Source organism: Rhizobium sp. NPDC090275, assembly GCF_044772225.1.
Lineage (GTDB): Bacteria > Pseudomonadota > Alphaproteobacteria > Rhizobiales > Rhizobiaceae > Rhizobium.
In genome coordinates, this window is record NZ_JBIVYL010000005.1 from 386,937 (window position 1) to 442,795 (window position 55,859).

The 55,859-nt window shown below is 62.4% G+C and carries 57 protein-coding genes, 1 tRNA gene and 1 other RNA gene (2 of these 59 cut by a window edge); 30 read left to right on the forward strand and 29 right to left on the reverse strand.

The window, feature by feature from the left end; all coding sequences use genetic code 11:
- The 4 genes from ACIQUB_RS15770 to ACIQUB_RS15785 all read right to left on the reverse strand — a co-directional run.
- Positions 1-184: the beginning of a Gfo/Idh/MocA family protein gene (locus ACIQUB_RS15770; protein WP_113237451.1), read on the reverse strand. It extends 1,091 nt beyond the left edge of the window; the window shows 184 of its 1,275 coding nt (coding positions 1-184); its start codon is at positions 182-184; its stop codon lies off the left edge, out of view.
- Positions 185-245: 61 nt separating this feature from the next.
- A complete protein-coding gene (locus ACIQUB_RS15775) occupies positions 246-1,073 on the reverse strand; it encodes a sugar phosphate isomerase/epimerase family protein (RefSeq protein WP_047506610.1) in 828 nt (275 codons plus the stop codon).
- Positions 1,074-1,150: 77 nt separating this feature from the next.
- Entirely contained in the window at positions 1,151-2,299 is a 1,149-nt protein-coding gene (locus ACIQUB_RS15780) for a Gfo/Idh/MocA family protein (RefSeq protein ID WP_113237450.1), read from the reverse strand.
- A 135-nt stretch (positions 2,300-2,434) separates the two neighbouring features.
- Complete coding sequence (locus ACIQUB_RS15785) at positions 2,435-3,103, reverse strand: TetR family transcriptional regulator (protein ID WP_047506604.1); 669 nt, start codon at positions 3,101-3,103, stop codon at positions 2,435-2,437.
- 201 nt (positions 3,104-3,304) lie between these two features.
- Between ACIQUB_RS15785 and ACIQUB_RS15790 the strand changes: the two genes are divergently transcribed.
- From ACIQUB_RS15790 to ACIQUB_RS15825, 8 genes are all read left to right on the forward strand, one after another.
- Positions 3,305-4,591, forward strand: a complete 1,287-nt coding sequence (locus ACIQUB_RS15790; RefSeq protein ID WP_113237449.1) for an ABC transporter substrate-binding protein — start codon at positions 3,305-3,307, stop codon at positions 4,589-4,591.
- 5 nt (positions 4,592-4,596) lie between these two features.
- A complete protein-coding gene (locus ACIQUB_RS15795; protein ID WP_026283119.1) occupies positions 4,597-5,559 on the forward strand; it encodes a carbohydrate ABC transporter permease in 963 nt (320 codons plus the stop codon).
- Positions 5,552-6,436: a carbohydrate ABC transporter permease gene (locus ACIQUB_RS15800; protein WP_111563069.1), complete on the forward strand. Its 885-nt coding sequence runs from the start codon at positions 5,552-5,554 to the stop codon at positions 6,434-6,436. Before ACIQUB_RS15795 ends, ACIQUB_RS15800 begins: the two co-directional genes overlap by 8 nt.
- A 37-nt stretch (positions 6,437-6,473) precedes the next feature.
- A complete protein-coding gene (locus ACIQUB_RS15805) occupies positions 6,474-7,547 on the forward strand; it encodes a Gfo/Idh/MocA family protein (protein ID WP_113237448.1) in 1,074 nt (357 codons plus the stop codon).
- A 35-nt stretch (positions 7,548-7,582) separates the two neighbouring features.
- Positions 7,583-8,662: a sn-glycerol-3-phosphate ABC transporter ATP-binding protein UgpC gene (locus ACIQUB_RS15810; protein ID WP_113237447.1), complete on the forward strand. Its 1,080-nt coding sequence runs from the start codon at positions 7,583-7,585 to the stop codon at positions 8,660-8,662.
- Between the two features lie 176 nt (positions 8,663-8,838).
- Positions 8,839-9,240, forward strand: coding sequence for a hypothetical protein (locus tag ACIQUB_RS15815; protein ID WP_162737470.1), 402 nt, complete (start codon positions 8,839-8,841; stop codon positions 9,238-9,240).
- A gap of 22 nt (positions 9,241-9,262) precedes the next feature.
- Positions 9,263-10,132, forward strand: a complete 870-nt coding sequence (locus ACIQUB_RS15820; protein WP_113237446.1) for a choline kinase family protein — start codon at positions 9,263-9,265, stop codon at positions 10,130-10,132.
- A 1-nt stretch (position 10,133) separates the two neighbouring features.
- Positions 10,134-12,584 carry an FAD-dependent oxidoreductase gene (locus ACIQUB_RS15825; protein ID WP_113237445.1) on the forward strand — a complete coding sequence of 817 codons (2,451 nt, stop codon included), beginning with the start codon at positions 10,134-10,136 and terminating at the stop codon, positions 12,582-12,584.
- 17 nt (positions 12,585-12,601) lie between these two features.
- Here the strand turns inward: ACIQUB_RS15825 and ACIQUB_RS15830 are convergent, their stop codons facing one another.
- Positions 12,602-14,056, reverse strand: a complete 1,455-nt coding sequence (locus tag ACIQUB_RS15830; protein WP_113237444.1) for a mannitol dehydrogenase family protein — start codon at positions 14,054-14,056, stop codon at positions 12,602-12,604.
- Positions 14,053-15,468: a glucuronate isomerase gene (gene uxaC, locus ACIQUB_RS15835; RefSeq protein ID WP_113237443.1), complete on the reverse strand. Its 1,416-nt coding sequence runs from the start codon at positions 15,466-15,468 to the stop codon at positions 14,053-14,055. The genes ACIQUB_RS15830 and uxaC overlap by 4 nt, the downstream gene beginning before the upstream one ends.
- A gap of 193 nt (positions 15,469-15,661) precedes the next feature.
- Between uxaC and ACIQUB_RS15840 the strand changes: the two genes are divergently transcribed.
- The 4 genes from ACIQUB_RS15840 (at position 15,662) to ACIQUB_RS15855 (ending at position 19,007) form a co-directional block, all read left to right on the forward strand.
- Positions 15,662-15,871 (forward strand): SlyX family protein, encoded by a 210-nt coding sequence (locus ACIQUB_RS15840; RefSeq protein ID WP_113237442.1) that lies wholly within the window; start codon positions 15,662-15,664, stop codon positions 15,869-15,871.
- Between the two features lie 128 nt (positions 15,872-15,999).
- Entirely contained in the window at positions 16,000-16,446 is a 447-nt protein-coding gene (locus ACIQUB_RS15845) for a PACE efflux transporter (RefSeq protein WP_113237441.1), read from the forward strand.
- An 84-nt stretch (positions 16,447-16,530) separates the two neighbouring features.
- Positions 16,531-17,157, forward strand: coding sequence for a ribonuclease D (locus ACIQUB_RS15850; RefSeq protein WP_111563060.1), 627 nt, complete (start codon positions 16,531-16,533; stop codon positions 17,155-17,157).
- Between the two features lie 230 nt (positions 17,158-17,387).
- The gene (locus ACIQUB_RS15855) at positions 17,388-19,007 is read left to right on the forward strand and encodes a hypothetical protein (protein WP_113237440.1); all 1,620 of its coding nucleotides are present in this window, start codon (positions 17,388-17,390) and stop codon (positions 19,005-19,007) included.
- Positions 19,008-19,112: 105 nt separating this feature from the next.
- Here ACIQUB_RS15855 and rpsA read toward each other — a convergent pair whose 3' ends face one another.
- The 3 genes from rpsA to ACIQUB_RS15870 all read right to left on the reverse strand — a co-directional run bounded on the left by rpsA (position 19,113) and on the right by ACIQUB_RS15870 (position 22,368).
- The gene (gene rpsA / locus ACIQUB_RS15860) at positions 19,113-20,813 is read right to left on the reverse strand and encodes a 30S ribosomal protein S1 (RefSeq protein WP_018899132.1); all 1,701 of its coding nucleotides are present in this window, start codon (positions 20,811-20,813) and stop codon (positions 19,113-19,115) included.
- Between the two features lie 169 nt (positions 20,814-20,982).
- Positions 20,983-21,633, reverse strand: a complete 651-nt coding sequence (gene cmk / locus ACIQUB_RS15865) for a (d)CMP kinase (RefSeq protein ID WP_113237439.1) — start codon at positions 21,631-21,633, stop codon at positions 20,983-20,985.
- 69 nt (positions 21,634-21,702) lie between these two features.
- On the reverse strand, positions 21,703-22,368 hold the full coding sequence (locus tag ACIQUB_RS15870) for an FMN-binding negative transcriptional regulator (RefSeq protein ID WP_113237470.1): 666 nt from the start codon (positions 22,366-22,368) through the stop codon (positions 21,703-21,705).
- Between the two features lie 258 nt (positions 22,369-22,626).
- Between ACIQUB_RS15870 and ACIQUB_RS15875 the strand changes: the two genes are divergently transcribed.
- Positions 22,627-23,019 (forward strand): TIGR02300 family protein, encoded by a 393-nt coding sequence (locus ACIQUB_RS15875; RefSeq protein WP_018899129.1) that lies wholly within the window; start codon positions 22,627-22,629, stop codon positions 23,017-23,019.
- Between the two features lie 153 nt (positions 23,020-23,172).
- Positions 23,173-23,248 (forward strand) — tRNA-Ala (locus ACIQUB_RS15880).
- Positions 23,249-23,513: 265 nt separating this feature from the next.
- Here the strand turns inward: ACIQUB_RS15880 and ACIQUB_RS15885 are convergent.
- Positions 23,514-24,290 carry a DUF3800 domain-containing protein gene (locus tag ACIQUB_RS15885; protein WP_113237438.1) on the reverse strand — a complete coding sequence of 259 codons (777 nt, stop codon included), beginning with the start codon at positions 24,288-24,290 and terminating at the stop codon, positions 23,514-23,516.
- A gap of 192 nt (positions 24,291-24,482) precedes the next feature.
- Here ACIQUB_RS15885 and ACIQUB_RS15890 point away from each other — a divergent pair, with 192 nt between their 5' ends.
- Both ACIQUB_RS15890 and ACIQUB_RS15895 read left to right on the forward strand, forming a co-directional pair.
- The gene (locus tag ACIQUB_RS15890) at positions 24,483-25,202 is read left to right on the forward strand and encodes a YoaK family protein (protein WP_113237437.1); all 720 of its coding nucleotides are present in this window, start codon (positions 24,483-24,485) and stop codon (positions 25,200-25,202) included.
- Between the two features lie 70 nt (positions 25,203-25,272).
- Complete coding sequence (locus ACIQUB_RS15895) at positions 25,273-26,058, forward strand: YdcF family protein (protein ID WP_113237436.1); 786 nt, start codon at positions 25,273-25,275, stop codon at positions 26,056-26,058.
- A gap of 16 nt (positions 26,059-26,074) precedes the next feature.
- On the opposite strand, the gene ACIQUB_RS15900 is transcribed toward ACIQUB_RS15895, so the two are convergent.
- Complete coding sequence (locus tag ACIQUB_RS15900; RefSeq protein ID WP_113237435.1) at positions 26,075-26,557, reverse strand: hypothetical protein; 483 nt, start codon at positions 26,555-26,557, stop codon at positions 26,075-26,077.
- 114 nt (positions 26,558-26,671) lie between these two features.
- Here ACIQUB_RS15900 and ACIQUB_RS15905 point away from each other — a divergent pair, with 114 nt between their 5' ends.
- Entirely contained in the window at positions 26,672-27,307 is a 636-nt protein-coding gene (locus ACIQUB_RS15905; RefSeq protein ID WP_113237434.1) for a trimeric intracellular cation channel family protein, read from the forward strand.
- 13 nt (positions 27,308-27,320) lie between these two features.
- Here ACIQUB_RS15905 and irrA read toward each other — a convergent pair whose 3' ends face one another.
- The gene (gene irrA, locus ACIQUB_RS15910) at positions 27,321-27,740 is read right to left on the reverse strand and encodes an iron response transcriptional regulator IrrA (protein ID WP_026283115.1); all 420 of its coding nucleotides are present in this window, start codon (positions 27,738-27,740) and stop codon (positions 27,321-27,323) included.
- A 301-nt stretch (positions 27,741-28,041) separates the two neighbouring features.
- Between irrA and fabA the strand changes: the two genes are divergently transcribed.
- The 3 genes from fabA to fabI are packed head-to-tail and all read left to right on the forward strand — an operon-like array spanning position 28,042 to position 30,651.
- Positions 28,042-28,557 carry a 3-hydroxyacyl-[acyl-carrier-protein] dehydratase FabA gene (fabA, locus tag ACIQUB_RS15915; protein ID WP_018899123.1) on the forward strand — a complete coding sequence of 172 codons (516 nt, stop codon included), beginning with the start codon at positions 28,042-28,044 and terminating at the stop codon, positions 28,555-28,557.
- Between the two features lie 59 nt (positions 28,558-28,616).
- Entirely contained in the window at positions 28,617-29,840 is a 1,224-nt protein-coding gene (gene fabB, locus ACIQUB_RS15920) for a beta-ketoacyl-ACP synthase I (RefSeq protein WP_113237433.1), read from the forward strand.
- A gap of 4 nt (positions 29,841-29,844) precedes the next feature.
- Positions 29,845-30,651: an enoyl-ACP reductase FabI gene (gene fabI / locus ACIQUB_RS15925; protein ID WP_113237432.1), complete on the forward strand. Its 807-nt coding sequence runs from the start codon at positions 29,845-29,847 to the stop codon at positions 30,649-30,651.
- Between the two features lie 48 nt (positions 30,652-30,699).
- Here fabI and ACIQUB_RS15930 read toward each other — a convergent pair whose 3' ends face one another.
- From ACIQUB_RS15930 to rpsO, 3 genes are all read right to left on the reverse strand, one after another.
- On the reverse strand, positions 30,700-31,716 hold the full coding sequence (locus ACIQUB_RS15930; RefSeq protein ID WP_113237431.1) for a class I SAM-dependent methyltransferase: 1,017 nt from the start codon (positions 31,714-31,716) through the stop codon (positions 30,700-30,702).
- Positions 31,717-31,791: 75 nt separating this feature from the next.
- Complete coding sequence (pnp, locus tag ACIQUB_RS15935; protein ID WP_018899117.1) at positions 31,792-33,930, reverse strand: polyribonucleotide nucleotidyltransferase; 2,139 nt, start codon at positions 33,928-33,930, stop codon at positions 31,792-31,794.
- Between the two features lie 180 nt (positions 33,931-34,110).
- Entirely contained in the window at positions 34,111-34,380 is a 270-nt protein-coding gene (gene rpsO, locus ACIQUB_RS15940) for a 30S ribosomal protein S15 (protein ID WP_026283114.1), read from the reverse strand.
- Positions 34,381-34,646: 266 nt separating this feature from the next.
- Here rpsO and gstA point away from each other — a divergent pair, with 266 nt between their 5' ends.
- Entirely contained in the window at positions 34,647-35,255 is a 609-nt protein-coding gene (gstA, locus tag ACIQUB_RS15945; protein WP_113237430.1) for a glutathione transferase GstA, read from the forward strand.
- 145 nt (positions 35,256-35,400) lie between these two features.
- Here gstA and truB read toward each other — a convergent pair whose 3' ends face one another.
- The 6 genes from truB to rimP all read right to left on the reverse strand — a co-directional run bounded on the left by truB (position 35,401) and on the right by rimP (position 42,656).
- On the reverse strand, positions 35,401-36,333 hold the full coding sequence (gene truB, locus ACIQUB_RS15950) for a tRNA pseudouridine(55) synthase TruB (protein WP_113237429.1): 933 nt from the start codon (positions 36,331-36,333) through the stop codon (positions 35,401-35,403).
- Between the two features lie 12 nt (positions 36,334-36,345).
- Positions 36,346-36,753, reverse strand: a complete 408-nt coding sequence (rbfA, locus tag ACIQUB_RS15955) for a 30S ribosome-binding factor RbfA (RefSeq protein ID WP_018899114.1) — start codon at positions 36,751-36,753, stop codon at positions 36,346-36,348.
- 75 nt (positions 36,754-36,828) lie between these two features.
- Positions 36,829-39,597: a translation initiation factor IF-2 gene (gene infB, locus ACIQUB_RS15960; protein WP_113237428.1), complete on the reverse strand. Its 2,769-nt coding sequence runs from the start codon at positions 39,595-39,597 to the stop codon at positions 36,829-36,831.
- A 99-nt stretch (positions 39,598-39,696) separates the two neighbouring features.
- Positions 39,697-40,386 (reverse strand): RNA-binding protein, encoded by a 690-nt coding sequence (locus tag ACIQUB_RS15965; RefSeq protein ID WP_047506545.1) that lies wholly within the window; start codon positions 40,384-40,386, stop codon positions 39,697-39,699.
- Positions 40,386-41,990, reverse strand: a complete 1,605-nt coding sequence (gene nusA, locus ACIQUB_RS15970) for a transcription termination factor NusA (protein WP_018899111.1) — start codon at positions 41,988-41,990, stop codon at positions 40,386-40,388. The genes ACIQUB_RS15965 and nusA overlap by 1 nt, the downstream gene beginning before the upstream one ends.
- Before the next feature lie 60 nt (positions 41,991-42,050).
- A complete protein-coding gene (rimP, locus tag ACIQUB_RS15975) occupies positions 42,051-42,656 on the reverse strand; it encodes a ribosome maturation factor RimP (protein WP_113237427.1) in 606 nt (201 codons plus the stop codon).
- Positions 42,657-42,888: 232 nt separating this feature from the next.
- Between rimP and ACIQUB_RS15980 the strand changes: the two genes are divergently transcribed.
- On the forward strand, positions 42,889-44,520 hold the full coding sequence (locus ACIQUB_RS15980; RefSeq protein ID WP_113237426.1) for an MFS transporter: 1,632 nt from the start codon (positions 42,889-42,891) through the stop codon (positions 44,518-44,520).
- Positions 44,521-44,523: 3 nt separating this feature from the next.
- On the opposite strand, the gene ACIQUB_RS15985 is transcribed toward ACIQUB_RS15980, so the two are convergent.
- Together ACIQUB_RS15985 and recR are read right to left on the reverse strand one after the other, a co-directional pair.
- A complete protein-coding gene (locus ACIQUB_RS15985) occupies positions 44,524-45,789 on the reverse strand; it encodes a lytic murein transglycosylase (protein ID WP_113237469.1) in 1,266 nt (421 codons plus the stop codon).
- A gap of 158 nt (positions 45,790-45,947) precedes the next feature.
- Positions 45,948-46,553 carry a recombination mediator RecR gene (gene recR / locus ACIQUB_RS15990; RefSeq protein ID WP_047506538.1) on the reverse strand — a complete coding sequence of 202 codons (606 nt, stop codon included), beginning with the start codon at positions 46,551-46,553 and terminating at the stop codon, positions 45,948-45,950.
- A 56-nt stretch (positions 46,554-46,609) separates the two neighbouring features.
- Between recR and ACIQUB_RS15995 the strand changes: the two genes are divergently transcribed.
- Together ACIQUB_RS15995 and ACIQUB_RS16000 are read left to right on the forward strand one after the other, a co-directional pair.
- The gene (locus tag ACIQUB_RS15995; RefSeq protein WP_113239708.1) at positions 46,610-47,227 is read left to right on the forward strand and encodes an MOSC domain-containing protein; all 618 of its coding nucleotides are present in this window, start codon (positions 46,610-46,612) and stop codon (positions 47,225-47,227) included.
- A 105-nt stretch (positions 47,228-47,332) separates the two neighbouring features.
- The gene (locus ACIQUB_RS16000; RefSeq protein WP_113239707.1) at positions 47,333-47,863 is read left to right on the forward strand and encodes a DUF992 domain-containing protein; all 531 of its coding nucleotides are present in this window, start codon (positions 47,333-47,335) and stop codon (positions 47,861-47,863) included.
- A gap of 71 nt (positions 47,864-47,934) precedes the next feature.
- Here ACIQUB_RS16000 and ACIQUB_RS16005 read toward each other — a convergent pair whose 3' ends face one another.
- From ACIQUB_RS16005 to ffs, 3 genes are all read right to left on the reverse strand, one after another.
- Positions 47,935-48,258, reverse strand: coding sequence for a YbaB/EbfC family nucleoid-associated protein (locus tag ACIQUB_RS16005; RefSeq protein ID WP_113239706.1), 324 nt, complete (start codon positions 48,256-48,258; stop codon positions 47,935-47,937).
- 22 nt (positions 48,259-48,280) lie between these two features.
- A complete protein-coding gene (locus tag ACIQUB_RS16010; RefSeq protein ID WP_113239705.1) occupies positions 48,281-50,161 on the reverse strand; it encodes a DNA polymerase III subunit gamma/tau in 1,881 nt (626 codons plus the stop codon).
- Positions 50,162-50,208: 47 nt separating this feature from the next.
- An RNA gene (gene ffs, locus ACIQUB_RS16015) (signal recognition particle sRNA small type) lies at positions 50,209-50,305 on the reverse strand.
- Between the two features lie 89 nt (positions 50,306-50,394).
- Between ffs and ACIQUB_RS16020 the strand changes: the two genes are divergently transcribed.
- From ACIQUB_RS16020 to ACIQUB_RS16040, 5 genes are all read left to right on the forward strand, one after another.
- Positions 50,395-50,805 carry an HIT family protein gene (locus ACIQUB_RS16020; protein WP_111563253.1) on the forward strand — a complete coding sequence of 137 codons (411 nt, stop codon included), beginning with the start codon at positions 50,395-50,397 and terminating at the stop codon, positions 50,803-50,805.
- Positions 50,802-51,764 carry an NAD(+) diphosphatase gene (nudC, locus tag ACIQUB_RS16025; RefSeq protein WP_113239704.1) on the forward strand — a complete coding sequence of 321 codons (963 nt, stop codon included), beginning with the start codon at positions 50,802-50,804 and terminating at the stop codon, positions 51,762-51,764. Before ACIQUB_RS16020 ends, nudC begins: the two co-directional genes overlap by 4 nt.
- Positions 51,765-51,773: 9 nt before the next feature.
- A complete protein-coding gene (locus tag ACIQUB_RS16030; RefSeq protein WP_113239703.1) occupies positions 51,774-52,478 on the forward strand; it encodes a YafY family protein in 705 nt (234 codons plus the stop codon).
- A 52-nt stretch (positions 52,479-52,530) separates the two neighbouring features.
- Positions 52,531-52,791: a hypothetical protein gene (locus ACIQUB_RS16035; RefSeq protein WP_402930552.1), complete on the forward strand. Its 261-nt coding sequence runs from the start codon at positions 52,531-52,533 to the stop codon at positions 52,789-52,791.
- A 96-nt stretch (positions 52,792-52,887) separates the two neighbouring features.
- On the forward strand, positions 52,888-53,256 hold the full coding sequence (locus tag ACIQUB_RS16040) for a VOC family protein (protein WP_047506521.1): 369 nt from the start codon (positions 52,888-52,890) through the stop codon (positions 53,254-53,256).
- 46 nt (positions 53,257-53,302) lie between these two features.
- On the opposite strand, the gene ACIQUB_RS16045 is transcribed toward ACIQUB_RS16040, so the two are convergent.
- On the reverse strand, positions 53,303-54,163 hold the full coding sequence (locus ACIQUB_RS16045; RefSeq protein WP_047506519.1) for a prephenate dehydratase: 861 nt from the start codon (positions 54,161-54,163) through the stop codon (positions 53,303-53,305).
- 16 nt (positions 54,164-54,179) lie between these two features.
- Complete coding sequence (locus ACIQUB_RS16050) at positions 54,180-54,929, reverse strand: 3-deoxy-manno-octulosonate cytidylyltransferase (protein ID WP_113239702.1); 750 nt, start codon at positions 54,927-54,929, stop codon at positions 54,180-54,182.
- A 158-nt stretch (positions 54,930-55,087) separates the two neighbouring features.
- On the opposite strand from ACIQUB_RS16050, the gene ACIQUB_RS16055 reads away from it, so the two are divergent.
- Positions 55,088-55,663: a cytochrome c family protein gene (locus ACIQUB_RS16055; protein ID WP_111563037.1), complete on the forward strand. Its 576-nt coding sequence runs from the start codon at positions 55,088-55,090 to the stop codon at positions 55,661-55,663.
- Positions 55,664-55,731: 68 nt separating this feature from the next.
- Here ACIQUB_RS16055 and ACIQUB_RS16060 read toward each other — a convergent pair whose 3' ends face one another.
- Positions 55,732-55,859: the final stretch of an AEC family transporter gene (locus ACIQUB_RS16060; RefSeq protein WP_113239701.1), read on the reverse strand. The gene runs 817 nt beyond the window's last position; 128 of the gene's 945 nt are visible here — the last part of the coding sequence; its start codon lies beyond the right edge, outside the window; the stop codon is at positions 55,732-55,734.

Genomic DNA, 55,859 nt, shown 5'->3' on the forward strand with positions numbered 1-55,859 from the left:
CGATATTCTCATAGATCGGGGCGTTGCTGCCGATCATGGTGCGGGCGCGTTCGGCGCGCAGCGAATTGGTATCGACGATCGCCACCAGATCCACATGCTCGCGCCAGCCGGCCAGCAATTCCTTGCCCCACATCGTCGTTCCGCGATTTCCGGTGCCTATCAGTGCGAAGCGGCGTTTCTCCATCAAATGATCCTCCTCATGCGTGCGGAAACGAAAGTATTGTTTTGCCCTAGTCCTTGTTAGGTCAAATCCGGCAGCAGTCGTGAAAACGCTCGACGCAGGTGCGGATCACCTCGTCGGCCGGGCGTTTCCACCAGTTCTCCGCCGAGAATATCTCGACCTCCTGCGCGCCATGAAAACCTGCGCCCTCCACCATCCGTCTTATGCCCTTCAGGTCGATGACGCCATCGCCCATCATGCCACGGTCGGTCAGCATGTCCCGCGTCGGCACCAGCCAATCGCAGATGTGATGCGCGAGAATGCGCTTCAGCTGACCGGCGCGGGCGATCTGGCGTGCGAGATCGGGGTCCCACCAGACATGGTAGACGTCGATCGCAACGCCCACCCCCTCGCCCAGCGCCTCGCACATGTCGAGCGCCTGGCCGAGCGTGTTCACGCAGGAGCGGTCGGCGGCATACATGGGATGCAGCGGCTCGATCGCCAGCGGCACGCCGCTCGCGCGGGCATGCGGCAGCGTGGCGGCGATGCCGTCCGCCACCATGTTGCGGGCTTCATCGATGTTCTTCGAGCCGCCTGCGAGCCCACCGACCACAAGCACGAGGCAATCGGCGCCCAGAGCGGCGGCCTCATCGACAGCGCGCTTGTTGTCGTCGATCGCCGATTGGCGATCCGCCGCCGTGGCTGCTGGAAAGAAGCCGCCGCGGCAAAGGCCGGTGAGCTTGATGCCGTTTTGGCGGACGATGCGCACCGCCTCGTCGAGCCCCACCTTGGCGACCTGATCGCGCCAGGGCGCGATCGAGGTGATGCCGTGTTTCAGGCAGAGATCGACCGCTTCGGCGAAGCCACATTGCTCGCGTATGGTCGCGAGGTTGATCGATAGATCGTCTACCATGTTTGCCGTGCCCCACTTTCATGCGGGGCAACAGGCGCAATCACCATGGGTACATAGCGCGCTATATCAGGCATGACTCAGAACTCCAGCGCCGGCACATCGAGCCAGCGGCGCTCGGCCCAGGATTTCAGCCCGAGTTCGGCGAGCTGCACTCCCTTGGCGCCGGCCTCCAGACCGTAAGGCCAGGGTGCATCCTCGGCGACATGGCGCAGGAACATCTCCCACTGCACCTTGAAGCCATTGTCGAAGGCCTGCGTGTCCGGCACCTCGTCCCAGGTCTTGTAGAAATCGATGGTCTGCGGCTGGTCGGGGTTCCAGACGGGCTTAGGCGTGTTGACGCGGTGCTGGGTCCAGCATTTCGTCAACCCTGCGACGGCCGAACCGTGGGTTCCGTCGACCTGGAAAGTGACGAGATCGTCGCGGCGCACGCGCACCGCCCAGGACGAATTGATATGGGCGATCGCCCCGCCTTCGAGCTCGAAAGTGGCATAGGCGGCGTCATCGGTGTCGCAATGATAGGGCTTGCCCTGTTCGTCGACACGGGTGCCGATATGGGTGGCGCCGAGGCAGGAGACCGATTTGACCTCGCCGAAGAGATTGTCGAGCACATAGCGCCAGTGGCAGAGCATGTCGAGAATGATGCCGCCGCCATCGGCCTTGCGGTAATTCCAGGAGGGGCGCTGCGCCGGCACGCCCCAATCACCCTCGAAGACCCAGTAGCCGAACTCGCCGCGCACGGAGAGGATCTTGCCGAAGAAGCCACTGTCGCGCAGCAGCGCCAGCTTGCGCAGGCCGGGCAGGAAGAGCTTGTCCTGCACGACGCCATGCTTGAGCCCCGAGCCGCGCGCCTTGCGGGCGAGCGCGATGGCGACTTCGAGATCGTCCGAGATCGGCTTTTCGCAATAGACGTGCTTGCCGGCGTCAAGTGCACGCGACAAAAGCTCGGCGCGCATCAGCGTGGTGCCGGCATCGAAGAAGATCTGGTCGTCTGGATTTTTGAGAGCCGCGTCGAGATCGGTCGACCAGCGCTTGATGCCGTGGCGCTTCGCCAGCTCCTCCATCTTGGCGGCGTTGCGGCCGACGATGATGGGGTCGATCTCGAGCTTCTCGCCTGATTTCAGCGTCAGGCCACCCTGATCGCGGATCGCCAATATCGAGCGGACGAGGTGCTGATTGTAGCCCATGCGGCCCGTTACGCCGTGCAGAATTATTCCTAGACGTGCCATGTCTGCCTCCCTGCAAAACTGCGTTGCAATGCCGGACGCGCGATGCCGCGCGGCTCCTCCCGGTCAGTAACCAAACAGTTACTTGATGGCAGAGGAGAAGCGGCGCTGTCAATAGCCGGGGCTAAATTTCAGCGATCAGGCTTTGATCGAGGCAAGCGTGACGTGAACGATATGACGCTCCCAGGCGTCGAGATTCCCGGGATCGGCAAGGTCGCGGCCGAAGATGGTCGAGAGCGTGTACTGGTTGGAAATGTAGAAATAGCCGAGCGAGGCGATGGTCAGATAGACGTTCAGCGGATCGGCGGCATCGATGAAGACGCCCGTCTTCTTGCCGCGGTCGAGCACCTCGGTCAGCTCGACGATCAGATGCGAATGCAGCTCCTTCAGTCGCACCGACTGGCGCAACCAGCGGGCGCGGTGCAGGTTCTCGGTGCCGAGCAGGCTCAGGAATTCGGGATGCCTGAGGAAATAACGCCAGGTGAAGAGCGCGAGCTCTGCGATCCCCTCCTCCGGACTGCGGTCGCCGATATGCAGCTCGCGCTCGGCGGTGCGGATGCCGACATAGGCTTCCTCCAGCACATGCAGATAGAGCTGCTCCTTGTCGCCGAAGTAGTGATAGAGCATGCGCTTGTTGGTGCCGGCACGCTCGGCGATGGCATCGACACGGGCGCCACCCATGCCGTTTTCGGCGAACTCCCTGGTCGCGGCTTCGAGAATGGCGGCGCGCGTTCGCTCGGGATCGCGCTGCAGGACGCGCTCTTGCGAACGCCGCTTGGCCGGTTTCTTCTCTCCGCTGCCATCCATCCCTACTACCCTTTCCTTTAAACCTCGCGCTCATAGTTGTTTATGAACAGATTGTAAAAAGCCAAGCCTGACGATCCCGCCGCCACATGTCGCTTGACAGTCCCGGTGCTTCTTCATAGCTTGTAACCAAATAGTTATTTGTTGCAAGAGAAACCAGCCGGGAGCGTGTGGAGGCGCTCCCCAAGGGAGGAGGAAAAACAGATGACGTTTCGTGTGAGCAGGCGCAATTTCGTTGCGGGAGGGGCCACGCTTCTTTCGCTGTCCGCACTGGGGCCAGGGGCTTTTGCCGCCGATGCCCGGCTGCGGCTCTTGTGGTGGGGCTCGCAACCGCGCGCCGACCGCACCAACAAGGTTTCGGATCTCTACAAGGCCAAGAATTCAGGCACGTCGATAACAGGCGAGTTCCTGGGTTGGAGCGATTACTGGCCGCGCCTGGCGACCCAGGTCGCCGGCCGCAATGCGCCCGACGTGATCCAGATGGATTACCGCTATATCGTCGAATATGCGCGGCGCGGCGCGCTTGCCCCGCTTGAATCCTACATGCCGTCGAAGCTCAATCTCGACGATTTCGATCCGGCGCAGATCGAGGGTGGCAAGGTCGACGGCCATCTCTATGGCGTCAGCCTCGGCGCCAATTCGGCGGCAACCGTCGTCAACACGATGGCGCTGCAGGAGGCCGGCGTCGAGATGCCGACCAACAAGACGACCTGGGAAGAACTCGGCAGGATGGGCGCCGAGATCACCAAGGCCGGCAAGCGCAAGGGCTTCTTCGGCTTTGCCGACGGCAGCGGCGCGGAGCCGCTGTTCGAAAACTACGTGCGCCAGCGCGGCAAGGCGCTCTACACGGCGGATTCGAAGATCGCCTTCGGCGCCGACGATGCATCCGAATGGTTTGACATGTGGGCCAAGTTCCGCGAGGCGCAAGCCTGCGTGCCGCCCGATGTGCAGGCGCTCTACAAGGACACGATCGACACCGCGCCGCTGACGCTCGGCAAGGCCGCGATCGACTATGCGCACAGCAACCAGTTCGTCGGCTTCCAGGCCGTGGTCAAGGACAAGCTGACGCTCAACAACTACCCGCTGATCAAGGCGGACTCGAAGGGCGGCCATTACCGCAAGCCGTCGATGTTCTTCTCGGTCTCGGCGCAGTCCAAGGCGCTCGAACAGGCGGTCGACTACGTCAACTTCTTCGTCAAGGATCCTGAAGCCGCCAAGGTGCTCGATGTCGAGCGCGGCATCCCGGAATCCAAGGCGATGCGTGATGTCGTGGCCGGCATGCTCGACGATGTCGGCAAGATCCCGCTGAACTATGTGGCCAATCTCGGCGATCTCGCCGGGCCGTTGCCGCCACCGCCTCCTTCAGGCGCCGGCGAAGGCCAGACCGTTCTGCGCCAGCTTGCCGAGCAGGTCGCCTTCGGCCAGGTCACGCCAGCCGATGCCGGCAAACAGCTTGTCGACGAGATCACGCGCCTTCTCGCGCGGGGTTGACCGACATGAGCAATGCGATGCGCGCGACGGCTGACCGGGCCGCGACGGCGGAGCAGTATCAGGGAGTGGTCGCCGACAGCCGTTGGCGACGCCTCCTTGCCGCCAACGGACCTGGATATCTCTTTCTTCTTCCATGGCTGCTCGGCTTCCTGGGACTGACGCTCGGGCCGGCGCTGGTGTCGCTCTACCTGTCGTTCACGGATTTCGACATGATCCGCTCGCCCGAATGGGTGGGGGCCGCGAACTATGTGCGCATCACTACCGCGGACCCGAAGTTCGCGGCGGCGATGAAGGTGACGCTGACCTATGTGGTGCTGTCGGTGCCGTTCAAGCTGATCTTCGCGCTTCTGGTGGCGATGGCGCTCAACAAGGGGGTGCGGGGGCTGACTTTCTACCGCGCCGTCTTCTATCTCCCATCGCTGCTTGGCGGCAGCGTGGCGATCGCCGTGCTCTGGCGGCAGCTCTTTGCCGGTGACGGCCTGGTCAACGCCGCGCTATCGCATATCGGCATCCAGGGCCCGAGCTGGATTTCGCATCCGAGCTACTCGATCTATACGCTTGTGGCGCTCAGCGTCTGGCAGTTCGGCTCGCCGATGATCATCTTCCTCGCCGGTCTCCGCCAGATTCCGACCGACATGTACGAGGCGGCGAGCCTCGACGGGGCCTCGAAGTTCCGGCAGTTCTACAAGATCACCCTGCCGCTGCTGACACCCGTCATCTTCTTCAATGCCGTGGTGCAGACGATCGACGCCTTCAAGGCGTTCACGCCTGCCTTCATCATCTCCGGCGGGTCGGGCGGGCCGATCAATTCGACGCTGTTCTACACGCTCTATCTCTATCAGGAGGCGTTCGGGAACTTCCGCATGGGCTACGCTTCGGCTCTTGCATGGATCCTGGTGCTGATCATCGCCGTGTTCACCGCCTTCTCGTTCCTGTCCTCACGCTACTGGGTGCATTACGATGACTAACGGGATCACATCCGCGGTCGCCGCGCCGCCATCCGACATCACCAAGCGCAGCCTGCCGGCCTCGATCGTCGTTCACACGCTGCTGATCTTAGCCTCGCTGCTGATGCTCTATCCGCTCTTGTGGATGGTGTCGGCCTCGGTGCGGCCGGAGAACGAGATCTTCTCGTCGACCTCGCTCATCCCGTCGTCGATCGACTTCACATCCTATGTGCGCGGCTGGAGCGGGCTCGACATCACCTTCGGGCGCTTCTTCTGGAATTCGCTGGTGATTTCGCTTCTGACGGTGACCGGCAATGTGGTCGCCTGTTCGCTGGCGGCCTATGCCTTCGCGCGGCTGCGCTTTGCCGGGCGAAATTTCTGGTTCGCGATCATGCTCGGCACGCTGATGATCCCCTATCACGTGACGCTGATCCCGCAATATGTGCTGTTTCTCAACCTCGGCTGGGTCAACACCATCCTGCCGCTGGTCGTGCCGAAGTTTCTCGCCAGCGATGCCTTCTTCATCTTCCTGATGGTGCAGTTCTTCCGCGGCATCCCGCGCGAGCTCGATGAGGCGGCGATGATGGACGGCTGCAGCGCCTGGCGGATCTACTGGAAGATCATGCTGCCGCTCTCGCTGCCGGTGCTGGCGACGGCGGCGATCTTCTCCTTCATCTGGACCTGGGACGATTTCTTCGGGCCGCTGATCTACCTCAACGACATGGACACCTACACGATCCAGCTCGGCCTGCGCACCTTCGTCGATTCGAGCAGTACATCGGACTGGGGCGGGCTGTTCGCCATGTCGACGCTGACGCTGGTGCCTGTGTTCTTCTTCTTCCTGTTTTTCCAGCGGCTGTTGATCGACGGCATCGCCACGACGGGCATGAAGCGTTGAGACCGGCCGCGATGTACATGCCAAAGAGACCTACCCCATGAGCATAAAGAGAGTTGCGATCATCGGCTGCGGCATCGGCCGCTCGCATATCGTCGAAGGCTACCTGCCGCATCCCGACAAGTTCGAGGTGGCCATTCTCTGCGACCTCAACGAAGCACGCCTTGCCGAAGTGGCCGACGAATTCGGCATTGCCGGACGCACCACCTCGTTTGCCGAGGTTCTGGCCGACGAGAGCATCGACATCGTCGACATCTGCACGCCGCCCAGCATCCATCTCGAGCAGGTGGTGGCAGCCCTTCAGGCGGGCAAGCATGTTATCTGCGAGAAGCCGCTCACCGGATCGCTATCCGGCGTCGACGAGATCATGCGCGTCGAGAAGACCGCCAAGGGCGTGTTGATGCCGATCTTCCAGTATCGCTACGGCGACGGCGTGGAGAAGGCGAAGCGGATCATCGAGGCGGGGATCGCGGGCAAGCCCTATATGGGTTCGGTCGAGACCTTCTGGCTGCGCACGCCTGCCTATTACGCCATTCCGTGGCGCGGCAAATGGGCAACCGAGCTCGGCGGCGTGCTGGTGACGCATGCGCTGCACCTGCACGACATGCTGCTGCACCTGATGGGGCCGGCTAAGCGCGTGTTCGGCCGCGTCGCGACCCGCGTCAACGACATCGAGGTCGAGGATTGCGCCTCGGCGAGCCTGCAAATGGAAAACGGCGCCTTCGTCTCGCTGTCCTGCACGCTCGGCTCGCAGCAGGAGATCAGCCGGCTGAGGCTGCATTTCGAGAACGTCACCTTCGAGAGCAACCACGAGGCCTATTCGCCGGGCAAGGACCCATGGACGATCCTTGCCGCCAATGACGAGGTGCAGCGCCGGATCGACGCCGTGATCGGCGACTGGCAGCCGGTGGCGCCGCGCTTCACCACGCAGATGGCGCATTTCCACGCCCATCTCGAAGGCAACGGCCCGCTGCCCGTCAGCACCCAAGATGCGCGGCGGGCGCTGGAACTGGTGACCGCCATCTATCAATCGTCGGACAGCGGCCAGGACATCGCCCTGCCCGTTGGACCCGACAGCCCGAAATACGCCGACTGGCGCGCAAGAACCCGGTAACGGACAGACAAGAACGAGATAAGGAAAACCAAGAGATGGCAACAAGCGTCGTTCTTCAGAAGGTCGAGAAACGCTATGGCGCGCTTGACGTCATCCACGGCATCGATCTCGCGATCGATCCAGGCGAATTCGTCGTCTTCGTCGGCCCGTCCGGCTGCGGCAAGTCCACGCTGCTCAGGATGATCGCCGGGCTGGAGGAAATCTCCGGCGGCGCCCTGATGCTCGACAACGAGCGGATGAACGAGGTGGCGCCGGCCAAGCGTGGGATTGCCATGGTGTTCCAGTCCTACGCGCTTTATCCGCATATGTCCGTCTACAAGAACCTCGCCTTCGGGCTGGAGACAGCCGGCTACAAGAAGGCCGACATCGAGCCGAAGGTGCAGCGCGCCGCTCAAATCCTGCAGATCGAGAAGCTGTTGCAGCGCAAGCCGAAGGCCCTTTCGGGCGGACAGCGGCAGCGCGTCGCGATCGGTCGCGCCATCGTGCGCGAGCCGCGCATCTTCCTGTTCGACGAGCCGCTCTCCAACCTCGACGCCGAACTGCGCGTCCAGATGCGCGTCGAGATTTCGCGGCTGCACCGCAGCCTGGGGAATACGATGATCTACGTCACCCACGACCAGGTGGAAGCCATGACCATGGCCGACAAGATCGTGGTGCTGAACTCCGGCCGCATCGAGCAGGTGGGCGCGCCGCTCGACCTCTACAACAACCCCGCCAACCGCTTCGTGGCCGGCTTCATCGGCAGCCCGAAGATGAACTTCCTGCAGGGCAAGATCGAAAGCGTCGGCGGCAACGAGACGACAATCAACGTCTGCGGAAACAGCGTGCGGCTGCCGCGCCCCGTCTCGGCGCAGGCAGGAGAAAGCGTGACCTTCGGCATCCGTCCGGAGCATCTGTCACTGATCGACAAGGGCGGCATCGCACTCTCGTCCGTCAACATCGACCTTCTGGAAAACCTCGGCGGCGCGACGATGCTCTACACGACGACGCCCGACAAGCAGCAGCTGACGATCGCGCTCGACGGGCAACAGAAGGTGGAACGCGGCGCCAACGTCACCGCCTATTTCGACCCGGCGCGCTGTCATGTCTTCGACGGCGCGGGCTCGACGATCTAGCCCGGCCATTTACCCCGCTTGACAGCACGGCCCGCTCTGGCTGCCATCACCACTGGACACAAGTTCACTTCCTGGGCCATTGACTTCATCTGGACAAAGCGTGCCAAGATGGACAATGACATGCCAGCTGGCATCTCATATGGTCGCGAGAGAAAGGTACTGGAAGAAGACAATCCATGAGGAATGCAGATCAAATCGCCGAAATTGTTCGGAACGTGTTTGGCCTATCGGCCTACACTCTTTTCAGCGCGATTAGTCCTCACGGTCCTTCGCTTTCGCTACAGGAGAAACAGCGGGCTTTCTTTGACGTGATACGACAATTGCTAAGCACCGGAGAGATCAAGTTTATTGCTCCGGAAGCTGATTGTTATGTATCGCCAGCAAACCCGCATCCGAAATTGACAATACAAGACAACGAAGCGCATTGGCACGCAAGCCCAGAGGAGATTGTAGCCTCGCTTTCCGCTCAGTGGCCTGTCCATGTGCATGATGAAAATGACCCTGATTTAACAGTCTATTTTTACAGTATCCCTGCTATCATCTGGGTAGGTGATGACGGGTCGCTAGTCTCGTCATAGGATAGGCCGCGAGGGGGACAGCGTGACGCCTGAAGACCGTATACATGCGCTTGGCATATGGAATGGTCCGATCGATATCTCGGCGATCACGGGAGGCATCACCAACCGCAACTATCTGGTCCGCGACGGCGCGCTGAAGCGGGTCGTACGGCTGGGCGACAATATCCCCGTTCATCACATCAGCCGATCGAACGAACTGGCGGCGAGCAAGGCGGCGCATGCGGCAGGGCTCTCGCCTGCTGTGATCCACCACGCGCCGGGCGTGCTGGTGCTCGACTATATCGAGTCAAAAGCGCTGACGCCCGAGGATCTGCGCGACGCCGGGACGCTGGAGCGCGTGATCCCGCTGGTGCGCGCCTGCCACCACGATATCGCACGCGAATTTCGCGGCACCGCCACGATCTTCTGGGTGTTTCACGTGGTGCGCGACTATATCGCAACGCTCGATGCAGCCGGCAGCACTTATAGCCCGCTATTTTCCGATCTTCTAGTCAAGGCGGAGCGGCTGGAGCAGGCAGCTGGGCCTTTCGAGATCGCCTTCGGCCATAACGACATGCTGGCCGCCAATTTTCTCGACGACGGCAAACGGCTCTGGCTGATCGACTGGGATTATGCCGGCTTCAATACGCCGCTCTTCGATCTCGGCGGGCTCGCCTCCAACAACGAGTTTTCCGAGAATGCGGAGCGGACAATGCTGGAGGCCTATTACCAGGCGCCGCTGACGCCGGATCTCTGGCGACGCTACCAGGCGATGAAATGCGCCTCTCTCTTGCGCGAGATGCTGTGGAGCATGGTGTCGGAAATCCATTCGACCATCGACTTCGACTACGCCGCCTACACCGCCGAAAACCGTGCCCGCTTCGAGCGCGCCTATGCCGAACAGGATCAATGACATGACGAAGGAATTGCCCAGGACCGCCAAGGTTGTCGTCATCGGCGGTGGCATCATCGGCTGCTCGACGGCCTATCACCTCGGCAAGCTCGGCTTGACCGATACCGTGCTCTTGGAACGCAAGAAGCTGACCTCGGGCACGACCTTCCATGCCGCCGGCCTCGTCGGCCAGCTCAGGACCAGCGCCAATATCACCCAGCTGCTGGGCTATTCCGTCGATCTCTACAAGCGGCTGGAGGCCGAGACCGGGCTCGGCACCGGCTGGAAGATGAATGGCGGCCTGCGGCTTGCCTGCAACGAGGAACGCTGGACCGAGGTGAAGCGGCAGGCGACCACGGCGCAATCCTTCGGGCTCGACATGCAGCTTCTAACGCCGCAGGAAGCCTTCGAGCTCTGGCCGCTGATGACAATCGACGACCTGATCGGCGCCGCTTATCTCCCAACCGACGGCCAGGCCAATCCCTCCGACATCACGCAGGCGCTCGCCAAGGGCGCGCGCATGGCGGGCGTCTCGATCTTCGAGGATACCGAGGTGATCGATCTCGAGATCGACAAGGGCCGCATCCGCGCCGTCATCACCGAGCACGGCCGCATCGAATGCGAGCGCGTCGTCGTCTGCGCCGGGCAATGGACGCGGAATTTCGCGGCGCGTTTCGGCGTCAACGTGCCGCTGGTCTCGGTCGAGCACCAGTACATCATCACCGAATCCTTCGGCGTGCCTTCCAACCTGCCGACGCTGCGCGATCCCGACCGGCTGACCTATTACAAGGAAGAGGTGGGCGGCATCGTGATGGGCGGCTACGAGCCGAACCCGATCCCCTGGGCGACGTCGGGCATTCCCAATGGCTTCCACTACACGCTGCTCGACAGCAATTTCGACCATTTCGAGCAGATCATGGAGCAGGCGCTCGGCCGCGTGCCCGCGCTCGAAAATGTCGGCGTCAAGCAGCTGTTGAACGGGCCGGAGAGCTTTACGCCTGATGGTAACTTCATTCTCGGCGAAGCGCCGGAGCTCAAGAACTTCTTCGTCGGCGCCGGCTTCAACGCCTTCGGCATCGCATCGGCCGGCGGCGCTGGGATGGCGCTGGCGGAGTGGGTCTCCAAGGGCGAGCCGCCTTACGATCTCTGGCCGGTCGATATCCGCCGCTTCGGCCGCCCTCATTTCGACACCGACTGGGTGCGCACCCGCACGCTGGAAGCCTATGGCAAGCACTACACGCTGGCTTTCCCTTTCGAGGAATATTCAAGCGGCCGGCCCTGCCGCAAATCGCCGCTCTACGACCGGCTAAAGGCGCAAGGCGCATGCTTCGGCGAGAAGCTCGGCTGGGAGCGACCGAACTGGTTCGCCGATCTCTTCGCCAACGAGGAGCCGAAGGACGTCTACAGCTACGAGCGGCAGAACTGGTTCGAGGCGGTGGGCCGCGAGCACAGGGCGGTGCGCGAGGCGGCGGTGATCTTCGACCAGACCTCGTTTGCCAAATTCACGCTGAAGGGCCGCGACGCAGAGAGGGCCCTTTCCTGGATCGCCGCCAACGACGTCGCCAAGCCGGTGGGCTCGCTCGTCTACACGCAGATGCTGAACGACAAGGGCGGCATCGAGTGCGATCTCACCTGCGCCCGCATCGCCGAGGACGAGTATTACATCGTAACCGGCACGGGCTTCGCGACCCACGACTTCGACTGGATAGCCCGCAATATTCCCGACGATCTGCATGCCGAACTGGTCGATGTGACCTCGGCCTATTCCGTGCTGGCGCTGATGGGGCCGAATGCGCGCGCGGTGCTGGAGAAGGTCACAGGCAGCGACATCTCCAACGCCGCCTTCCCGTTTGGCCGTGTCAAGACGATCGGCATCGCCGGCTGCCCGGTGCGCGCGCTGCGCATCACCTATGTCGGCGAACTCGGCTATGAGTTGCATGTGCCGATCGAATACGCCACGACCGTCTACGACGCGCTGATGGCGGCGGGTGCGCCGCTGCATCTCGTCAATGCCGGCTACCGGGCGATCGAAAGCTGCCGACTGGAGAAGGGCTATCGCGCCTGGGGCTCGGATATCGGGCCGGATCATACGCCAATCGAAGCCGGGCTCGGCTGGGCGGTGAAGACCAAGAAGACCACCCCGTTTCGCGGCCGCGAGGCGATCGAGCGGCAGCTGGCCGAGGGCGTCAAGAAAATGCTCGCCTGCTTCGTGCCTGACGATCCCGACGTGGTACTGCTCGGCCGCGAGACGATCTACCGCGATGGGAAGCGCGTCGGCTGGCTCTCCTCGGGTGGCTTCGGCTACACAGTGGGCAAGGCGATCGGCTACGGCTATGTGCGCAACGCCGAGGGCGTGAGCGAGGAATTCGTGTTGTCGGGCCGGTATGAGCTCGACGTCGCACGGGTGCGGGTGCCGTGCAAGGTGTCGCTGACGCCGCTCTACGATCCCGAGATGGCACGGGTGAAGGCTTAGAGCCCCCACCCGCTCAATCAGAACAGTGGCAGCTTGTTGTCCTGGATCAGGATGTCGAGCTTGTTGGCCACATCCTCGGTCCAGGCGAGGTTTTCAGTGAGCGCGGCCGGAAACAGCCCGGGGAGCGTGAACAGCGCGGCGGCCACGGCGCCGCCGTTGCGGGGGATGTCGGCCAGCAGCGCGGCGATCTCGGCGGCGCGGGGGTCGCGGAGTTCGTAGGCCTTGCCGTTGCGGTCGATGCCGAGCGCGTAGCGCATCCAGGCGGCGACGGCGATGGCGTAGGTTTCAGCCTTGCTGCCATCGGCCAGCGCTTCCGTGGCCGGCTCCAGCAGGCGCTGCGGCAGCTTCTGGGTGCCGTCCATGGCGATCTGGTAGGTGCGGTGGGCGATCGCCTTGTTTGCAAAGCGGGCTGTCAATTCGTCGGCATAGGCTTCCAGATCGATGCCGGGAACCGGATCGAGCGTGGCGGCAGCGGCGTTCATGTGGCGGCGCGCGAGGGCGGCTAAGCCGGTATCGTCCATCACGTCGCGGATGAATTCATAGCCGCCGATATAACCGAGGTAGGCGAGCAGCGAATGCGCGCCGTTCAGCATGCGCAGCTTCATCTTCTCATAGGCCGAGACATCCTCGACCATCAGCGCGCCGGCCTTTTCCCATTGCGGGCGGCCATTGGCGAAGCGGTCCTCGATGACCCACTGCGTAAAGGGTTCGGTCTCGATCGCGACAAGATCGACGCGGCCGATGAGCGTTTCGGCATCGCGATAGGTGGCCTCGGTGCTGGCGGGCGTGATCCGGTCGACCATGGTCGAGGGGAATGGGACATTGGCCTCGATCCAGGTCTTAAGCTCGGGATCGACACGGCCGGCGAAATCGAGCACAAGGCGCTTCAATACAGCGCCGTTGCTTGGAAGGTTGTCGCAGCTGAGAGGGGTGAATGGTGCTACGCCCTTGGCGCGGCGGCGGGCGAGGCCCTCGACGAGATAGCCGATGACGCCGCGGGGCGCGTGGCGGTTTTGAAGGTCTGCTGCGATATCCGCATGCTTGAGATCGAGACCGCCGGTGGCGGCATCGAAGCCGTAGGCCTTTTCCGTCACCGTCAGGCTGACGATGCGGATGACGGGGTCTTCGAGCCGCGCCAGCAACTCATCAGGATCGCGGGTCGCGACATGGGCTTTCAGGATCGGGCCCATGACATGGGCGACAGTGCCTTCGGTGTCGCGCACCAGCATGGTGTAGAGGCCGTTCTGCTCGTTCAGATGATCGGCGACATCGGCGGTGCGCAGGCTTGCCACCTCGATCCCCCAATCGCCGCCGCCAAGCGCCAGCGCCGCATCCGTATAGGGCGCGAAGTGGGCGCGGAAGAAGGCGCCGGGGCCGAGATGCAGGATGCCCGGCTTCAGCACATCGCGGTTGAAGGCGGGAAGCTTGGCTGTATGTGCGAGGCCGGTGAGGCGCGTCAGTCGTTCGGTCACAGCTTGTAGGCCTTCTTGGCGTTGCCGTAGGAGAGATCGGCGGCGGCGATTGCCGCATCCTGGCGCGATATCCGGTGCTCGGCCGCCAGCGTCGCGAGGAAGCCGCAGACTTCGCGGCGCCAGACATCATGGCGGGCGGGGATGGAGAGCAGCGCGCGGGTATCGTCGTTGAAACCGGCCATGTTGGCGAAGCCTGCGGTTTCCACCACCTGGTCGAGATAGCGGCGGATACCGGCCGGGCTGTCGTGGAACCACCAGGGCGGCCCAATCATCAGGCACGGCCAGTGGCCGGCCATCGGCGCCAGTTCGCGGGCGTAGGTGGTTTCATCCAGCGTGAAGAGCAGGACACGCAGGCCCGGCGCATGGCCGTATTTCGCGAGAAGCGCCGAGAGCCCGCCAACCCAGTCGGTCGGTGTCGGGATATCGGCGCCCATGTTCGGTCCGCGCGTCTGGAAGAGTTCGCGGTCGGTGTTGCGGCGCGATCCGGCGTGGATCTGCATGACCATGCCGTCTTCCGCCGAAAGCCCGGCCATCTCGGTCAGCATCTGGCCACGGAAGAGTTCGGCCTCGCCTTCTTCGAGCGTACCCTTGTGCGCCCGGTCGAGCAGCCGCTGCTTGTCGGAATGCGGCAGATCGGCGGTGAAGGCGGTGGGGACACCGTGGTCGGTCGCGGTGGCGCCGAACTGGCGGAAATAGGCGCGGCGCTTGCGGTGGGCGTCGATCAATCCATCCCAGCTCGCGACGTCGCAACCGGTGAGCTCGCCGAGCTTCGCGAGATTTTCGCGGAAGCCGACGGCATCGGGATCGGTGACACTATCGGGGCGATAGGTGGTGCGCACACGGCCGATCCAGCCGTCCTCGGCCATCTTCTGGTGGTGCGGCAGTTGGTCGAGCGCGCCCTCGGTGGTGGCGATCGTCTCGATGCCGAAGCGCTTGTGGAGCGCGCGGGGGCGGAACTCCGGAAGCGCCAGCTGCGCATTGATGTGATCGTAGAGCGCGTCGGCATTCCCTGATGTCAGCGGCTCCTCGCAGCCGAGTACCGCCGACATGGCGTGATCGACCCAGAGGCTGGACGGCGTGCCGCGGAAGAGATGGTAGTGCGCGGCGAAGGTGCGCCAGATGTCGCGGCCGGACGAAACGGGCTTGCCGTCGAGGCGGGGAACGCCGAGATCGTCGAGCTTGACGCCGACGCTGTGCAGCATGCGGAAGAGATAATGATCGGGGATGACGAGCAGCGAGGCAGCGTCCTCGAAGGGCTTGTCCTCGGCGAACCAGGAGGGTTCGGTGTGCCCGTGCGGGCTGACGATCGGGAGCCCGCTGACGCTCTCGTAAAGCTCGCGCGCTATGCTGCGCGTTGCCGGATCGGCCGGAAAGAGCCGGTCCGGATGCAGAAATCCATTGCCGATATCCATCTGTATTCCTCCCTGGTGCCTACCGGCCTAGCGCACAAAAAAAGATGCGGCAAGGGCTTTTAGTAACCAAACGGTTCACTTTGTGAATCGGCGGCAGCACCTCTCGAAACGATTGACCTTGCGGCCTATTTCCGCTTTGGAGAGCGCAATCACATGACCGGTTCATCTGGCTGGTCGCGGCAAGGAGAGCCCGATGTCTGATCAGACCGATCGTATCACCCAACTCGAGGAAACCGTCGCCCACCAGGCAAAGACGATCGAGGAACTGTCCGACCAGCTGATGGAACAGTGGAAGGTGGTCGAGCAGACGCGCGCCAAGCTGGACCGGCTGACCGAGCGCTTCCTTTCGCTCGAGGAACAAGCGCTGGAAGCGCCGGCGATCACAAGGCCGCCGCACTACTGATCGTCCCGGCCTTTCCTCACAGCCTTGCGCTTCGATGTCCCGATCCTTATATAAGGGCTTGTGAGGACGACCTCCGCCGTATGGGCTTAAACTCGGGACGACCCGGCATATTCCCATAGGGGCATTTCATGAGATCCGTCTCCGACCGTATCCGCCACGCCATCAGCTTTGAACTCATTGGTCTTGCCATCATCACGCCGCTCGGCGCGTTTGCCTTCGGCATGCCGATCGCCGATATCGGCGTCGTCGGCGTTGCCAGCGCCACGGTGGCGACGGCGTGGAACTATCTCTACAATCTCGGCTTCGACCATGTGATGCAGCGCCTGACGGGCGGCACGAAGAAGAGCCTTGGCGTTCGCATTCTGCATGCCGTGCTGTTCGAGGGCGGCCTGCTGATGGCGCTCCTGCCGCTGATTGCCTGGTATCTCGGCGTCAGCCTACTGCAGGCCTTCATGATGGATGTGTCCTTCGCGCTCTTTTATCTGGTCTATGCCTTCGTCTTCAATCTGGCCTATGACCGCATCTTCCCGCTGCCGGACTGGCAGGCGAAGGCGCCGGATGCCGTGCGCGGCTGATCCGCGCCAAATGGCGTGGTTTGCGATCGCCGCTTTCGGGTCTATATAGCGCCAGAACATTGTTACTCAGCGAAAGACGACAGCATGGCCGCGACGATCCGTTACCACGAAGGCGACATTTCCGCCGCCGATGCAGCCCGCTATACCGGCGCGATCGCGATCGATACAGAGACGCTCGGCCTCGTACCGCGCCGCGACCGGCTCTGCGTCGTCCAGCTTTCGCCGGGCGATGGTTCGGCCGACGTGATCCGTATCGCGGCCGGCCAGACGGAGGCGCCAAACCTCGTGGCGCTTCTATCGGACCCAACGCATGAGAAGATCTTCCATTACGGTCGCTTCGATATCGCCGTGCTCTTCAATGCTTTCGGCGTGACGACGACGCCGGTGTTCTGCACCAAGATCGCCTCCCGCCTCTGCCGCACCTATACGGACCGGCACGGGCTGAAGGACAATCTCAAGGAGATGCTCGAGGTCGATATCTCCAAGACCCAGCAATCCTCCGACTGGGGTGCGGAGACGCTGTCGCAGGCACAACTCGAATATGCGGCGTCCGATGTGCTCTATCTGCATGCGCTGCGCGACAAGCTGACCCACCGCCTCATTCGCGACGGGCGGTTCGAGCATGCGACCGCCTGCTTCGCCTTCCTTCCCACCCGCGCCAAGCTCGACCTGCTCGGCTGGGACGAGACGGATATTTTCGCGCACAGCTGAGATTGCTTGCCAGCTTCTCACCACGCAAAGCCCAAGTGTGCCGCCACGCACCGAATGATTAGTGCTTCGTTAACGGTGAATCACTAGGATGCTCATTAACTTCTGAGCATTCCGTGGCGCGATGCAGCGTCCTCCAGGCACGCGAAACCGCCGGAGAATGCAAAACAGCCCGATGAACGCGGCTCTCCTGTAACCTGCTTCAGCGCATTTTACGAAAGAGGAAGCATGCCATGTTGTCTCCGGTTCGTGCAGCGTCAAGCTCAAGCTTTCCCTCGCAGGGCTCCACCTCGGCGCTGAGCGCCAGCGACATCGTGCGCAGCGTCACCGCGGTTGCGCCGGTCAACCAGGTCGAGAGCCCGGACCTGACATCCGGCGCCACCGCCAAGCTCAATATCCTGCTGCTTGCCGTTCGCGCCCGCATGGTCGAGGCGCTGCTCAATGTGCTGACCGCCACCGGAGAGGCGCTTTCGCAGCCGCGCGACGATAACGAGCCGGACCTCGTTTTCGCATCGCGGCTGGCGGATGCGATCCAGAAACTGCCGGCCGCCAAGATCGAAGTGATCGAGCGCCAGTTGGCCGCCCAGGGCCACGCCATCCCGCTGCGGCTGCTTGCCGAAGCGCTGCAGAACCCGGCCGGCCCCGCCGCGACGCGCATCGCCGCCTATCTCGAAACCATCGGCACGAGGGATCGCGATCTCGCGACGCGCGCCGTTCTCAAATCCTACAGCCAGAACGACGGTTCGCCGGCGCGCCCGGAACAGCGTCCGGAGATCAGCCTGCATCGCGATACGGTCACATCAGCACCTCGCGCCGCGACTGCGGCGACCGCGAGCGCTGGAGCCAGGAATGCGCCGACGTCGGCGGCGGCAGCTGGGACCACTGGCCACGAAAGCGACGTGACCGCGCAGGTCGCGGTGACCGACGAGGCACCCACGGCACCCGTCGCCGAACGTGCGGAGCCGAAGGCTGCGATGACCGCCGCAAGCGCCGCGCTTTCGACCGACGAAGCGGCGGAGGCGCCTGTCGCAGCGGAAGTATCCGCTCCCCCGGCCGAAGCCGAAGCAACCGAGGTCGCGGCTGAGCCGACAGCCACGCGCGACACCAAGGCCGATCCGATCATCCCGAAGAACTGGGTCGGCATTCCGGCTTCTCTGTCGAAGGACGAGACGGACATGATCGTGGTCATCATCCGCGATCAGGCGACCGAGACGCTGCTTGAGGCGGTGGACGTCGAGCCGGCGGTCGATATCGACGTTCTGCTCGACGACACGCTGATCGCCGACATACCCGATAATCTGAAGCGCCCCGCCGAGCAGATGCTGATGGCGAACGGGCTGGCAAAGCCCATGATAGCGCAGGCAGCACCCTCGCCGCTGGAGGCCGTGGCGGCACAAGCGGCCGCGCGGCAGCCGACACAGGCGGATACCGACACGCCATCGGCAACGCGACAGATGATCGACGCCACCTACGCGCCGGTCCTGATGAAAGTCATCGAGGGCGTGCCCTATGCGCCGCAGCCCTACGACTTCGCCAAGGACGAGACCGACGATGCCGGTTCGCGCGAGATGAACCGCGAGGACCACAACGGCAATATCGACCAGGACGACGAGAACGAAGACGGCGACGACCAGAATCGTGCTGACGAGGCGGAGACGCTCGAGGAGCAGGTCCCTGCCGAGAATGACAGCGACGACGCCGCATTCATGGCCGCGCAACAATCCGCGATCGCAGCACCCATGCTCGACGAGGCGGGCGGGCCTATCCTGATGCTGCCGGGTCCCGGCCTGCCGATCGCGCCGGCAAGCGACGAGGCCTATGCGCGCTACCGGCGGATGGTCGGCTGGGAATAGCCGACCGAAGCGACTGTTGGACGCCACGAACAATTCCCGAAAACGAAAGAACCCGCCGGATCGCTCCGGCGGGTTCTTTTATTCTTCAAGCCTGACGGCTGGCGATTATTCGCCGCGGTTCTTCAGAGCCGCGCCGAGGATGTCGCCGAGCGAAGCGCCAGAGTCGGACGAACCGAACTGAGCAACGGCTTCCTTCTCTTCAGCGATTTCCAGAGCCTTGATCGAAAGCATGACCTTGCGGTCCTTCTTCGAGAAGTTGGTGACGCGAGCGTCAACCGTCTGGCCAACCGAGAAGCGCTCCGGACGCTGGTCGTCGCGATCGCGAGCGAGGTCAGCGCGGCGGATGAACGAGGTGATGTCTTCGTGGTCTACGAGCTTCACTTCGATGCCACCGTCGTTGACGGCGATGACTTCAGCCGAAACAACAGCGTTCTTGCGCAGGTCGCCGGAAGCGGCAGCTTCGCCGACCGAGTCCTTGCCGAGCTGCTTGATGCCGAGCGAGATGCGCTCCTTTTCGACGTCTACATCGAGAACGACAGCCTTAACGACATCGCCCTTGTTGTATTCTTCGATAACCTGTTCGCCCGGACGGTTCCAGTCGAGGTCAGAGAGGTGCACCATGCCGTCAACATCGCCGTCGAGGCCGATGAACAGGCCGAATTCGGTCTTGTTCTTGACTTCGCCTTCGACTTCAGTGCCGGCCGGATGGTTGCGAGCGAATGCCGCCCACGGATTTTCCAGCGTCTGCTTGAGGCCGAGCGAAATACGACGCTTGGACGGATCGACTTCGAGAACGACGACTTCGACTTCCTGGCTCGTGGACAGGATCTTGCCGGGGTGTACGTTCTTCTTGGTCCAGGACATTTCCGAGATATGGATCAGGCCTTCGATGCCCGGCTCCAGCTCGACGAACGCACCGTAGTCGGTGATGTTCGTGACGGTACCGGAGATCTTCTTGCCTTCCGGATACTTGGCCTGGATGCCATCCCACGGATCTGACTCGAGCTGCTTCATGCCGAGCGAGATGCGGTGGGTTTCCTGGTTGATGCGGATGATCTGAACCTTGACCTGCTGGCCAATGGACAGGATTTCCGACGGATGGTTCACACGGCGCCATGCCATGTCGGTGACGTGCAGCAGGCCGTCGATGCCGCCGAGGTCAACGAACGCACCGTAATCGGTGATGTTCTTGACGACGCCGTCAACAACCTGGCCTTCTTCGAGGTTCTGAACGATTTCAGAACGCTGCTCGGCACGGGATTCTTCCAGAACCGTACGACGCGATACGACGATGTTGCCGCGACGCTTGTCCATCTTGAGGATTTCGAAGGGCTGCGGGTTGTGCATCAGCGGGGTAACGTCGCGGATCGGGCGGATGTCGACCTGCGAACGCGGCAGGAAGGCAATCGCGCCGTCGAGGTCAACCGTGAAGCCGCCCTTGACCTGGTTGAAGATAACGCCTTCAACGCGCTCACCAGCTTCGAACTTGGCTTCGAGCTTGACCCAGCTCTCTTCGCGGCGAGCCTTTTCGCGCGACAGAACAGCTTCGCCGAGAGCGTTTTCGATGCGCTCAACGTAAACTTCGACTTCGTCGCCGACCTTGAGCGTGCCGTCCTTGGCCTTGGCGCCGAATTCCTTGAGCAGAATGCGACCTTCGACCTTGAGGCCAACGTCGACAACGGCGGAGTCCTTCTCGATTGCCGTTACGATACCCTTGGTTACATAGCCTTCAGCCAGATCGTTCTTGGCAAAGGATTCTTCCAGAAGGGCCGCGAAATCTTCGCGAGAGGGAGTAGCTACTGACATGAAATCTCCTGCGTGTCCGAATCTTTTGGACACGTATGCGCCGGTTGGTTCGTGTTGAATGAGCCTGATCCCCGTCCGCCCTCTCATCGAAGGCAATCCGGCGCTTGGACGGAATTTCAGGCTGTCGTTCAAGGCACTCCGGGCAAAGCCTGGCGGAACGCCTCAAATCCTAGTTTCGGTTCAAGGCCGCATCGATGACCGATTTCGCGGCTTGAAACGCGGCTTCTATACTCATTTCCGACGTATCAAGCAAGTGCGCGTCTTCGGCTGGTTTCAAAGGGCTGTCGGCCCGTCCCATGTCGCGTTCGTCGCGTCGCTTGACGTCTTCGAAAATCGCCGCGAAATCGGCAGCGATCCCCTTGGCCTTGATCTCGTCGAAACGGCGCTTTGCGCGCACTTCGGCCGACGCCGTCACATAAAGCTTCACCGGTGCCTGCGGGCAGACCACCGTACCGATGTCGCGCCCATCAAGCACCGTGCCCGGCGTGCGCTGCGAAAACTTGCGCTGCGCCTCGACCAGCGCGCGGCGCACCGACGGCATCACCGCGATCTTCGAGGCGGCTTCGCCGATCTCATGCTTCGACAGGATATCGCGATCGAGGCCGGCGAGTTCAACCTCGCGGGCCATTTTTTCCGCCGTAAGCTCGTCATCAAGCGGCAGGCCGGCGTCGAGCAGCGCCTTGGCGGTGGCGCGGTAGGTCAGGCCGGTGTCGAGATGGTGGAAGCCATAGGTCTCGGCGATGCGGCGCGACAACGTGCCCTTGCCGGCCGCAGCCGGTCCATCGATGGCGATGACAAAATGGTCTGAACTGGTCGGCATGCTCGTCTTTCTATCCCGCCCGATATTCTCAGGGCCATTGCTGTCGGCCGATCTCGCTCGGCTGGTGTCTCAATTCTCTTTGCCGGCTTCTTCGTCCGCTTCTGGCAAGCCGCCATAGCGGCGCACGAGATCCGTCATCTCGTCCTGCCCCGCTGTTTCGCCGAGACCTGCCGCGACCCCTTCGCGGTCGGCGATCGGCCGGTTCTGGCTGACCTTCCACTTGCCCTCGATGGCAGTGATCTCGATCTCGACGCCGACGATGCCCTTCATCTGCGCCCTCACATAAGCCTCCGGCGCATCGCTGACGGCCCAAGGCTTTTCACGCGGTGTCTCGTGCTGCGTGGTCAGCGCGGTGATCTGCGCCAAGAGCCAGTCTGCGTCGTCGATGACACAGGCGGTGCCGCGCACCTGCACGACAGCGTAGTTCCAGGTCGGCACGACCTTGCCGGTCTCGCGCTTGGTCTCGTACCAGGAGGGCGTGACATAGCTGTCGGCACCCTGGAAGACGACAAGCAGCTCGGCGCCATCCGCGAGATCGCGCCACTGCGGATTGGCCTTGGCCAGATGCAGCCGAAGCGTTCCCTTCTCGGACGCCGCCGCATCGAGATGAAAGGGCACGGAATTGGCCATCAGGCCGGAGGCGCCGGTCGTGATCAAAAGGCCGAGCGGATGCGCCCTGATCAGCGCGTGCTGGACGCCAAGATCGTCTTCCCTGAAATGCGGTGGCTGATACATCTCGCCCATCCGTCTTGCTGCCGGAACCTGCCGGCGTCGCGTTGCCCATCGAGTATTCGCGGCTCACTAGCACAAAGCATCGGCCCGGTCATCCGGCGCGGCGCATGGCGCTTGCGGTCGCGGCACGTGAAGTTAGGCTTTGACATGGCGGCCCGCAACGATTATGGGGACCGGCTTATAAATTCCGAACAGAACGCCGGTTTCAACGGCATTTGCCGAACTCAGGTTCGGCCATTCTCACGATCACGAGGCTCAACAGTGGCGAAAGCTGAACTTGGAACCAAGCGTACCGATCCGGAAACCGGCAAGAAATTCTACGACCTGAACCGGAACCCGATCGTTTCTCCTTACACGGGCAAGACCTACCCGCTCTCCTTCTTCGTCGAAAGCTCGGCTGCGGCCGCCGCTGAAGCCGCGCAGGAAGAGGAAGAAGTGGCCGAAGTCGATACCGAAAGCACGGAAGTCGAACTGGTCTCGCTCGAGGACGCAGACGGCGATGCATCCGGCGACGATATCCCCGACATGGGCGACGACGACGTCGAAATCGAAGGCGATGACGACGACGATACCTTCCTCGAAGCCGACGAAGACGACGACGATGACGACATGAGCGACATCATCGGCGTGACCGGCGACGAAGAAGACGTCTGATTTCGAACAAGGATCGGCCCGGGCGAGAAAAATTCACCGGGCCGTTTTTTTAGGCTTGCCATCTGCGAAAACCGCACGTATTAAGCCGCCACTTCCCGAGGACAAGCGCTTCGAGAAGTATCCCAGGCCCGGCACAAACCGGTCCACCCTGATGGGGCTATAGCTCAGCTGGGAGAGCGCTTGCATGGCATGCAAGAGGTCAGCGGTTCGATCCCGCTTAGCTCCACCAAACTTCCCAAGCAGTTTAGCGAATAGAATTACCGGGCCGATCCGATAGCTTATAAGCTGCGGTCAAAGCGCGCGATCATAGGCAGACTGAATTGCACGCATTCAAGAAGCTCCAATAGCCGAGTCTTTACATGCACTTAGCCGAATTTCCGTCAACCCATTGAATAAACTTGACTTTTTCTAAAATCCGTTTATGTTTTGGCTAAATGGATTGGGGTTCGTTCCTGGTCGGCGTTGTGGCCTCGGTTTACCGGGGCCTTTCGCTTTTAAGGGAATACCTTCAAGCCTGATGAGAAACTCTTGCCAGCAGGGCCCTTCCAAAGTTTTTCCCGAATGACATCAAAAGCTCTGTTGGGCTGATCGCCTTTCAATATGCGTAGGCCGATTGGGCGGGCGATGAGATCGGCGATCTGTAAACCGGTGGAATTTGCCTGCTTCGAAGCAAATACAATGTCAAAACATGGCATCTTCGATTCCTCGCGTCCGCCTTGCAGGTAATGATCTCCCGCTACGATTCGGCGGAACTCAAGTTCCAATGCCGCGTCTTCCTTGCCTTGCCCGGCCTTCTCCTTAGGACTACGCGACTCGCAAACGATATGGCACTGCTGTTCGTGATCTCCGTTGTGTTTGATGAAAGCGTGTGTCTTTTCCATGCAAAACAGGAGGCCGAGTTGGTAGGGGTTGTCCGGACGGGCGTATTTTCGTTTCAAGTTTTCCTTCCGGATAACCGACGCAATGACCGTCATCGGCATTTGCTCGATGATCTGCGTCAAGTCCTCCATGAAGCGCGCTCTTAGCCTGTCATACTGCAGGAAATGAAATGGGCCGCGCTTTTTGACGATGTCAGACTCATGCATGACGACAGTATCGTGGCCGAACCATCTGAACTTGAATTCTTGCATCGCAGGTACGGCGATGCGCACGTAATCGGTCTTCTTGAATACGCAGAACGCAAGCGAGAATATGGGATAATTCTCATCAATCGACGTCATGCTGTGATCGCCGCTTTCGTCGACGTATACTATGTATTCGCCAAACTCCAATTCAGCACCTTCGAATCAACGTGAGTGTCTGCTCTACTACTGCACCGATCTGAATGGCAGTCTACACAACCTAGCGCAATTGCCTTCCTCGCCATCTCGGGCGTATGCTCTGCGGACAGTTTTCAAACAGCCCTTTTCACGCCGCGAGGCTCCACGGTCTCCGGCACCATTTCAGCGTTCCGGACCCCACCCATGACACGACAAAGACGACGCCGCATCATTCACACGCGCCGCACCGCAACCGGGCTTGCGCTTGCGGGGGCGATTTCGTTTTTGGCGGGGATGACGGATGCGACGGGGTTGGTTTTGAGCGGTGACTTCGTGTCGTTCATGACCGGGAATACGACGCGGGCGGCGCTTTCGCTTGGGGCTGGGAACTTCGGGCATGCGGCCGTGCTGATTGCGGCGATCATCGTCTTCGTGCTCAGCAACGCGGCCGGGATCGTGCTTGCGCATTTCGCCGAACGGCGAGTTTTCGTGGTGCTCGGCTGCGTCGGGCTGATGCTGGCGGGCGCGTCGCTGATGAGCGAGCCCGGCCTTGTGTTGCCCCGCTTCTACGTGATCGTCGCCTCCATGGGGATGGTGAACGCCGCAGTGGAACATATCGAGGGGTTGCCGATCGGGCTCACCTATGTGACCGGGGCGTTGTCGCGTTTCGGGCGCGGCATCGGCCGCTTTCTGATCGGCGACCGGCGGCTCGACTGGACGATCCAGATCGTACCCTGGCTCGGCATGCTGCTCGGCGCCATAGCGGGTGCCCTTTTGACGCAGGTCGCGGGCGCGTCGGCGCTGTGGGTGGTCGCGGCGTTCGCGATGTTGATCGCGCTGGCCGCGCTTCTCATCCCGAAGCCGCTGCAGCGGCGGTTCAACCAGTCGGCGGCCGCGCGCGCGTCTGCCCAGCGCGCGAAGTGATCGTCGCACCATCGTCAGCGCGAATCAGCTAGACGTCGTTCCAGAACCGAAGCAGGAACGGAGGCCCCGCGTGTTTGTCTTCTCGAAGCTCGTCTGGATTTTCGGCCAGCCCCTGTCGCTGGCTTTCCTGCTTATTCTGGTCGCGCTGATCGCGGGGCTGATCCGCTTTCGCATCATCAGCCTTCTCGCGACCGCCTGCGCCACGCTGGTGCTCTTCCTCACGCTCTACACGACATCAGGCAATTATCTGCTGCAAGGACTGGAGGATCGCTTCGCCAAACCGCAGGATCCGGCTGAGCTCACATGCATGATCGTGCTCGGCGGCGGCTTCGAGAACGAGGTCAATACATCGCGCCACGGGATCGAGATGAATGCCGGCGGCGACCGGTTCATCGAGACGCTGAGATTGGCGCAGAAGTATCCGCAGTCGCGCATTCTCGTCTCGGGCGGCGACGGGTCGATGTCTGGCGTCTACGAGGGCGACGCGGTCATGGCGGAGCGGTTCTTCCCGCTGTTCGGCGTGGCGAAGGAGCGGCTGGTCCAGGAGACGACTTCGCGGACCACGTTCGAGAACGCCGTCAACACAAAGGACCTGCTGGCAAGCCAGGGGCTTTCCAACTGCCTGCTGATCACATCCGGCTATCACATGCCGCGCTCGGTCGGGATCTTCCGCAAGCTCGGCATCGGCGTGACGCCGTGGCCGACGGACTACCGGACAGACGGCCACGAGCGCCTGGGGCTCGACTTCACCCAGCCGAGCCGGAACGCGCAGAACATGGCGACCGCGATCCGCGAATGGTTCGGCCTTGTCGGATATTACTTCGCCGGGCGCACCTCGGAGCTTTATCCGCGCTGAGCCGGGCTCTTCTCGGCTACTTCTTGGAGATGGTGACGAACTTGGTGCCGCGCACGCGGGTGGTGATGACGCAGGGATCGGTCTTTGGGTCGCCGTCTGGGCGGTCGCAGAAGCGCGGATGCATCTTCATGGCCAGCACCTTGTTGCCGAAGCGCTGAACGAAATCGTAGCCATAGGTCTTGGCGGTGGCGATCATGAAATAGCCGCCCTCGGCGACCTGCAGATAGAAATTGTAGACGCAGCCGTCCTCGTCGCACTGCGGGCCCTTGGTGCCGTCGCAGGTCATTTCGCCCTCGTTGACGACAACATCGACCAGCCCGTCATTGTTGATGTCCTGATGGGTGACGAAACCGTCGGAGAACTCCACCTCTGTGCATTGCTGCTTGAAATGATCCTTCTCGTAAATCTCCGGATCGGGAAGCAGCGACTGCTGGGCGTAAGCCGCGGAAGATACGGCCAGGGCCGCAGCGAGGTTCAAGGCGATCAGCAGCGTTTTCACAGGTTCTCTTTTCGTCGGATAAGGACGGCATTGGTTCGTGAGTTTGGCTGATCCGCCTTGCGCCGCCCTTGCGGCCATGATTATTCGAGGGAAAGATCGCCATTGGAGCACGCGATGTCGCCATTCGTCTATCTCGACTATGCCGGCGTTGCCCTGTTTGCGGCAACGGGTGCGCTCGCCGCCTCGCGCAAGCAGCTCGATCTGATCGGTTTCCTGTTCTTCGCGGTCATCACAGGCATCGGCGGCGGCACGGTGCGCGACATCGTCCTGGGTCGTGTGCCGGTCTTCTGGGTGTTGAACCCCACCTATATCCTGGTGTGCTGTGCCGCCGGCGTTTTGGTGTTCTTCACCGCGCATATGGTGGAATCGCGCTACCGGCTGCTGATCTGGCTCGATGCGGTCGGGCTTTCGGCCTATTGCGCCATGGGTGCGGCCAAGGGGCTGGCCGCCACCGGCTCGCCGACCATCGCGATCGTCACCGGCACGCTGACGGCGACCTTCGGCGGCGTGTTGCGCGATCTTGTCGCCAACGAGCCCTCGGTGTTGCTGAGGCCGGAAATCTACATCAGCGCCGCACTCTTCGGCGCGGCGATCTTCACCGGTGCCAATGAATTCGGGCTACCGCTCTATGCTGCATCGGCCGCGGGCGTGCTTGCGGCATTCGCGGTGCGCGGAGGGGCGCTTTACTACGGCTGGACGTTTCCGACATACAAGGCAAAGCCCGGGCGGCATCCCGACGATGTGATGTGAAAATCGATCTGGATCAGGAGCGCTTGGGGCGCAGGCGGATCACCACGTCGACATGGGCGATCTCCATGCCCTCAGGCGGTTCCGGCAGATTGTCGATGGTGAGGTTGCTGACGGGAATATCGAGCACGTCGTTGTCGCCTTCCACGAAGAAGTGGTGGTGATCGGAGACATTGGTGTCGAAATAGGTCTTGGCGCTTTCGACCGCGAGAACGCGGATCATGCCGGCTTCCGTGAACTGATGCAGCGTGTTGTAGACGGTGGCGAGCGATACCGGCACGCCGGCGACAACAGCCTCTTCGTGCAGTTCCTCGACGGTCAGATGGCGATCGCCCTTTGCAAAGAGCAGGTCGCCGAGCGCGACGCGCTGGCGCGTCGGCCTGAGGCCAGCGCCCCGCAACCTTGCTTCAATGGTAAGAGGGGCTTCAGCCGCCATCAACAACTCCCGCTAATCTAGCGTCTCGCAATCATGTTTCCCTTAGCCATATAACTTTTGCACGAATGGCTTTCAATAGTTTCAATGGGGACAACAGGTGCCAAAGCGCCGCGAAATCGGGCTTTTCGCGTAATTAGTGCTGGCCGGGGGCTTGGCCTTCCTGTATGCGACCACCAAATAAGGCGCGCAGCCGGTCCTTGGACGTGGGTGAAGCTTAGTCATGCTTATGCTTCATTTTCCGTCGAACTTGGATTAAACGTTCACATCCATCAGCTTAGTTGCGGGGGGAATTAGAGTTTTCATGGCGACGAAACAATCCAGCTTCAACTATGAGGAAATCCTGGCATGCGGCCGCGGCGAGCTTTTCGGCCCCGGCAACGCGCAGCTTCCTCTGCCGCCAATGCTCATGGTTCACCGCATCACCGACATCTCCGAAACCGGCGGCGCCTTCGACAAGGGCTATATCCGCGCCGAGTACGACGTGAAGCCTGACGATTGGTATTTCCCCTGCCACTTCCAGGGCAACCCGATCATGCCGGGCTGCCTGGGCCTCGACGGCATGTGGCAGCTGACCGGCTTCTTCCTCGGCTGGCTCGGCGAGCCCGGTCGCGGCATGGCGCTCTCGACCGGTGAAGTGAAGTTCAAGGGCATGATCCGCCCGACCACGAAGCTGCTCGAATACGGCATCGACTTCAAGCGCGTCATGCGCGGCCGCCTGGTGCTCGGCACCGCCGATGGCTGGCTGAAGGCCGATGGCGAAACCATATACCAGGCCTCCGACCTGCGCGTCGGCCTGTCCAAGGACAAAGACGCCTGATTGCACCGGGCATCCGTGCCCGGTTTTCCAAGTTAGAAAAAACGAAAAGGTCGAAACACATGAGACGGGTAGTTGTCACGGGTCTGGGCGTCGTTTCCTCGATCGGCAATGACGCCGCCGAGGTCACCGCTTCGCTGCGCGATGCCAAGTCCGGCATTTCCTTTTCCAACGATTTCGCCGAGCACGGCTTCAAGTGCCAGGTCTGGGGTCGCCCTTCGCTCGATCCGACGGATCTCGTCGATCGCCGCGCCATGCGCTTCCTGTCGCAGGGCGGTGCGTGGAACCACGTCGCGATGAAGCAGGCGCTCGCCGATTCCGGTCTTGAGGAAAAGGACTACAGCGAAAACGAGCGCACCGGCATCATCATGGGCTCGGGTGGTCCTTCGACGCGCACGCTGATCGAGGCAGCCGAGATCACCATCAAGAACAACAGCCCGAAGCGCATCGGCCCGTTCGCCGTGCCGAAGGCGATGTCGTCGACGGCATCCGCCACGCTCGCGACCTGGTTCAAGATCCACGGCGTCAACTACTCGATCTCGTCTGCCTGCTCGACGTCGGCGCATTGCATCGGCAACGCCGCGGAAATGATCCAGTGGGGCAAGCAGGACATCATGTTCGCCGGCGGCCACGAAGATCTCGACTGGACGATGTCGAACCTGTTCGACGCCATGGGCGCCATGTCTTCCAAGTACAACGACACGCCAGAGACCGCATCGCGCGCCTATGACGCGACCCGCGACGGCTTCGTCATTGCCGGCGGCGCCGGTGTTCTGGTTCTCGAAGAGCTGGAGCACGCCAAGGCCCGCGGCGCCAAGATCTACGCCGAAATCGTCGGCTACGGCGCCACCTCCGACGGCTACGACATGGTCGCTCCGTCGGGTGAAGGCGCGATCCGCTGCATGCGCCAGGCACTCTCGACGGTGAAGGGCGATGTCGACTACGTCAACACGCACGGCACCTCGACGCCTGTCGGCGACAGCAAGGAAATCGGTGCGATCCGCGAAGTGTTCGGCAACAAGATCCCGCACATCCAGTCGACAAAGTCGCTGACCGGCCACTCGCTGGGTGCTGCCGGCGTGCAGGAATCGATCTACTCGCTGTTGATGATGCAGGCCGGTTTCATCGGCGAAAGCGCTCATATCACCGAGCTCGACCCGGAATTCGACGGCATGCCGATCGTGCGCAAGCGCATCGACGACGCCAAGATCGACATCGCGCTTTCCAACTCCTTCGGCTTCGGCGGCACCAACGCCACGCTCGTCTTCCAGCGCTACAACGGATAATAACATGACGGGAATCATGCAGGGTAAGCGCGGGCTTATCATGGGTGTCGCGAACAACCACTCCATCGCCTGGGGTATCTCCAAGGCGCTGGCGGCACAGGGCGCGGAACTTGCCTTCACCTACCAGGGCGATGCGCTGGGCAAGCGCGTCAAGCCGCTTGCCGCCGAAGTCGGCTCCGACTTCGTGCTGCCATGCGATGTCGAGGACATCGCTTCGGTCGACGCCACTGTGGACGCGATCAAGGAACGCTGGGGCACGCTAGACTTCGTCGTGCACGCCATCGGCTTCTCCGACAAGAACGAGCTCAAGGGCCACTACGCCGACACCACGCGCGAGAATTTCAGCCGCACGATGGTGATCTCCTGTTTCTCGTTCACCGAGATCGCCAAGCGTCTGGCGCCTTTGATGAACGAAGGCGGCTCGATGCTGACGCTGACCTATAACGGCTCGACGCGCGTCATTCCGAACTACAACGTCATGGGCGTCGCCAAGGCCGCTCTCGAGGCCTCCGTGCGTTATCTGGCGGCCGATTACGGCCCACGCGGCATTCGCGTCAACGCGATCTCCGCCGGCCCGATCCGCACGCTCGCAGGCGCCGGCATTTCGGATGCCCGCGCCATCCTGTCGTGGAACCAGCAGAACTCGCCGCTGCGCAAGACCGTGACGATCGATCACGTCGGCAACTCGGCCCTCTACCTGCTCTCCGACATGGCCGCAGGCGTCACCGGCGAAATCCACTTCGTCGACGCCGGCTTCAACATCACCTCGATGCCGGCGCTCGACACGCTGCGCAAGGCCGACGCCGAGTAAGCGACAGTCATGCACGAAATGAAAAAGGCGGCCATTGGCCGCCTTTTTTTATTTCTTCGCCCACAAGACCTTGAAGCGGGCGTTGCGGCAGGTTTCGCCGCTTTCGCGGAAGCTGGCGGCCAAGACCGGCTCGTAGGGCAGGCCGCGGTTGGCGACCAGCAGGAGGCGGCCGCCGGAGCGGAGTGAAGCTGCCGCCGTCTTGATCATTGCCTGGCCGAGCGCCGGCTCGGCGGCGTGGCTTTCGTGGAAGGGCGGGTTCATGATGATCAGGTCGTACTTGTCCTTGACCGGCTCGCCCGCCAGATCGTGCCAGAAGAAGCGTGCCGGTACATTCGGGCAGTTCTCTTCGATGTTGGCCTTGGCGGCCTCCAGCGCGGCGTAATTCGCCTCGTAGAGGTCGAGGCGGCTGACACCGGGGGAGCGTTCCGCCATCTCGACGGAGAGATAGCCCCAGCCGGCGCCGAAATCGGCGACGTCGCCGGTGAAATCGACCGGCAGGCGGGAGGCGAGCAGCTCTGAGCCGTCGTCGATACGGTCGTGCGAGAACATGCCGGCGGAAGCCTCGAAGCGGCCATCGACGCGCACAGCGGGCTTGGCGAACTTGGCGATGATTTCGGACGGATCGGCGGGCGCGCCGAACCAGAAGGCGACGCCGTGATACTTAGGCATATGCTCGAGCGACAGGCCAAAGGCCTCCATGCGCTTGCGCAGCGGCTGGATGCCATCTTCCTTGCCACCGGCGATGACGACGAGGCCGCCCATCTTCACGCGGGTGAGCGCTTCGGCGATATTCGCCTCGTTCTCGCCCTTGTGCTTGTTGCAGAGAACCAGAACGGCATCGTAGTCCTCGCCTTCGACCTCAGGCGTGGTTTCGATACGCTGGGCGAGCAGCTGCCGGTACAGCGGCCGGAAGCCCTGTACGGCGCTCAGCGCGGCGGCAAAGCCCTGCGGCAGGGCGAAGCCTGCCTCGGCGCCGAGGAAGAGCACGCGCTCGCCCTCGCCGGGCGCCTCGACGGTGCCGCTTACAAAGGGGTGGAACAGTGTCTTCAGCGTCTCGCTGCTCATCGTTTTATCTCGATCTTGAATAGAAAAAGGGCGCGAGAAGATTCCCGCGCCCATGAAGTCTTCGGAAGGCGCAGCTTACTCGGCTGCTTCTTCCTTCTTCTTGTCGGCAGGGATTTCCTGGCCGGTTGCCTGGTCGACAACCTTCATCGACAGGCGGACCTTGCCGCGCTCGTCGAAGCCGAGGAGCTTGACCCAAACCTTCTGGCCTTCCTTGACGACGTCCTGGGTCTTGGCAACACGCTCGGAAGCAAGCTGCGAGATGTGGACGAGGCCGTCGCGGGCGCCGAAGAAGTTGACGAAGGCGCCGAAGTCGGCGGTCTTCACGACCGTGCCTTCGTAGATCACGCCGATTTCAGGCTCGGCAACGATCGAGTGGATCCACTTGCGGGCCGCTTCGATTTCCTTGCCCGAGGACGAGGCAATCTTCACGGTGCCGTCGTCTTCGATGTTGATCTTCGCGCCGGTCTTTTCAACGATTTCGCGGATGACCTTGCCGCCGGAGCCGATGACTTCACGGATCTTGTCGACCGGGATGTTCATGACTTCGATGCGCGGAGCGAATTCGCCGAGCTGCGAACGGCCTTCGGAGATCGCCTTCGACATTTCGCCGAGGATGTGCGTGCGACCGCCCTGTGCCTGACCGAGTGCGACCTTCATGATCTCTTCGGTGATACCGGCGATCTTGATGTCCATCTGCAGCGAGGTGATGCCGTCGGCAGTACCTGCAACCTTGAAGTCCATGTCGCCGAGGTGGTCTTCGTCGCCGAGGATGTCGGAGAGAACGGCGAAGCGGTCACCTTCGAGGATCAGGCCCATGGCGATACCGGCAACCGGCTTAGCGAGCGGAACGCCGGCGTCCATCAGAGCGAGCGAGGTGCCGCAGACGGTTGCCATCGAGGACGAGCCGTTGGACTCGGTGATCTCAGAGACGACGCGCAGCGTGTACGGGAACTGCTCAGCCGAGGGAAGCATCGGGCGGATAGCGCGCCAAGCGAGCTTGCCGTGACCGATTTCGCGACGGCCCGGAGAGCCCATGCGGCCGGTTTCGCCAACCGAGTAGGGAGGGAAGTTGTAATGGAGCAGGAAGCGCTCCTTGTACATGCCCGTCAGGCTGTCCACGTACTGTTCGTCTTCGCCGGTGCCGAGCGTGGCAACGACGATCGCCTGCGTTTCACCGCGGGTGAAGAGAGCAGAACCGTGGGTGCGCGGCAGGAGGCCGACTTCCGATACGATCGGGCGAACGGTCTCGAGATCGCGGCCGTCGATGCGGCTCTTGGTGTCGAGGATGTTCCAACGAACGATCTTGGCCTGCAGGTGCTTGAAGATCGCGCCGATGACTTCGGCGGTGTACTTCGGCTCTTCGCCCTCAGGGAAGAAGTGCGCCTTGACCTTGGCCTTGACGGCGTCGACTGCAGCGTAGCGTTCAGCCTTCTGCGTGTTCTTGTAGGCGGTGCGCAGCTCGGCTTCGAAGTGCTTCAGCATTTCGGCTTCGAGTTCGGAGAAGTCTTCCGGCTGGAAGTCGCGCGGCTCCTTGGCAGCCACTTCGGCGAGCTTGATGATCGCGTCGAGGACCGGCTGGAAGCCCTTATGGCCGAACATGACGGCGCCGAGCATGATTTCTTCGTTGAGTTCCTTGGCTTCGGATTCAACCATCAGAACGGCGTCGTGCGTACCGGCGACAACGAGGTCGAGGATCGACTCGTCCATTTCGTCGAGATGCGGGTTGAGGACGTATTCGCCGTTGATGTAGCCGACGCGCGCGCCGCCGACCGGACCCATGAAGGGAACGCCAGAGAGCGTTAGAGCAGCCGAAGCGGCAACCATCGACAGAACGTCCGGGTTGTTTTCCAGATCGTGCTGGACAACCGTGACGACGACCTGCGTGTCGTTCTTGTAGCCTTCAGGGAAGAGCGGGCGGATCGGGCGGTCGATCAGGCGCGAAACCAGCGTTTCGTTTTCCGACGGACGGCCTTCGCGCTTGAAGTAGCCACCGGGGATCTTGCCGGCTGCGTAGGTCTTTTCCTGGTAGTTGACGGTCAGCGGAAAGAAGTCCTGGCCAGGCTTCGGCGCCTTGGCGGAAACGACGGTGGCGAGAACCACGGTTTCGCCGTAGGTCGCGAGAACAGCGCCGTCAGCCTGACGGGCGATCTTGCCGGTTTCGAGCTTCAGCGGGCGGCCTGCCCACTCGATTTCCACGGAATGAGTGTCGAACATATGTCTTGTCCTTCATCCGGCAATCCTGCCCCATGACAGGTCAACGGTTGGTTTTGCGGATCCGGCCCATCCGGGTCCGCGGGCAGTCCCGCAAACGCCTGCGGCGTCCTGCGGTGTCGGAGAAACGTTCCCCGGAAACAAATGCGGCGGGCGTCCATAAGGAGCGCCCGCCGAAAAGCCTTAGCGGCGGATACCCAGGCTGGTGATCAGCTTGGTGTAACGGCCTTCGTTCTTCTTCTTGAGGTAGTCAAGAAGCGAGCGGCGGCTGGAAACCATCGTCAGCAGGCCACGGCGGGAATGGTTATCCTTCTTGTGACCCTTGAAGTGTTCCGTGAGGTTGTTGATGCGCTCGGTGAGGATCGCAACCTGAACTTCGGGCGAACCGGTGTCGCCTTCGAACGTTGCGTATTCCTTGATAAGTGCCGTCTTGCGCTCAGCAGTAATCGACATCGGATGTTCCTTTCGATGAGAGGAGATAAGGTCGCCAAAAGCCGGGATGTCGTCCAGCTTTGGCCGCGAATGCATTCAAGCGAGCCTGATGCTGGCGCTGCCTATACAATATCCGGCGTATGAATGGAAGAGCGGAGTTTTTCGCGCCTGATCAGCGATTTGGCGCCGCGATCACAAAGAGACGATCACACAAAATGTTGGTTGCGCGGGCAAGGCGATCGACTATCACCTGCGCCGTGCAAGTCTGTTTCCAGAAAGGAATTTGCGTGAAACTTTTTTATGCCCCCGGCGCCTGCTCCATGGCATCCCACATCGTCCTTCATGAAATCGGCAAGCCCTTCGAGATCGAGAAGGTCAGCACCAAGACGAAGGTCATGGAAAGCGGCGGCGACTTCTTTGCGATCAACCCCAAGGGCGCCGTGCCGGCTCTTCAGCTCGACGGCGGCGAAGTGCTAACCGAAGGTCCGGCGATCCTGCAGTATGTCGCCGACAGCAATGGCGCCACCGACCTCGCACCGCCGGCTGGCACGCTTGCCCGAGCGCGTGTTCAGGAAATGCTGAGCTTCGTCGGCTCCGAATTGCACAAGTCGTTCAGCCCGCTCTTCCATCCCGGCAAGACCGATGCGGAAAAGGACGCGGCGCGCGAAGTGTTGAACAAGAAGTTCGCATGGCTGGAATCGCTGTTGGCCGACGGTCGCGACTATCTCACCGGCCCGAACTTCACCGTGGCGGACGCCTATGCATTCGTCGTGACGAGCTGGACGAAGCCGATGAGCGTTTCGCTGGACGCGTGGCCGAAGCTGAAGGATTACGTCGCGCGCGTTGCCGCCCGCCCGTCGGTTCAGGCGACCATGAAGGCCGAAGGCCTGATCTGATTGAAAGAGATGCGCGCGGTTCAGACCGCGCGCGTTGAGCACTAAAGCGTGCCGCGATCCTTCGGATCCGCTTGTCACGCTTTAAGCCTTCGTTTTATCGCATGTCGATACCGCAAAACCGCTGCACACTTTTGCGCGACATGCTTTATCCAAAGACGCGCTTGGGGCGGAATTCGCCCTGGCCGATTTCGCCGATGGCGATCAGCTTGCCGCGGGCCGTGGCATAGGCTTCGCTTTCTTCCACCGGCGCATCGCGGCCGCGCACCAGGATGGGGTTGCCCATCTTCAGGCGATGGGCCTGGTCGTCGTTGACGATCAGATGCGGCAGCGAGGACAGTGCCTCGCTGGTGTCGATGAGAAGCGCATCGAGTGCTGCCAGACGTTCTTCGTCATCCTGAATGTCTTCCAGTGCGACGAGCTCGGCGAGCGGGATCATGGTCTCCTCGGCGAAGGGTGCCACGAAGCTGCGGCGCAGGCCGGAGATATGGCCGAAGCAGCCGAGATCGCGGCCGAAATCGCGGGCGAGCGCGCGGACATAGGTGCCCTTGCCGCACTCGACTTCGAAATGCGCGGTGTTCTCGTTCTCGCATTCGAGCAGCGTCAGGCGATAGATTTCGACCTCACGCGACGGGATCTCGACCGTCTCACCCTCGCGGGCGAGATCATAGGCGCGCTCGCCTGCAATCTTGATCGCGGAGAACTGCGGCGGGACCTGATTGATGACGCCGGTGTAGTTGGGGAGTAGCGCCAGGATCTCGTCTTCCGTCGGACGCTTGTCGGAGCTCTCGATAACCTCGCCCTCGAGGTCGTCGGTCGAACGCTGCTCGCCCCAGGTCACGGTGAATTCGTAGATCTTGCGACCGTCCATGACGTAGGGAACGGTCTTGGTCGCATCGCCAAGCGCGATCGGCAGCATGCCCGAAGCCAGCGGATCGAGCGTACCGGCGTGGCCGCATTTCTGCGCCTTGAACAGCCACTTGATCTTGGAGACGGCTTCGGTCGAGCCGAAGTCGACGGGCTTGTCAAGGATAAGCCAGCCCGAGATCGGGCGGCCTTTGGGCTTGCGTGGTTTGGACATAAGGCTCTTCTGTTACTTTTCGTCGGTATCGCCGTCCTCGAGGTCGCGCATGACCTCGGGCGAGCGCAGCAGCTCGTCGATCTTCTTGTAATTGTCGAAGCTCGTATCGTCGCGGAAGCGGATCTCGGGCATGAATTTCATCTGCCTAAGATGCGGGCCGAGACGGCCGCGGATGAATTTGGCGTGGCGGTTGAGCGCCGTGATGACCGTCTCGTGATCCGACACGCCGAGCGGCGTGATGAAGGCGGTCGCGACCTTCAGGTCGGTCGACATGCGCACTTCGGACACGGAAATGACGGTCTTTTCCAAGAGGTCGTCGCGCACTTCGCCGCGCTGCAGGACCTGGGTGATCGCGGCGCGCACCTGCTCGCCGACGCGCAGCATGCGCTGCGACTGTGCTGTCGAGGTTTTCGTTGCCATCGTTCTTTGCCTCAAAAGGTTCGGGCGCCGGCCTCATATGATCCGGCGCCCGTCCACAACTCTAGTCTCGCACGATCAGAGCGTACGGGTGATATGCTCGACGCGGAAGCATTCGATGACATCGCCCGCGCGGATGTCTTCGTAGTTCTCGAAGGCCATACCGCATTCCTGACCGACCGGAACTTCCGATACTTCGTCCTTGAAGCGCTTGAGCGTCTTGAGCTTGCCTTCGTGGATGACGACGTTGTCGCGGATGAGGCGGACGCCAGCACCACGTTCGACCTTGCCTTCGGTGACGCGGCAACCCGCGACCTTGCCGGTCTTGGTGATGTTGAACACCTCGAGGATCTCGGCATTGCCGAGGAAGGTTTCGCGGCGCTCCGGCGTGAGCAGACCCGACATCGCTGCCTTCACGTCATCCACCAGATCGTAGATGATGTTGTAGTAGCGAATCTCGATGCCTGCGCGTTCAGCGGCGACACGTGCCTGTGCGTTGGCACGGACGTTGAAGCCGATGATCGCGGCGTCGGAGGATTCGGCAAGCGCCAGATCCGATTCCGTGATGGCACCTGCGCCCGAATGGACGATACGTGCCCGCACTTCGTCGGTGCCGAGCTTGTCGAGAGCACCGATGATCGCTTCGATCGAACCCTGCACGTCGCCCTTGATGAGCAGCGGGAATTCCTTGAAGCCGGTGTTCTGCAGCTTGCTCATCATCTGTTCGAGCGAACCGCGCTGACCGGTCTGGCGCGCAACCGCCTTGTCGCGGGCCAGACGCTGGCGATATTCGGAAATCTCGCGAGCACGGCTCTCGTTTTCGACGACGGCGAACTTGTCACCCGCAGCCGGCGTGCCGGACAGGCCGAGCACTTCGACCGGCATGGCCGGACCCGCTTCCTTGACATGGTCGCCCTTGTCGGTGACGAGCGCGCGAACGCGACCCCACTGATCGCCGGCAACGATGATCTGGCCGGGCTTCAGCGTGCCCTTCTGGACGAGGACGGTCGCAACCGCACCACGACCACGGTCGAGCTGGGCTTCGATGACGATACCTTCGGCAGTACGCGTCGGGTCGGCCTTGAGGTCGAGGATTTCGGCCTGCAGCAGGACGGCTTCGAGCAGCTTGTCGAGGTTGGTCTTGTTCTTCGCCGACACTTCGACGTCGAGCACTTCACCGCCGAGCGATTCAACGAAGACTTCGTGCTGCAGAAGCTGCTGACGGACCTTGTCCGGGTTGGCTTCGTGCTTGTCGATCTTGTTGATCGCCACGATGATCGGAACACCGGCCGCCTTGGCGTGGCTGATGGATTCGATCGTCTGCGGCATGACGCTGTCGTCGGCCGCGACCACGAGGATCGCGATGTCGGTTGCCTGGGCACCACGGGCACGCATGGCCGTGAAGGCGGCGTGGCCGGGGGTGTCGATGAAGGTGATCTTCTGGCCGTTCTGTTCGACCTGATAGGCACCGATGTGCTGGGTGATGCCACCGGCTTCGCCCGAGACGACGTTTGCCTGACGGATGGCGTCGAGCAGCGAGGTCTTGCCGTGGTCGACGTGACCCATGATCGTGACGACTGGCGGACGCGAAACCATTTCGCCGGCATCGTCGGCCCGGTCGAAGATACCTTCTTCAACGTCGGATTCCGAAACGCGCTTGACGGTGTGGCCGAATTCGCCGGCAATGAGTTCAGCGAGGTCGGCGTCGATGACGTCGCCCGGCTTCATCATCTGGCCTTCCTTCATCAGGTACTTGATGACGTCGACGGCGCGTTCAGACATACGCTGCGACAGTTCCTGAATGGTGATGGTCTCAGGCAGGATGACTTCGCGAACAACCTTTTCGCGGGTTTCCTGGATCTGGCTGCGGCGGAACTTTTCCTGGCGACGGCGCATGGCGGCCATCGAACGGCCACGGTTGTTGCCGTCGTCATCCGTGCTGGCAGCCGTGATCGTCAGCTTGCCCTGGCGGCGACCATCGTCACCCTTCGGACGCGCGGTAACCGGCTTTGCCGGTTCCGGACGCACGACGCGGCCACGCGCCGGAGCGCCACCGCGCGGTGCACCACCGCGATCATCCTCATCATTTTCACGGCGACGGACGCCGGGGGCAGCCGGTGCGCCACCGGGAGCCGGACGGGCGGAAGACGGCGCATCGGTGCGGCGAACGGCGGGAGCCGCAGCCTGGGTGCGCGGTGCTTCGGCGGCGGCCGGAGCGGGAGCGGCAGGTGCCGGCGGAGCGGCAGCGGCCGCAGCGGCACGTTCGGCTTCTTCCGCGGCAAGGCGCTTGGCTTCTTCAGCGGCAGCGGCCTGGCGCACGATCTCTTCGGCGGCGCGGCGCTTTTCTTCCTCGGCGCGGCGAACCGCATCCTCGGCGTCACGAACCTGGGCCATGGCGAGCGCACGGCGGCGCGCGTCCATTTCTTCCGGCGACAGATGGTTCAGAACCACCGGGCGCGGACGATCCTGCTGGCGCGAAGGCTGCTGGGACTGCGGACGGTTATACTGCTGGCCGCTCGGCTGGTTGTAGCGCTGCGGCTGCTGGGGCTGCGGCGGGCGGGCCTGCTGAACAGGCGCCGGCGCCGGTGCTGCCGCTGCCTGTGCTGCGGGCGCAGGAGCGGGCTCGGCGGCGCGTACGGGCGCTGCCGGTGCTACCACCGGGGTGATCGGGCGCTGTTCGTCTTCCGGGCGCATCGGGCGCCGCTTGCGGGTCTCGACAACGACCGCCTTGGTGCGACCGCGGCCCATATCCTGGCGCACGGTGCCCTGGCTTACGCCCGACGGTTTCAGGGTCAGAGTCTTCTTGCCCGGGCCGTTCAGTGTCTTGTCGTCATTGCTATCGGTCATTCGTTCCCGTTCCTTCGGACAGGGAGCGATGACGTCATCAGTCCCTGTCAATCAAAATGTCGATCAATGACATCAGGCCGGACAAGTCCGGTGACCGTATCATTGTTTTTGCCGGCCAGCGCCGCCCGCTGCCCGGGACTGACCGCCATTGCGGTACTGTTCGAGCATCTTTGCGCGCTTCACTACACCCTCACCCGCCTGCCCTGCAAGCACTGCAGCATGGATAAAAGCGTTCTGACCCATCAGGCCTTCCATTTCGCTCTCCGAGAAGAGTTTGTAGGAAGGTATTTCCTCCTCGGTCTCCATTCCGAGGTGCCAGGCCTTGCGGGCCTGGTCGATCTTTCTCACGCCGTCGGCCGCCGCGTCCGTTGCATGGAACACGGCAAGCGCCGCGCCACTGCGGATCGCGGCATCCACCTTCGAGGCGCCGGTGATGAACTGTCCGGCCTTGCGGGCCATGTTCATCATCTGCATCAGTTGCTGCATCAGCAGCTTGTCGACGGTCTCGCCGAGATCGGCGGCCGCCTTCACATCCGTTTTCAGGGCGCGGGCGAAGGATTTCTTCGCCACCGCCTTGTCGACCAGAGCGCGGTCGATCTTCACCCAGCAGCCGCGACCCGGAAGCTGACGCTTCAGGTCGGCCACCACCGTCCCATCGGGAGCGGCGACGAAGCGGATCAGCTCATCCGGCGATCCGCTTTCGCGCGTCACGATGCACATGCGACCATTCACGTCATAACCTGCAAGATCGTCGTCCTCAGGAGAAACGGTAGGCTCACGCGCAGACATTAAACTTCCTGCTCGGCCTCGGGAGCTTCTTCAGCTTCCGCTTCCTTCGCAAGGTCCTCTTCGGTGATCCAGCCAGCCGCGAGGCGGGCCTGAACGACCATCTGTTCGGCTTCGACGCGCGAAACGTCGAACTTCGAGAACAGGCCCTCGAACTTCTTGGTCTCGCCGTTCTTGCGCTCGCTCCAGCCGACGAGATCGTCGGCTGCGCAGCCGGCGAAGTCTTCCATCGTCTTGATGCCGTCCTCACCGAGGGCAACCATCATCTGGGCCGTCATGCCGTCGATGCCACGCAGTTCGTCCGATACGCCGAGCGCCTTGCGCTTCTCATCCATCTCGGCTTCGAGCTTTTCGAGATATTCGCGGGCGCGGGTCTGGATTTCCTGCGCGGTGTCTTCGTCGAAACCGTCGATCGAGGCGATTTCGTCGAGTTCGACGTAAGCCAGCTCTTCAACGGCGGCGAAGCCTTCGGAGGCCAGAACCTGGCCGACCATTTCGTCGACGTCGAGCGAATCCATGAACAGGTTGGTGCGCTCGTTGAATTCCTTCTGACGGCGCTCCGATTCCTCGGCTTCCGTCATGATGTCGATATCCCAGCCGGTCAGCTGCGATGCGAGGCGAACGTTCTGGCCGCGGCGGCCGATGGCCAGCGACAGCTGTTCGTCCGGAACCACGACTTCGATGCGCTCGGCATCTTCATCGAGAACGACCTTGGCGACTTCAGCCGGCTGAAGGGCGTTGACGACGAAGGTCGCCGGGTCCTGCGACCAGGGAATGATGTCGATCTTCTCGCCCTGGAGTTCGCCGACAACGGCCTGAACGCGCGAACCACGCATACCGACGCAGGCACCGACCGGATCGATCGAGCTATCGTTCGAGATCACGGCGATCTTGGCGCGCGAACCCGGATCGCGGGCAACCGACTTCACCTGGATGATGCCGTCGTAGATTTCAGGCACTTCCATGGTGAAGAGCTTGACCATGAACTGCGGATGCGTGCGCGACAGGAAAATCTGCGGGCCGCGCTGTTCGCGACGTACGTCATATACGTATGCGCGGACGCGATCGCCATAGCGGACGTTTTCGCGCGGGATCATTTCGTCGCGACGGATGATACCTTCGCCACGGCCGAGATCGACGATGACGTTGCCATATTCGACGCGCTTGACGGTGCCGTTGACGATTTCGCCAACGCGATCCTTGAATTCGTCGAACTGGCGATCACGCTCGGCTTCGCGAACCTTCTGGACGATGACCTGCTTGGCGGACTGGGCGGCGATACGGCCGAAATCCATCGGCGGCAGCGGATCGGCGATGAAATCGCCAAGGGCTGCGTCCGGGTTGCGGTCGCGGGCCAGTTCGAGCGGGATCTGCGTGGAGTAGTCTTCAGCAGCCTCGACAACCTCGAGAAGACGCTGCAGGCGGATTTCGCCGGTCTTCGGGTTGATGTCGGCGCGGATATTGGATTCAGTGCCGTAGCGCGAGCGCGCCGCCTTCTGGATCGCGTCCGCCATCGCGGCGAGCACGATCTCGCGGTCGATGACCTTTTCGCGGGCGACTGCATCTGCGATCTGCAGAAGTTCGAGCCGGTTCGCACTGACTGCCATGTGTTTTGTCTCCGTCTAGGCGTCCAGGCTTCCCTTGCCCGGCGCCACAAGTTGATCGGTTTATTCTTCGTCTTCCGCTTCGTTCTGGTTCGCGGCCTCTGCCTTCGCCAGCTTGTCGGCGCGCAGGGCATCACGGATCAGATCGTCGGTCAGAATGAGTTTCGCATCGGCAAGCGCCGTGAACGGAATGACGATCGCCTTTTCCTCGCCGGCCGGAGCCTCGTCACGCTCGAGCGTGAAGCCATCGACGTCGCTGGAAACGATCTTGCCGCGGAAGCGCTTGCGACCACCGACGATGATCGAGGTCTCGCACTTCAAAAAATGGCCCTGCCAGCGCACGAAATCGGACTTGCGCACCATCGGGCGATCGATGCCGGGCGACGACACTTCCAGATGATACTCTTTATCGATCGGATCTTCCACATCGAGAACCGGAGAAACGGCCACCGAGACCTCCTCGCAGCCTTCGACGTCCATGGTTCCGTCGTTGCGCTCGGCCATGATCTGCATGGTGGCGCCGTTCTGGTTGAGCATGCGCACGCGGATCAGGCGGTAGCCGAGGTCGATGAGGACGGGCTCGATGATGGCGGCGAGGCGCTGGTCGAGGCCAGTCTCGATGATCAGCCGCGGCTCAAGTTCATTGTCTGCGTTCGTCGAATCCGACAAGCGATGCGCTCCTAAGCGATATTTTCGGGCGATCGCGGTAATAAAAAAGAGCGGGTCCTTGCGGCCCACTCCTCATCAATGCGATCAAGATTTGAGAGCCATATAGGCCCGTTTCCGCGAAATAGCAAGCTCCATCGGCGGTACGGCGCGGTTGCGGCAGGCGGTCGGTGGCCTTGATCGCCGTTTCGCTTATATAGCTTGGCGCAGCGCATGGCATTCGACGGGAGGAATCGTGGCCTATACTTCATCGACACTGGCACCGCTCAGGCACGAGACCTACCGCACCATCTGGTTCGCCAGCATCGCTTCCAATTTCGGCGGCCTCATCCAGGCGGTGGGTGCCGCGTGGATGATGACCATGATCACCGCGTCGGGCGACATGGTGGCGCTGGTGCAGACCTCCACCGCGCTTCCCATCATGCTCTTCTCGCTGGTTTCGGGCGCGCTGGCGGACAGCTTCGACAGGCGGCGGGTGATGCTGACGGCGCAGTGTTTCATGCTGGCGGTCTCTGCATTGCTCAGCGTCTTCGCCTTCTTCGGTATCCTCTCTCCCTGGCTGCTCCTGTTCTTCACCTTCCTGCTCGGCTGCGGCACGGCGCTCAACAATCCCTCCTGGCAAGCCTCGGTGGGCGACATGGTTCCGCGCGCCGATCTGCCCGGCGCCGTCACGTTGAACAGCGTCGGCTTCAACATTACCCGCAGCGTCGGGCCGGCGATCGGCGGCATCATCGTGGCGGCCGCCGGTGCGGCAGCGGCCTTTGCCGTCAATACGATGAGCTATTTCGCGCTGATCTACGCCCTGATGCGCTGGAAGCCGACCTACCCCGCGACGACGCTGCCGCGCGAGGCGCTCGGCAGCGCCATCTTCGCCGGGCTGCGCTACATCTCGATGTCGCCCAACCTGCAGAAAGTCATGCTGCGCGGTCTGATCTTCGGCATCAGCGCCAGCTCGATCCTCGCGCTGCTGCCGATCGTGGCGCTGGAGCTGGTGGTCGGTGGTCCCCTTACCTACGGCCTGATGCTCGGATCCTTCGGCATCGGCGCCATCGGCGGCGCGGTGCTGAACGCAAGGCTGCGCGAGCGCTTCTCCAGCGAGACGATCGTGCGGCTGTCGTTTGCGGGCTTCGCGCTCAGCGCGGCGATTGCCGCCTTCAGCCCGATTTCGGCGGTCACCTGCTTGGGATTGGTGATCTCGGGCGCCTGCTGGGTGCTGGCGCTGTCGCTGTTCAACACCATCGTGCAGCTCTCGACGCCGCGTTGGGTGGTCGGCCGGGCGCTGTCGCTCTACCAGACCGTGACCTTCGGCGGGATTGCCGGGGGGAGCTGGATCTGGGGTATCGCCGCCGACAATTACGGCGTCGCCAACGCGCTGCTGATGTCGGCCGTGGTCATGCTGTTCGGCATCGTCGTCGGGCTGAAGTTCGCCATGCCGGCCTTCGAGACGCTCAACCTCGATCCGCTCAATCGCTTCACCGAGCCGGCGCTCGGCCTCGATATCACGCCGCGCAGCGGGCCTGTCGTCATCCAGGTCGATTACGAGATCGACGATCTTGACGTGCCGGAGTTCCTGAAGCTGATGGGCGAGCGGCGGCGTATCCGCATCCGCGATGGGGCGCGCAACTGGGCGCTGATGCGCGATCTGGAAAAGCCGGGCTCGTGGACCGAAACCTACCACACGCCGACCTGGGTCGAGTATATCCGCCACAACCAGCGGCGAACCCAGGTGGACGGCGAAAACACCGACCGGCTAAGGGCGCTGCATCGCGGCGAAGCGGGGCCGCATGTGCACCGGATGATCGAGCGGCAGGCCATTCCGCCCAGCGACGACCTGTTCTTCAAGGCGCATATCGACCTGCACCACTAGCGTCTATTTCAGCTTGCCGATCATGTGGGCTTCGGGATAGCAGGTCGGCTTCATGCCGTTCTTTTCCTGCCACTGGCCGATGGAGCGGCGCGTCTTGTAGCCGGGCAGACCATCGGAACCGCCGACGTCGTAACCCTTCTTCTCCAGCGCCTTCTGCATGGTAGCGACATCCGAGCGCAGCATCTTGCCGACATCGCCCCAGGCGCCTTCGAACGCACCGGAGCCGTATGCGATGCGATCGGCGAGGTTACCGATATAGAGCGCATAGAGATCGGAATTGTTGTATTCCTTGATGACGTAGAAATTCGGCGTCACCAGGAATTCCGGGCCGTCGCGGCCGGCCGGCACCATCATCATGCCCGTGGCGTTCTTCTCACCTGACGGGAAGGCCTTGCCGGAGATGCGGTCGATGCCGAGCGAATTCCAATGGGCAATCGGCTTGCCGAGATCGGGGCCTTCCTGGGCGCAGGAGACGTTTTCGGGGATCGTTACCTCGTAGCCCCAGCTGCGGTTTGCCTGCCAGCCCTTCTTGACCAGGAAGTTGGCGATCGAGGCCAGCGTATCGGGAACCGAAGTCCAGATATTGCGGTGACCATCGCCATCGAAATCGACGGCATATTTCAGATAGCTCGTCGGCATGAACTGCGGCTGGCCGAGCGCGCCCGCCGACGACCCCTTGAAATCGGCCGCCGTGACATCGCCGCCGTCGATGATATGAAGGCCGGCGATCAGCTCGGTGCGGAACATGTCCTTGCGGGTGGACATGAAGGCCTTGGTGGCCAGCACCTCGATACCCGAATTCGGGATCTTGGCGGCGCCGAAGCCGGTCTCGCGGCCCCAGATGGCGAGCACGATCGAGCCGGGCACGCCATAGGTCTTCTCGATCTTCTTCAGCGTCGAGGCGTATTGCGTCTGGAAGCTTCGCCCAGTGACGGCCAGGCGCTTCAGCCGGTCATCGTTGAAATAGGGCGCCGGAGAGGAGAACTCGGCCTGGGTCTGCTTCTGCTCCTTCGGCTTAGGAAAGCCGGGAGGGGCGAGATCGTTCAGCGACCAGTCGAGCGTGACGCCCGAGAATGCGGCCTTGAAGGTCTTTTCGGATATGCCGCTCTTTTGCGCTTCCGGCCAGAGGTCGGTCTGCACCCAGCGTTCGAACTGGGCTTCGACTTCGGCTTTGGAGGGGGCGGCGTGGGCGATGCTGGTGGTTGTTATGAGGGTGAGGAGAATAGCAAGGGCATGCCGTGTGATACCCCCCTCTGTCCTGCCGGACATCTCCCCCACAAGGGGGGAGATTGGCTGGAAGCGGCCGCTCGCTCCACTCTCATTGTTTGACTGGAAGCCCGCCACGAGTCGATCTCCCCCCTTGTGGGGGAGATGCCCGGCAGGGCAGAGGGGGGTATTGTAGGTCTCCGACGGCATCACATCTCCCCTCATATCGTCGTCCGCGCCCGAAGCGCCGCCGTCAGCGTGCCCTCGTCGAGATAATCAAGCTCGCCGCCGACAGGCACGCCATGCGCCAGTCGCGTGATCTTCACATCGAGCCCGGCCAGCTGGTCGGTTATATAGTGTGCTGTGGTCTGCCCCTCGACGGTGGCGTTGACGGCGATGATCAGTTCCTTGATGCCGCCGGCCGTGACGCGTTCGATCAGGCCCTTGATGTTGAGATCGTCAGGGCCGACGCCATCGAGCGGCGAGAGCGTGCCGCCGAGCACGTGATAGGCGGCGTTCAAGGCGGCGGCGCGCTCCAGCGCCCAGAGGTCTGAGACATCCTCGACGACGATGATGACGGACTGGTCGCGGCGATCGTCGGTGCAGACGGTACAGGGATCGGAGGTATCGACATTGCCGCAGCGCGAGCAGATCTTCACCTTGTCATAGGCCTCGCCCATGGCGCTGCCGAGCGGCCCGAGCAGCTGATCCTTCTTCTTGATCAGATGCAGCGCGGCGCGGCGCGCGGAGCGGGGGCCGAGGCCCGGCACCTTCGCCAGCAGCTGGATGAGTTTTTCGATTTCGGGGCCGGTGACTCGCTTTGCCATATCGGGTTCTTAGCCCATATGTTTGAAAAACGGAAACGGACAGAAAAGCAGGCCTCATGAAAATCCTCGCCGTCTGCATCGGCAACGCCGAGAGGCTGCCGGGCAAGAGCTACAAGACCGGCATCAACAAGCACGCGATCAGCGGCGGCGTGCTCGTCGATGCCGAAGGGCTGCTCGGCGACGCGATCTGCAACCGCAAGCACCATGGCGGCGTCGACCAGGCCGTCTATGTCGAGGGATCGCTGACGCTCGACTGGTGGTCGGCGGAGCTCGGGCAGACGATCGCCCCCGGCACCTTCGGCGAAAACCTTGTGATCGAAGGGCTCGACAACACGATGGTCGCGGTCGGCGATCGGTTCATAGCCGGCGATCTTGTTCTTGAGGTGACCTCGGCACGCATACCCTGCGCCACCTTCGCGGCGCGCATGGGCGATCCCTTGTTCGTCAAGCGCTACACCCGCGCCGGCCGGCCGGGCATCTATTGCCGGGTGATCGAACCGGGCATGGTGAGGGCTGGCGAAAGCGTGGAATGGCAGCGGTTCGAGGGTGCACGGGTCACGATGCCGGAGATGATGGCGACATTCGGCAGGCGGTTGTCAGCCGAAGACCGCGCCCGCTATCTGGCCGCGCCGATCCACTACAAGCTGCGCGACAGCCTTCAGGCGGAAAGCTAAGCCCGCGCGGGCCGCAGCCCCGAGATTCCGCCTTTATGATCACTTGCGGATATCAGGACGTCTCCTAATTTCCTCCTGACGGTGTGCCAATCCAAGGAGGCCTGCATGTCCGTCTTCAAGTCTACCTCGATCGCCCTTGCCGTTGCCGCCGCGACGGCCCTTTCCGCTCCCCAGCCGGCGGCGGCGGCCAATGTGCATGCGGGGTCGCTGACCTGCGATATCTCGGCGGGAATCGGCATGATCATCGGCTCGAAACGGGAGGTGGACTGCATGTTCACGCCCTCGCAGCCCGGGCATGTGGAGCATTATCGCGGCGCGATCACCAAGATCGGCGTGGATATCGGCGTGCTGAAAGGCGGAACGCTGATCTGGTACGTCTATGCGCCGGCGAACCACCCCGAGGGTGCGCTGCAGGGCAGCTATTCCGGCGTGGCGGCCAATGCGACCGTCGGCCTCGGGCTCGGGGCGAATGCGCTGGTGGGCGGCCTGGAGGGATCGGTGGCGCTGCAGCCGCTATCCGTCGAGGGCACCTCGGGCCTCAACGTCGCGGCCGGCATCGCCAACATGAAGCTGACCTTCGTTCCGCCGCCGAAGGCAAAGCCCGCCAAGCACCACACGCAAAAGCACACGAAATAAGCGTTCTCAAACGACAAGCGCCGGCCACCCGATGGGCGCCGGCGCTCTCAAATTCACATTCGATCTGACGATCAGAACGGCATCTTGAAGCCGGGCGGGATCGGCAGGCCTGCCGTCAGCGCCTTGGTCTTTTCCGCGGCGACCGCGTCGGCCTTTTCCTTGGCATCCTTGTGGGCGGCGACGATCAGGTCCTCGAGGATTTCGACGTCGTCTTCCTTGAAGAGCGACGGGTCGATCTTCAGGCTTTGCATTTCGCCCTTGCCTGATATGACGACGGTCACGAGACCGCCACCGGACTTGCCTTCAGCCGTGAGCGAGGCGATTTCTGCCTGCATCTGCTCCATCTTGGCCTGCATTTCCTTGACTTTGCCCATCATGCCCATGATGTCGCGCATCGTCTTGCTCCTTCTTGGTGTCTCAGAATTCTATGTCGTCGCCGGGCAGGATATCGCCCTCTTCGGATTCGGCGGTCGCCGGCGCCTGCACGGGACCTTCCTCTTCCTCAGGTTCCGGCGCGCGGACGCGAACGTCGATGATCTTGGCGCCTGGAAACTGCGAGAGGATGGCCGCCACATCAGGATCCTGCCGGGCGTCGCTCACCTGCTGCGCCTTGGCGTTGGCTTCGGCTTCCACCATGGTCGGCTGGCCGGCCTCGCGGCTGAGGCTGACGATCCAGTGGATGCCGGTCCATTCCTTGAGCTTCAGCGCAAGTTCGTTGAGCAGCGTTCCCGGCGCGCCTTCCGTCAGGTTGACATCCAGGATGCCGGGCTGAACGCGAACCGGGCGCACGAAGTTGCGCACCAGCGCCTTGATCTTCACATCGCGCTTTTCGCCGGCGAGGTTGGCGATATCGCTGACCGAATTGACCCGCACCAGCGGCTGCGGCGCATCGGCGGCCTTCGCCTCGGTGCGGCCGACGGCCAGGCTCTGAGGATCGGAGTTCTGGACGACGCGCAGCATGGCGGTCGGGCCGGCGGGCTGCGGGCGCGGCGCCGTGGCTTCCGCGGCGCGGGCCATGACATTGCCCTGGTAGCTGACGGTCGCGCCGCCATTTCCACCGCCGTTGCCGGCTGGTGCCTGCGAACGCGCGCCACCGTTGTTTTCGGAAAACTCCGCAAGCCTACGGGCTGCGTCCTCGGGGGCAGGGAGGTGGGCGGCGTGCGCCAGGCGGATCAGCACCATTTCAGCGGCACCCGACGGGCGCGAGGATGCCTCCACCTCGGGAATGCCCTTCAAGAGCATCTGCCAGATGCGCGACAGCGCCGTGACGGCGACGCCTTGCGAGAATTCGGCGCCCTTGGTGCGCTCGATTTCGCTGAGCGAGGGATCGTTTGCGGCATCCGGCACGTATTTCAGACGCGTCACCAGATGGGTGAAATCGGCAAGATCGGTCAGCACCGCAACCGGATTGGCGCCGGCCTCGTACTGGCTCTCGAATTCGCCGAGCGCTGCGGCCACGTCACCCTTGATGACATGCTGGAAGAGATCGACGATGCGGGCGCGGTCGGCGAGACCGAGCATCCCACGCACCGATTCGGCCAGCACCGCGCCGCCGCCATGGGCAATCGCCTGGTCGAGCAGCGACAGGCCGTCGCGCGCGGAGCCTTCGGCCGCACGGGCGATCATCGCCAGCGCATCGGGCTCAGCCTCGATGCCTTCCTTCGATGCGATCGTGGTGAACAGGCCGACGAGATCGGACGCGCTGATGCGGCGCAGGTCGAAGCGCTGGCAGCGCGACAGGACCGTGATCGGCACCTTGCGGATCTCAGTCGTGGCAAAAATGAACTTCACATGCTCCGGCGGCTCTTCGAGCGTCTTCAAGAGGCCGTTGAAGGCCTGCGTCGAGAGCATGTGCACTTCATCGATGATGTAGACCTTGTAGCGCGCAGACACCGGGCGGTAGCGCACCTGCTCGATGATCTCTCTGATATCGTCGATACCGGTATGCGAGGCGGCGTCCATCTCGATGACATCGACATGGCGGCCTTCCATGATCGCCTGGCAGTGGTCGCCGGGGATGCGCAGATCGATCGTCGGCTTGTCGATCTCGGCTGTCTTGTAATTCAGCGCGCGCGCCAGGATGCGAGCGGTCGTCGTCTTGCCGACCCCGCGAACGCCGGTCAGCATGTAGGCTTGCGCAATACGGCCGGTCTCGAAGGCGTTGGTCAGGGTCTGGACCATCGGCTCCTGGCCGACCATCAGATCCGTGAAATCCTTGGGGCGGTATTTGCGTGCCAGCACCCGGTATCCGGTGCCCGTCGAGGCGGCATCTTGTGATTGTCGCTCGGTGTCGCTCATCGCCCTGCTTAACGCCCGAACTCTTCGGGCAAAGGATGGAGAGAAGGGTGGGAGGCTGGCACGATGACCCGTGCCTGGCTCGTTAGGGCTGCTTCCTTCCGGACCTGACCCGGTTGGCGAGTGGCTCGTCCACCACCAACCTCCCGAAGGCACATATCGGCAATATCGCGATCAAAAGCAAGCCAAGCTCCGAAAAAACTGCTAGCCTATGGAAAACTCTGGAGGAATACCCGTTGGACGCTTTCAAACTCGACCACCGGCTGGCCAATGACAGCATCAGTATCCTGAAAACGGGCCTCTGCGACTTCCGGCTGGCCAGGGACTGTCGCTGGCCATGGCTGATCCTCGTGCCGCAGCGCGCCGATATCACCGAGATTTTCGAGCTGACGCCGCTCGACCAGGTGATGCTGACCTTCGAGACGGAACTGGCATCCACCGCCTTGAAGAAGGTGACCGGGGCGACAAAAATCAATGTCGCGGCTATTGGCAATATCGTCCGCCAGCTTCATGTTCATGTCGTCGCGCGCTTCGAAGGCGATCCGAACTGGCCCGGCCCGATCTGGGGCTACGGCAAGGCGGAGGCCTATGAGGACGCGAAACGAGACCAATTCATAGAGACGATGCGGGAAGCCCTTTCATCATGAGCCGTTCGCTTTTCGAGACGGATGTACCCCATCCCGAGCCCAGCAATCTGACGGCATTCGCCGCCAACGACCTGATCCGCGATTCCGAGCATCGCAACGAAAACTCGGTGGACGAGGCGCTCGCCAAGGATGGAACCCATATCTTCGCCTTTACCGGCGACAAGCTTGTGTTGAAGCATGACGGCCAGGTGCTCGACCCGCTGTTTGCGCGCTACGAGCTGACCGATCTCAAGCCCAATTGGGACGAGACGATCCTGCTCGGCTATCGCAAGACCGGCGAGCCGAGATTGGCGGTGCCTGTCGCCGTGCCGGAAGAACAGCTTTCGAGCCAATACAAGCCCGCCGATGGCCGCTCGCTCTATCGCGACATGCTGCTCGACGACGTGCTGCTCGGCGAATTCGCGCAGGGCGCCAGCCTGATCCGCTGGAACAGCGACAACCGGTTCTGCGGGCGCTGTGGATCCGGCATGGAGATGCATATCGGCGGCTACAAGCGCGTCTGCTCCGCCTGCCAGCACACGATCTTCCCGCGCACCGATCCTGTCGTCATCATGCTCACCGTCGACGAGGAGCGTGATCTCTGCCTGCTCGGGCGCGGTCCGCATTTCGCGCCGGGCATGTATTCCTGTCTCGCCGGCTTCGTCGAGCCCGGCGAAACCATCGAGAACGCCGTGCGCCGCGAGACGCTGGAAGAATCCGGCATCCGCACCGGTCGTATCCGCTACCACGCCTCGCAGCCCTGGCCGATGCCGCACACGCTGATGATCGGCTGCTACGCCGAGGCCAAATCGCGCGACATCACCCGCGACGAGCAGGAGCTCGAGGATTGCCGCTGGTTTACCCGCGAGGAAACGATCGAGATGCTCGAGCGTCCCGGTGCCAACGGCAGCGCCCCGCCGCCGAAGGGCGCGATCGCTCACCGCCTGATGCGCGACTGGGTGGAGTGGAAAAACCGATAGGCCAATAGAATGGCACGCTCCGAGAGGTTGCTGACCCTGCTGCAGACGCTGCGCCGTTACCGGCGGCCGGTAAGCGGCGCGGTGCTCGCGGAAGAAACCGGCGTCAGTATCCGCACGCTCTACCGCGACATCGCCAGCCTGCAGGCGCAAGGCGCGTTGATCGAGGGCGAGCCGGGGCTTGGCTATATTCTGAGGCCCGGCTTCATGCTGCCGCCGATGATGTTTTCGCAGGACGAGATCGAGGCGCTGGTGCTGGGATCGCGCTGGGTGGCGCGGGCGGCCGACCCCAGGCTGGCGGCAGCGGGCGCCGACGCGCTCGCCAAGATCGCCGACGTGCTGCCACGCGAGATCCGCGACGAGATCGAAACGTCCGCTCTCCTCATCCACATGCGCCCGCCGATATCGAGCAAGGCCGACATGGGCGTGATCCGCAAGGCGATCCGCGGCGAGCGGGTGCTGAAGCTCACCTATACCGATGAGGGCGGCACCGTCTCCATCCGCAATGTCTGGCCCTTCGCCATCAGCTATACCGAGCAGGTCCGGATGATCGTCGCCTGGTGCGAGCTCAGACAGGATTACAGGCATTTCCGCACCGATCGCATCGTCGAGATGATCCCGCAGGAAACGCGCTATCCACGCCGCCGCGCCGTGCTGCTGCAGGAGTGGAGCGACCGCGAGGTCCCGCCGCGCGTACAGAAAACACTACTGCCATAAACTGACAGCATATGAGTCTAGTATGGGTCCCATCGAAACAGGAGGACCTGCCATGACGAGCCTGAACACGTCCCAGACCATGGGCCAGACCATGGGCCAGACGACACGCGGCAACCACCGTTCCGACGAGGCCAGCTCTGACACCTGGTATCCGCAATCGCTGATGCTCAGGATGATGCAGAATGCATCGCGCAGCATGGCGCATAGCATGGGACGTACTGGCGCTCCGCGCCTCGATCCGCAATCGATGTCGGAAAACCTGAGGCGCGATATCGGCGTCATCGACTGGGGCAGCCGCGACCGCGAGCGGTAACCGACACTCTAACATTTCAATCACGCCTTTGACCGCTGCCGGAAAGCCCGGCGGTGTTCGCATCATCACGTCATTTTCACGCAGAGGGACACCATCATGAACAGCCCCAATCTCATCATTCTCTATGTCCGCGATCCCGCCGCTAGCGCCAGCTTCTACAAGGCGCTCTTGAACCGCGAGCCGGTCGCCGACGCTCCCAATTTCGTGGCTTTCGCGCTCGATGGCGGATTCACGCTCGGGCTGTGGCGGCTGAGCAGCGTCGTGCCGCAACCATCGGCGATCGGCAGCCGCGCCGAGATCGCCTTCATGGTGCCGGGCGAAAACGGCGTCTCCAACCTCTACCGCGACTGGCGCGACCGCCACCTGCCGATCGCTCAGGACCTGACCGACCTCGACTTCGGCCCGACCTTCGTGGTGCTCGATCCGGATGGGCATCGGTTGCGGGTTTGTGAGCCGGATAAGTAAGCATCACTGCAGAGCATTAAAAAGGGCGCCTCGGCGCCCTTTGTCGTTACTTCTGCAGCAGGCCCCGCATCGGGTGGCCCTTGTAGACGCCGAGAATGCGCACCTTCTCGGAGAAGAACTGCAGCTCTTCCAGCGCGCGGCGGACGTTGGCGTCGCCGGGGTGGCCTTCGATGTCGGCGTAGAACTGGGTGGCGACGAACTTGCCGCCGAGCTGGTAGCTTTCCAGCTTGGTCATATTGATGCTGTTGGTGGCAAAGCCGCCGAGCGCCTTGTAGAGCGCGGCCGGAATGTTGCGGACGTTGAAGACAAAGGTGGTGACCAGCTTCTCTTCGGCGGCACCGCGCTCGGCCCACTTCTCGTCGCGCGAGAGGATGACGAAGCGGGTGACGTTGTCTTCGGTGTCCTCGACGTTCTCGGCGATGATATCCAGCTTGTAGAGGTCGGCTGCCAGACGCGGCGCAAGGGCTGCCATCGAGCGATCGCCGGTTTCCTGCACCAGCTTGGCAGCGCCCGCCGTATCGCCGGCAACCACGGCCTTCCAGCCATTGGCGCGCACGATCTTGCGGCACTGGCCGAGCGCGTGGATGTGGCTATGGACCGTGCGGACCTCGTCCTTGGTCACGCCGGGCAGCACCATGAGCTGGAAGCGGATCGGCATGAAATATTCGCCGATGATATGCAGGCGCGATTCCGGCAGCAGGTGATGAATGTCGGCAACGCGGCCGGCGATGGTGTTTTCGATCGGGATCATCGCCAAATCGGCATCGCCGCTTTCGAGCGCCACGAAGGCATCCTCAAAGGTCTGGCACGGCAGCGGATCCATATCAGGAAACATGTCGCGGCAGGCCATGTCGGAATTGGCGCCGAAGTCGCCCTGGAAGGCGATTTTGTTGGTCTTGATGCTCATGGGAGATCCGTCATTTCTATTGTGCGGAGAGAATGCGCCGCGCCTTTTCAAGGTCGGCGGGAGTATCGACACCGAGCGGAACGGTGTCAACGATCTCGACATCGATGCGCATGCCGGCTTCCAGCGCCCGCAGCTGCTCCAGCGATTCGCGCTTTTCGAGCGTGGAGGGCCCGAGCGATACGAAGCGCTCGAGCGCCGCGCGGCGATAGGTGTAGAGGCCGATGTGATGATAGAGCGGGCCTTCGCCGTAGGGAGCCGTTGCCCGCGTGAAGTAGAGCGCCCGCATGCGGGTTTCCGACAGAGGCGCGCCGACCACCTTGACGATATGCGGTGCCGTCTTGTCTTCTTCGTTGTCGATGGCGATCGTCAGCGTGGCGATATCGACGGCGGCGTCTTGAAGCGGGCGCAGCGATGCGCGCACCGTTTCCGGCTCGATCGTCGGCAGGTCGCCCTGGACGTTGACGATATATTCGATGCGGCCTTCGGGATCGACCTTGGTCAGCGCCTCGTAAATGCGGTCGGAGCCGGACTGGTGCGCCTTGGCGGTCATGACGACCTCGAAACCGGCGGCGGCGACCACGTCGAACACTTCCTGCTCGTCGACGGCAACGACCACGCGGCCGATCGCGGCCTCCTTCGCTCTCAGAGCCACCTGGATGACCATTGGCTTGCCGCAGATGTCGGCGAGCGGCTTTCCGGGCAGTCGGGTGGATGCCATGCGGGCCGGAATGAGGACGAGTACGTTGTCTAAATTTGGACTTGCCATTGCTCAGGCCTTCATTTCCGGGCGGAAAGGTGTCAAAAAGTCTCATGCTGCCGAGGCGTTCGGCTGTTGCAAGAACTAGCCAAAAGACATAGGTTTCGCTCGATTTCAAGTGACAGACCGGTTTTATGTCTGCCGGCTGTGAGGGGGGAGCATCACAGATGAATTCTTACGTGAATACGGCGGTGGGAGCGCTACTTGGGACGGTTTTCGTCCTGATGTCCGTATCCATCGCTTCGGAAAGCCTATTTCATTCGGAAAATCCGGAGAAAGAGGGCTTTACCATTGTAGCCGAGGAAGCTTCGGCCGCCGATGCCGGCGGTGCTGCTCCGGCTGCCGCCGTGCCGATCGCGCAGTTGCTTGCAAAAGCCGACGCGAAGGCCGGCGAAACAGTCTTCAAGAAGTGTCAGGCCTGTCATGACGGCACGAAAGGGGGACCGAACAAGGTCGGGCCGAACCTCTTTGGTGTCGTAGATCGTCCGATCGGCTCGCATGAAGGTTTCGCCTATTCCGCCGCCATGAAGGATTTTTCCAAGGGCGCCAGCGAGAAGTGGACCTTCGATCACCTGAATCACTTCCTGGCAGCGCCAAAGAAGTACATTGCGGGAACGGCGATGGGCTTTGCCGGCCTCCAGAAGGACACCGACCGCGCCAACGTGATCCTCTATCTGCACACGCTGGCCGATTCGCCGGTGCCGCTGCCGGATCCGAACGCGCCTGATTCGGCGACGCAGTGAGATCATCCATTGCATGAAATACGAAAGCCCGGCCGATGCGCCGGGCTTTTTCGTTTCGGGTATCTCGATTATCCGAGCAGGTAGGCCCAGAAGGAGACGGTGATGGCGCCGAGCGCCGTCGTCAGCGTGATCGTCGAGGCGGCCAAGCTATGGCCGACGCCGAAGCGGTTGGCGATCAGCCAGGCGTTGACGCCTG

Coding starts and splice junctions, on each gene's coding strand:
- ACIQUB_RS15775 (WP_047506610.1), bottom strand. CDS start 1,073: ATGGTAGACGATCTATCGATCAACCTCGCGACCATACGCGAGCAATGT.
- ACIQUB_RS15780 (WP_113237450.1), bottom strand. CDS start 2,299: ATGGCACGTCTAGGAATAATTCTGCACGGCGTAACGGGCCGCATGGGC.
- ACIQUB_RS15785 (WP_047506604.1), bottom strand. CDS start 3,103: ATGGATGGCAGCGGAGAGAAGAAACCGGCCAAGCGGCGTTCGCAAGAG.
- ACIQUB_RS15790 (WP_113237449.1), top strand. CDS start 3,305: ATGACGTTTCGTGTGAGCAGGCGCAATTTCGTTGCGGGAGGGGCCACG.
- ACIQUB_RS15795 (WP_026283119.1), top strand. CDS start 4,597: ATGAGCAATGCGATGCGCGCGACGGCTGACCGGGCCGCGACGGCGGAG.
- ACIQUB_RS15800 (WP_111563069.1), top strand. CDS start 5,552: ATGACTAACGGGATCACATCCGCGGTCGCCGCGCCGCCATCCGACATC.
- ACIQUB_RS15805 (WP_113237448.1), top strand. CDS start 6,474: ATGAGCATAAAGAGAGTTGCGATCATCGGCTGCGGCATCGGCCGCTCG.
- ACIQUB_RS15810 (WP_113237447.1), top strand. CDS start 7,583: ATGGCAACAAGCGTCGTTCTTCAGAAGGTCGAGAAACGCTATGGCGCG.
- ACIQUB_RS15815 (WP_162737470.1), top strand. CDS start 8,839: ATGAGGAATGCAGATCAAATCGCCGAAATTGTTCGGAACGTGTTTGGC.
- ACIQUB_RS15825 (WP_113237445.1), top strand. CDS start 10,134: ATGACGAAGGAATTGCCCAGGACCGCCAAGGTTGTCGTCATCGGCGGT.
- uxaC (WP_113237443.1), bottom strand. CDS start 15,468: ATGGATATCGGCAATGGATTTCTGCATCCGGACCGGCTCTTTCCGGCC.
- ACIQUB_RS15840 (WP_113237442.1), top strand. CDS start 15,662: ATGTCTGATCAGACCGATCGTATCACCCAACTCGAGGAAACCGTCGCC.
- ACIQUB_RS15845 (WP_113237441.1), top strand. CDS start 16,000: ATGAGATCCGTCTCCGACCGTATCCGCCACGCCATCAGCTTTGAACTC.
- ACIQUB_RS15850 (WP_111563060.1), top strand. CDS start 16,531: ATGGCCGCGACGATCCGTTACCACGAAGGCGACATTTCCGCCGCCGAT.
- ACIQUB_RS15855 (WP_113237440.1), top strand. CDS start 17,388: ATGTTGTCTCCGGTTCGTGCAGCGTCAAGCTCAAGCTTTCCCTCGCAG.
- rpsA (WP_018899132.1), bottom strand. CDS start 20,813: ATGTCAGTAGCTACTCCCTCTCGCGAAGATTTCGCGGCCCTTCTGGAA.
- cmk (WP_113237439.1), bottom strand. CDS start 21,633: ATGCCGACCAGTTCAGACCATTTTGTCATCGCCATCGATGGACCGGCT.
- ACIQUB_RS15870 (WP_113237470.1), bottom strand. CDS start 22,368: ATGTATCAGCCACCGCATTTCAGGGAAGACGATCTTGGCGTCCAGCAC.
- ACIQUB_RS15890 (WP_113237437.1), top strand. CDS start 24,483: ATGACACGACAAAGACGACGCCGCATCATTCACACGCGCCGCACCGCA.
- ACIQUB_RS15905 (WP_113237434.1), top strand. CDS start 26,672: ATGTCGCCATTCGTCTATCTCGACTATGCCGGCGTTGCCCTGTTTGCG.
- irrA (WP_026283115.1), bottom strand. CDS start 27,740: ATGGCGGCTGAAGCCCCTCTTACCATTGAAGCAAGGTTGCGGGGCGCT.
- fabA (WP_018899123.1), top strand. CDS start 28,042: ATGGCGACGAAACAATCCAGCTTCAACTATGAGGAAATCCTGGCATGC.
- fabB (WP_113237433.1), top strand. CDS start 28,617: ATGAGACGGGTAGTTGTCACGGGTCTGGGCGTCGTTTCCTCGATCGGC.
- fabI (WP_113237432.1), top strand. CDS start 29,845: ATGACGGGAATCATGCAGGGTAAGCGCGGGCTTATCATGGGTGTCGCG.
- ACIQUB_RS15930 (WP_113237431.1), bottom strand. CDS start 31,716: ATGAGCAGCGAGACGCTGAAGACACTGTTCCACCCCTTTGTAAGCGGC.
- pnp (WP_018899117.1), bottom strand. CDS start 33,930: ATGTTCGACACTCATTCCGTGGAAATCGAGTGGGCAGGCCGCCCGCTG.
- rpsO (WP_026283114.1), bottom strand. CDS start 34,380: ATGTCGATTACTGCTGAGCGCAAGACGGCACTTATCAAGGAATACGCA.
- truB (WP_113237429.1), bottom strand. CDS start 36,333: ATGTCCAAACCACGCAAGCCCAAAGGCCGCCCGATCTCGGGCTGGCTT.
- rbfA (WP_018899114.1), bottom strand. CDS start 36,753: ATGGCAACGAAAACCTCGACAGCACAGTCGCAGCGCATGCTGCGCGTC.
- infB (WP_113237428.1), bottom strand. CDS start 39,597: ATGACCGATAGCAATGACGACAAGACACTGAACGGCCCGGGCAAGAAG.
- ACIQUB_RS15965 (WP_047506545.1), bottom strand. CDS start 40,386: ATGTCTGCGCGTGAGCCTACCGTTTCTCCTGAGGACGACGATCTTGCA.
- nusA (WP_018899111.1), bottom strand. CDS start 41,990: ATGGCAGTCAGTGCGAACCGGCTCGAACTTCTGCAGATCGCAGATGCA.
- ACIQUB_RS15985 (WP_113237469.1), bottom strand. CDS start 45,789: ATGTCCGGCAGGACAGAGGGGGGTATCACACGGCATGCCCTTGCTATT.
- recR (WP_047506538.1), bottom strand. CDS start 46,553: ATGGCAAAGCGAGTCACCGGCCCCGAAATCGAAAAACTCATCCAGCTG.
- ACIQUB_RS15995 (WP_113239708.1), top strand. CDS start 46,610: ATGAAAATCCTCGCCGTCTGCATCGGCAACGCCGAGAGGCTGCCGGGC.
- ACIQUB_RS16000 (WP_113239707.1), top strand. CDS start 47,333: ATGTCCGTCTTCAAGTCTACCTCGATCGCCCTTGCCGTTGCCGCCGCG.
- ACIQUB_RS16005 (WP_113239706.1), bottom strand. CDS start 48,258: ATGCGCGACATCATGGGCATGATGGGCAAAGTCAAGGAAATGCAGGCC.
- ACIQUB_RS16010 (WP_113239705.1), bottom strand. CDS start 50,161: ATGAGCGACACCGAGCGACAATCACAAGATGCCGCCTCGACGGGCACC.
- nudC (WP_113239704.1), top strand. CDS start 50,802: ATGAGCCGTTCGCTTTTCGAGACGGATGTACCCCATCCCGAGCCCAGC.
- ACIQUB_RS16030 (WP_113239703.1), top strand. CDS start 51,774: ATGGCACGCTCCGAGAGGTTGCTGACCCTGCTGCAGACGCTGCGCCGT.
- ACIQUB_RS16035 (WP_402930552.1), top strand. CDS start 52,531: ATGACGAGCCTGAACACGTCCCAGACCATGGGCCAGACCATGGGCCAG.
- ACIQUB_RS16040 (WP_047506521.1), top strand. CDS start 52,888: ATGAACAGCCCCAATCTCATCATTCTCTATGTCCGCGATCCCGCCGCT.
- ACIQUB_RS16045 (WP_047506519.1), bottom strand. CDS start 54,163: ATGAGCATCAAGACCAACAAAATCGCCTTCCAGGGCGACTTCGGCGCC.
- ACIQUB_RS16050 (WP_113239702.1), bottom strand. CDS start 54,929: ATGGCAAGTCCAAATTTAGACAACGTACTCGTCCTCATTCCGGCCCGC.
- ACIQUB_RS16055 (WP_111563037.1), top strand. CDS start 55,088: ATGAATTCTTACGTGAATACGGCGGTGGGAGCGCTACTTGGGACGGTT.